Here is a 57,671-nt window from a genome sequence, read left to right as displayed (position 1 = left end):
CGAGTATTAAGGTGGTGATAAAAAGAATAGCAATGGAGACCCCATTGCGTAGCACCTCATCGTTCATCTGCGTGAGATGAACGGCGAGGTCTTGATAAAATTGGCTGGCAACAAAGAAAGCCGCGAACCATACCACTAACGACATGGCTTCTTTGGCAAATCCGCGGATCAGACTGATCAGAGTCGATAACCCGATAACGAAGATGATAGCGTAATCAATCCAAACCATTGAGATGGCTTTCCAGCATAGGTTTTAAGACGGCGCGATTCTACCAGAGACTGAAACGATTCTCACCCCTAGCGAGGTAAATAAATTATTTCAGCCTCTGCTGAATAGCATTAAGATTCCAAGGGATTAAAAGGCACAATTCGGCCTTTCAAACGGGTTAGGCTTTCAATTTCTTCCTGCATTTTCTTCAGCTTAGCTTCGGAAACATCCGGCCCGACAAACACTTTCGTCAATACGCCATCCTTAGGCGTGTCTGGAATTGTGTACGCCTTGTAACCACTTTTACGTAACTGCGCCACCAGCGCTTTTACGTTGGCGGCATTGCTAAATGCGCCTAGTTGCAGGGTAAGTCCAGGTTTTAATGAATCACGGCTCACCACTTTGATGCCATCGTCTTTGGCAGGTTTTGTAGATTCTGTTTTCGCGGTTTCGGCTTTAGGTTTGTCCGTTTTCGCCACGACGGTTGGCTTGGTTTCAGGCTTTTTGGTCTCAGTTTTAGTTGGAGTCGGCTTTGGCATCTCTTTCTTCGGCTCGGCCTTAGCAGTCTCGGTTTTCACCGGCTCTTTCACTTCAGGCTTATTTTCCGCTTTTGCCGTCTGTGGCTTGGCTTGCTCCTTCACCGCTTCCGCTTTAGGCTCGACTTTTGCCGCAGGCGTGTCTTTGACGTCAGTATTGACCGCCTGCGCTAACGCCGCCTCATCATTCGGAGAGGCCTCTTCGGGAATAGCACCTTCGCCATCCACATCCTGAGTGGACAACACCTCAAACATATCATCGGCGTTTTGCTGCGCTATCGCGGCAGGACGCAGGGGAATTTCGGCAAATTGTTCCTCTTGGCGGTCCTTCTTGCCATCTAAAATATCCGGCAGAAAAATCACCCCGAGGGCGACCAGCACCACAGTGCCGACTAATCGATTATGAAACTGGCTAGACAAAACGGTTATCCTGCTTAAAGAGAGACTTAAAACCTGCCACAGTGTAAAAGGAGCCAAACACAATTACCACATCATCGGGCTGAATTTCCGCTTTTAATGCCGTCCATGCCGAGGCGATATCGTCAAACTCATGGGCCTTAGTGTCTTGTGCTAAGGTTTGGCGCAGCAGGCTTGCATTCGCGCCGCGCTCACCCTGTAAACTCACTAAGTACCAAGTATCGATTAAAGGCGAAACCACAGGCAATACGCCTGCAATGTCCTTATCCTTTAGCATGCCGCACAGGGCAAACACTCGCTTCCCAGTCACCATTGGCGAGAGCTGCTTGACTAAAAAGCGCGCCGCATGGGGATTGTGCGCCACATCGAGTAAAATCAGCGGCTGCTCGTTAACTTGCTCTAAACGCCCGGTTAAGCGCGCGCTGCTGATGCCTTTGGCAATGATATCGGCAGCAATATGCGGCCAGCCATGCTCAACAATCGCAATCACAGTCGCAGCGTTCGGTAATGGCAGTGTCGGCAAACTCAGCTGCTTAAGGGTCAATACTTGGCCTTGGTAATCCCACGTCTGGCCATCTTGCTGGTAACTAAACTCCTCGCCCACACGATAGAGCTTGGCACCAACATCTTGGGCGACATCATTGACCGTATGGGGTAAGTTCGGCTCACCAACAATCGCGGGGCGACCTTGGCGAAAAATACCCGCCTTTTCACGGCCGACCAGCTCGCGGGTATTGCCCAAATACGCCTCGTGGTCTAAATCGACGGACGTCACCACGCTGATATCGGCATCAATCATATTGGTGGCATCCAAACGGCCGCCAAGACCGACTTCTAAGATCACCACATCCAACTTGGCCGCTTTAAACAGGATCAAGCCAGCCAAGGTGGCATATTCGAAGAAAGTCAGCGAAATCTCACCGCGCGCCGCCTCAATCTGTTCAAAGGCCGCCACAAAGGCTTCATCACTGGCATCTTGACCGTTAATGCGCACCCTTTCATTATATTTGAGCATATGGGGCGAGCTGTAAACTCCCACCGTCAGCCCTGATAAACGCAGGATATTCTCGAGCATGGCGCAGGTGGTGCCTTTGCCATTGGTGCCCCCTACAGTGACCACTTTACTGGGGCCGAGATCCAATAAATGCAGGCGCGCGGCAACCTCTGAAACCCTCGTTAATCCCATATCGATTTCGGTTGGGTGAATCGATAATAAATAATCTAGCCATTGTGCCAATGGCGCATTCGCACTCGGCACAGTTAAGGCTGTCTGTTCACTCGGGGCTGTGGTCATCTGTTCTTTCCTTCCTTCGATACGCGCTTCACTTAATCGGCAAAGCGGCGATTAATCCAGCATAAACAATGGCCCTAAAGCCAACTTAGGCAGTTGATACTGCTCGGGATATGTCACATCAACTAAATAGAGTCCATTGGGTTTGGCGGTGGCCGCCGCTTGATTTCGGTCCTTAAGCGCCAGTAAATCCGCCATCCAGGTCAATGGTTGGTTGCCTAGGCCGATTTCCAGCAGGGAGCCGACAATGTTTCGCACCATATGGTGCAAGAAGGCGTTGGCAGAAATATCGACAATCACATACATGCCCTGACGGGTCACTCTAACGCTGTGCACATTGCGAAATGGGGTTTTCGATTGGCATTGAATCGCGCGAAAACTGGTAAAGTCCTGCTCACCGAGCAGCGCCTGCGCCGCAACATGCATTTTATCGGCGTCGATATCACCGTGGTAATGGCTCACGCCGTGACGCAGGATCCCGGGGCGGAAATTATGATTGTAAATCACATAGCGGTAACGTCTGGCCGTGGCCGAAAAGCGGGCGTGGAAACTGTCATCCACCTCTTTTGCCCAACGAACGGCGATATTATCGGGCAAATTGGCATTCACCCCTAAGGTCCACGCGCCTTCGTTACGTATGGCATTAGTCTCGAAATGCACCACCTGCCCCGTTGCATGAACGCCGGCATCGGTTCGTCCCGCACAGAACAAGCTGATGGGTTCGTTGGCCACCTTAGATAAGGCTTGTTCTAATTGCCCTTGTACTGAATCGACTTCGGCCTGACGTTGCCAACCGAAATAACCACTGCCGTCATATTCAATACCTAATGCAATCCGCATCCACACATCCTCACAGTTAATTTAGCGGCGCATTTTATCACAGCAGCCCACAAAAAAAACGGCGCTCTGCGCGCCGTTAGTGTGAAATCAAGCCCCTTAAGGATTAGCCCATCTCTTTAAGTAAACGAGCGGCTTCTTCTTGCTGACGCTCGTTACCGTCGATTTGGACTTCCCGCAGCAATGCTTTGGCACTGTCGCTGTCATCGATTTCGATATAGGCACGGGCTAAATCGAGCTTGGCATTGACTGAGTTTTCCTCATCGTCGACGTCGATCATAGCGGCATCGCCAATCAGGGCGCCCACATCGCTCATCTCCACATCCATTTCGGGATAGAGATCTGTCTCTGTGTTGTCCTGCTCGGCATCGTTAAGCAGTTTTTCGATATCGATATAGCCATGCTCGTTTTGGAAGTTAGTTAAATCATGCTCTGGAACAAACTTCTTCGACTTGCGAGATTCCTGCGCATCGAGGGCCGCTAGGGCCTCGTCGACGGTAAGCGTATGCTCGTCATCGAGGGCAAAGCTGTCCTCAGGGGTTAATATCTCTTCCTCTTCGAGTTCGGTATTGGTGCTAAAGGCGGCAAGTACGCTGTCATCGCTTAAATCGACATCATCTGTATCGTCTTTTAAATCAAACTCGCGGCCTAAATCCAGCTCATCGTCGAGATTAAACTCAGTGCTCGAAGCTGTATTTTTGGCATCAACCTCTGGCTGAGTATCTGGCGCAAACTCTAGCGGTTTACGCGACGTGCCCTGCACTGGTACCGGATCTAAAGGCAAATCGGTTTCAGGTTTGACCGGCGTTTTCGCTTCAGGCGTAGGCGCAAAATTCAGTTCGGTATCCCAATCGAGAACATGGGGATCTTTAGTCTTGTTGGCCTTTAAGTCATTGAAGAAAGATGACTCTTTTTCCTTCGCACTCGCGGCGGCCGCCACGGCAGATGCGGCGACAGCAGCACCAAGAGCAGGTGCGATATCGTCAGTATCTTCATCAAAACCCGTAAACTTAGGCTCTGCGGCAGCGTCATCGGCACTGTTATCCGTACTGTCTTGGTTATCCGCAATCTCTTCACTCAGTTCGAAGGTATCGTCCGTGCCATCAATGGCATGGGCGGCACCAATGCCCTTGAGTAAATCTTCTTCCTCGTCTTTTTCTTCTGGTTCGACATGGGTGGTTTCTAAGTCGAAGTTAAAGTCGTCGGCATCCGCATCGGCTTGTTCAGGCACATCGAACTCGGCTAAGAGTGAATCGAGGTCGTCCTCTGCCGTCGACAAGTCTTCAGGTAATGCGGCTTCGAGTTCGGCGGCAATGTCATCGCGCTCAATGGCGGCTTCTGCTTGAGCCATATCCTCGGCAACGGTGTCGTCGATAACAGCCTCTTCGACGAGCGCTTCTTGCGTGTTAAAGCCTGCCAATAACTGGTCGAGATCTTCATCGCTCGTTGGTAAGTTTGGAGCGAGTTCATCATCCAACTCGGCGGCAATGGCCGCTGCGACTTCAGGATCGGGCTGCGCTGGAGCATCGAGGCCCGCGAGTAGCGCATCGATATCGTCGGATTCGCTTACGCCAATGTCAGTTAAGTCGGCATCAAGCTCAGCGGCAATTTCATCGCTTAAATCGGGTTCGGGCGCGGCGGGTTTATCAAAATCTGCCAGTAAAGCATCAATATCATCGGTTTGCGCGACACCCAACTCGGCTAAGTCATCGTCTAATTCGGCGGCAATTTCATCACCGAGATCATCAGCAGTTTCTGCTGGCGCCTTGTCATAATCGGTCAATAAGGCATCGAGATCCTCATCCGCCGCTTCGACAGGTTTGTTAGCCTCTGGCTGGTTAAAGCCTGCGAGTAACGCATCGATATCGTCGTCGGCTGGCACTGCGTCGTTTTCAAGCTCAGTGTCCAGCTCTGTGGCTAAGTCAGCGCCTAGCCCAGATTCTAGCTCGGCGGCAATCGCGGCGGCTAAATCTTCATCCTCTGGATCTGGCGCAGTTTCAGCAGGTAAATCGAAACCGGCTAATTCGTCGAGTTCGTCGAGCCCTTCAGCTGTAGCTTGAGCTTCCTGCGGGGTCTCTTCTTCATCAGAGCCTAATCCAGCCAGCAGTGCATCGAGGTCTTCTTCCTCAATAATATTGCCAGATGAGGCTTTCTCTTCAGCAAAGGCTTCGGCTTCCTCTTGATCACCCATGGCCTCTGCCCAGAGATCGTCCAGAGACTGGCCTTCATCCTCTTCAAATTGAGGTTCAGGCTCAGTGCTGACACCTGGGTCAATAAACATTTCTGATGCCATGTCCATCTGTTCATGGCTATCGGTCATTTCCTGCTCGGGTTGCAGGTCAACACTGCCAACATCGAGTAAGCTGTCGATCGAATCAGCATGGTCAGTATCTAGATGTACTGCCATGTCGCTGAGATCGTCATCATCCATCGCCAGCACAGACGCACTCGCCACGCCAGCCGCACCCGCGGCCATCATCGCCGCCTGCTGTGCTTCTAGCTCGCGGCGCTCTTTATTGCGTTTACGGCGTAATAGCCAGAAAACGAGCACCAGTAGCAATAATGCGGGGATCACCGCCGCCGCAACGAGGAGCAGCGGATTACTCATCAGGTTACGCCACAGATCATCGGGCTCTGCGGGCATGGCAGGCTCGTCTGTCGTCGCGGTCTCTGGCGTTTGTGCGGCCTCAACCTCGGCTTTAAGTGCAAGGTTTTGCTTCTTACTGGCCTGTAGGGTTTCTTCTAATACCGCAATCTGTTGATTTAATTCTTCAACCTTGGCTTTGAGTGTCTCAACATCGGTATTTCTCACCGCGAGTTGATCTTGCGCTCTGGCTAACTCATCGGTCAGGGATAAATTCTTGCTCTCCGCCGCTTCGAGGCGTGCATTGACATCCGAACTCACCATCTTAGGCGCGGTTGGCGTCGCAGCCACTTCGGTATTGGTCACTTTCGCCGCTTCGGGCTTCACCTCGGCCTTAGGTGGCGTCTCCACCTTAGGTTTAGGCTGTGCGACTGTCTGAGTCGGTGCAGCTGGCTTAGTCGCAGGTTTGGTTTCTGCCTTAGGCGTGGCTTTAACACCAGAACGAGCCTGCTTGTCGCTGCGCTCGGCGCGGGCAATGGCCAGACTATTGGGGATGGCGAGCATCACTTCTTTCGAAGGGATCAGCAAAATCATGCCACGTTCGAGGCTGTTATAACTGTCGGAGTTAAACGCATGGGGGTTAGCATCAAATACTGCGGCCATCACTTGATAAACGCTGACACTGGCATCGGGACGGACTTTTTGCGCAATACTCCAGAAAGTGTCCTTAGAGGTCGTTGGTCCATATTGATGATTGACCTGACGGATCTGTCCGTCTGGTCCCATGATTTTTAAAGGTTTTATTTTGGGAGTATCAGCAGCTATCGCAGGATCAATAAAAGAGGTCGTGGAAGAAACAGCTAAAACGGTGGCCATCAGGCCCACAAGATACGAAGTGCGAAATTTCATCAATCCTTCCCTTTGAAGCGCTATTTAAGTTATCTCGCTGATAACAGGCTTTAGGCAATTGTATTTATTGAGATTACTATAAACTAGAAATCCCAGCCCTGCTACTGTTCACAATTGTAAAACAAAAAAAGCCTGCTGGCAGCAGGCTTTTTCACTGGGCATCAATTGCCACTTAAGAGTTAGTAATAATCTCTCACTAAAATCTCGGCAATTTGCACACTGTTTAAGGCTGCGCCTTTACGGATATTGTCCGACACCACCCAAAGGTTAATACCGTGAGAATGGGAAATATCCTTACGCACACGACCCACATAAACAGGATCGGTACCCGCTGCATGGGTTACAGCCGTTGGATATTCGTCATCGGATTCGAACAATACCACTCCTTCGGCATCGCGCAGTAAAGCTTTAATATCTTCTGCATCGGCGACTTGACGCGTCTCGATATGTACGGCTTCTGAGTGACCATAGAAGACTGGCACACGCACGGCCGTTGCGTTGACGAGGATTTCGTCATCACCGAAAATCTTCTGGGTTTCCCAGACCATTTTCATTTCTTCTTTGGTGTAGCCGTTATCCATAAATTTATCGATTTGCGGCAATACGTTAAACGCGATTTGCTTTGGATAAACTTCAGCATCAGCAGGCAGACCTTGCAGCAACTTAGTACATTGTTTTGCCAGCTCTTCAATCGCCTTTTTACCGGTACCAGAGACTGACTGATAGGTCGCAACGTTAATACGGCTGATACCGTAAGTGTCGTAAATCGGTTTTAGTGCCACCAGCATTTGGATGGTCGAGCAGTTCGGGTTAGCGATGATGTTACGGTTGCGGAAATCGGCAATCGCATGGGGGTTAACCTCAGGTACAACCAATGGAATATCAATGTCGTAGCGGAAGTGAGAGGTGTTATCGATCACCACACAACCCGCTTCAGCGGCGATAGGCGCCCACTTGGCCGAGACATCGCCACCGGCAGAGAAGAAGCCTAACTGTGCTTGACTCCAATCGAAGGTTTCGACGTCCAAAATGGTAACTTGTTTGCCATGGAAGCTGACCGTTTCACCGGCGCTACGGCTACTGGCTAAAGGATATAAGTTCGCAACCGGGAAGTTACGCTCTTCGAGGATCTCAATCATAGTTTGACCCACTGCGCCCGATGCACCTAAAACGACAACATTAAATTCCTGCGACATAATTACCGACCGACTCCTGAAAAACCTAAATTGGACAACCAATCTACCTCAGATTGGCCGTGATAAGCCAGCGCCAATGCACTAAATTCGCGTCTATGTTTGTGATTTTTTCTCATAGTGTCGAAGCCATTCGACCTTGCAAAGCCATTTCGGAATACGGCATCGTCATCACGCAGGTCGTAGACGAATCTTGCGAGCTGTAATAAGGCTTTTTCATCGGGAATTTGTTCGAGCTCGACCGCCTTAAAATGAAATGGTGGCAAGAGCTCGGATAAGCGCTTCGTGGCCGGAATGGCTAACAACTCACACAACTTTTGGTACAGCATAAAAGTGCCACGGGCCTTACCTTCTAAGCTGTAACCGGCGATATGCGGGGTCGCAAACTCAGCAAAAGGTACCAGCTCAGGCATGGGATTCGGCTCCCCTTCCCATACATCGAGCACCAATTTAAGATCATCCCTTTGCTGCTTAACCTTAATTAAGGCTTGATTATCAATCACATCACCACGGCAACAGTTCACCAGCCAGGTATTGGGTTTAAGACTCATCAGGCGCGCTTCATCGAATAAATGCAGCGTCTTATGCTCGCCAGTTCGAGTGATGGGCACATGTAGACTGATGATATCCGCTTCAAGTAACAGGGTTTCAAGGCTCACAAAATGACGGGGATCGCCCTCGGCCGCTTTGATGGGGTCATTGAGTAATACCTTAATGCCGTAGGCTTCGAGGCATTTGGCCGTCGCGCTACCAGTATTGCCCGCGCCGACAATCCCCACGACTTTGCCCTTGAGCGGCGAGTTAAACCGCGCCGCCAGTTCCAACATCGCAATAAAGGCAAACTCCCCGACAGCGGTCGCATTACAGCCGGGCGCATTCGAAAAGGGAATACCACGCCCTGCAAGATAAGCCAGATCCACATGGTCCATCCCTATGGTGGCGCTGCCGACAAACTTAAGTTTTGGATTGGCATCTAACAATGCAGCATTGACTCGGGTGACCGAACGCACCAGTAGCACATCGGCATCTTGCACCTGCTCAGGCGTTAGCGTGCGGCCATTGACTGGGATTATCTCGCCTAACGCCCCAAATAAGGGTTCGACATAGGGCATATTTTCATCGACAACAATCTTCATGTGGACCTTTCTGATAAAAATGGGCTAGAGAGTGAATAGCCAAGGATTCTAGCAAGACTCTGATCATAAACCCAATCCCTGAGTCTCATTATACCAATCGTATTAAATATCTGTTCATTCAGCGGGAGTTCAACACGCTTTAGACAAGGCGAAGGGTTGAAGGCATAGTGGTGCTCTGTCGAAAGCCTTAAACGCAGTATAAAGCGCGTTGAACCCCGCCCTTCGGGAGCCACACTGGCATCCCACTCCCGCGTTACATTGACTTAAAAGGGAATAACCATTTCTGCATCAATGCGCCTTGGATTGAAATGCCAGTGAGGCTCTGAACTGATTAGATATTTAATGTGATTGGTATTTCTGAATTTCAGCCAGTAAAGAATCCGCCTTCTTAGAAGGCGGCTTTGATTTGCCCCTGGAAGGGGCTATTTCCTTACACCTACTTCATCTGTAGCGACAATTGAGCATCATGCTCTAGATCTTGCTTATCTTGATGGCGAACATAGCGTCTTATGATTTCCTCATTTACGCCTACCGTATCAACAAAATAACCCCTCGCCCAAAAGCTATTTCCCCATAACTTCTTGCAAACATGAGGGAATTTGTTAAAAAGCCTTATTGCGCTCCTACCCTTCAATATCCCCATTAATGTGGATACTGACAACTTTGGCGGAATTATCACGACTAGATGCACATGATCTATCTGGACGTTTAATTCTAAGACCTCACAACTTTTCATATTGCATAGAATATAAATCGACCTGTAGAGCTCTTTACCAAGGTTACCTTTTAGAATTTTGAATCTGTACTTAGGCGTCCAAACGATATGATATTTACAACGCCAGTAAACATGTGATGAACTTTTGTAATCGCCCATGTTTCTCGTTTCCTCTTACTTGTGGTGAATAAGAAGGTCTCTTTTAACATGGGCGTTATTCAGGCTATAGCCTTAAGGGACAATCACCACCGCCAGAGGCGGTGGTTTTGGGATGACAATAAAAAAGGAAGCCTAAGCTTCCTTTTTTAACGATAATAATGGCTTACTTATATTTACGCATCACTAATGTTGCGTTAGTGCCACCAAAACCAAAGCTGTTGCTCATCACAGTGTTTAGCTCAGCATCGCGGTATTCACGCACGATTGGCATGTCTTTCGCGGCTTCATCTAAGTTATCGATGTTGATGCTTGGAGCAATAAAGCTGTTTTCCATCATGATCAAGCTGTAGATGGCTTCGTGTACACCCGCCGCGCCTAAGGCATGGCCAGTCATAGACTTAGTCGATGCAACTGGTGGGCACTTGTCTTTAAAGACTTCACGCAAAGCTTCTAACTCACGCACGTCACCAACTGGGGTAGAAGTACCATGGGTGTTGATGTAATCAATTGGCGTGTCCACATCGGCCAGAGCCATTTGCATACAACGCACCGCACCTTCACCAGACGGAGCTACCATGTCGTAACCGTCTGATGATGCACCATAACCAATCACTTCAGCGTAGATCTTCGCGCCACGAGCCAGAGCGTGCTCTAACTCTTCAACGATTAAGATACCGCCGCCGCCAGAGATCACGAAACCATCACGGTCCGCATCATAGGTACGAGAAGCTTTTTCTGGAGTCTCGTTGTATTTAGTCGACAGTGCGCCCATCGCATCGAAGCCCATGGTCAGGGTCCAATCCACTTCTTCTGAACCGCCCGCAAACACCATATCTTGCTTACCCATTTGGATAAGTTCAACGGCGTGACCGATACAGTGAGCACTGGTCGCACAGGCTGAACTTATTGAGTAGTTCATGCCTTTGATTTTGAAGGGAGTTGCCAAACACGCGCTGGCCGTGCTCGACATAATGCGTGGCACGATATAAGGACCCACGCGTTTTACGCCTTTTTCGCGCAGAATATCCGCAGCTTGAACTTGGTTAGAAGACGAAGCGCCGCCTGTGCCCACAATCAAACCTACACGAGGATTTGAATACTGCTCTTCAGTTAACTGAGCATCCTTTATGGCTTCTTGCATTGCAATGTAAGCATATGCCGCAGCATCGCCCATAAAACGCAGCGCTTTACGGTCAATCAGCTCAGAAGGATCTAATTTGATATTGCCCCATACATGACTGCGTAGTTGCATTTCTTCAAACTGAGCGGAATGTGTAATACCACTACGGCCCGCTTTAAGTGACTCAGTCACTTCTTGCTTGTTATTACCGATACTTGAAACAACACCCATTCCGGTGATCACGACTCTTTTCATTTTATTGCTATCCATTGTGTACATGTCAGTACCTACTTTTTGCTGAGCCAATAGTATCTGTTTTGCTTCAATTAAGTGGTCAGCTTTCCATAAAGGCGGGTAAAATAATGCCCAATATGAGACTGAGAGTATATTTCTTTGACTGCTAAGCCCCAAAAATCTTGTCAATTTAAGCGTGATTACCCGCAATTGATCAACCTTTATCCCCCATGCGCGTTGACTACTGTACAGTCTCTGGACAATTTAACTCGCCTTCGACTCTCTCGCTTAACGACGCCATCAGTTCAACTCGGTCAGGGACTGTGCGTCATGGGACAATGGGGATTAGGCGATGGACTCGAGCTGCTCTCTCTACTACAACACTGGCAAACGCAGACTCAAAGCAACACACGGCTGTTAGTCAAAGTGTTTGAGCCCAATCCCATTAACGATTACGAACTTAAATTACTTTGGGATCAATCGCAAAGCTTAATTTCAACGCCTCATTTACTACCGATTGCCAATGCCTTACTTAAGGCAAAACCTGCGCGCATTATAGTGTGCCAGAGATTAATCTTTGATGACGGCCGTATCACGGTCGATTTGCATTTTGGCGACCTGCAAACCTCACTCACCAATTTGCCCCACAGCGCTGCTAATCCCATTCGGCAATGGCTGGTTTTACCGCATTTGGCATCGCATTTAAATGGCAAGCAAGTCTGGCAAATGGCCCGTTTGAGTACCGATGATGCCCAGCTGATTGGGATCAATTTGGCTGAAACCGTGCAACAGCTTGCCCACAGCAGTGGCTTTAGCACGCTTAACGTCAGCCAAGATGCCTTGAATAGTGATGCAAGTGATGCGCTGCCAAGCCAGATGATCAGCGATGAGATTTTGCTCCATGAGCGCAAACTGCTGCGCCAGCAAGCCGATACCGCTCAGGCATTTACCCCAAAACCTGCAGCGCTCGCCACTAAAGATCACCCCATTGCTATCGTCGGTGGCGGACTGGCATCAGCGAACCTAATGCTATCCCTTGCCGAACGAGGCCAAAGTAGCACATTGTTTTGTAAGGATAACGAGTTAGGCCAAGGCGCATCCGGCAATCGCCAAGGGGCAATTTACCCCCTGCTCACGCCTGAAAATGATGAGCTGAGTCGTTTTTTCCAACAGGCATTTTTGTTCAGCCGTCGCCGTATCGAGGCGCTGAGCCATGCGTCGATGATGGAGACAGAAGCCGCCCCTAATATTACCGCGATTTCCCATGACTTTTGTGGGGTACTGCAAACGGGTCATGATGAGCGCAGCCAACAACGGTTGGATAAAATTATCCAAAGTCAGGACTGGCCGGCGGAAATCGCCTACGCTGTTGATGCGAATGAAGCCAACGAAATCGCTCAAATAGGTATTGATAAGGCTGGATTTTTTTATCCACTCGGTGGCTGGGTATGCCCATTTGAATACGCCAAGGCCGCGGTGGATAAGGCCTCGCAACTTGCCAATGTGCAGTGCCATTTCAATACCGAGATCACCGAAATTGAGTGTGATGCAAAGGCTTGGTATCTCCACAGTCAAGGCCAACGTTTTGGGCCATTCCGCCAACTAGTGCTCGCCAATGGCGCGCAGCTCACCCAATTTTCGGCCAGTGAGCGATTACAGATAAGTCCGTTTCGCGGCCAAGTGAGCCACGTCCCCGCCCAATTTAAGCTGAGCCAATTGGCGACAGTGTTATGCGCGAACGGTTACCTCACGCCAAGTCATCAAGGCTTGCATTGCCTCGGCGCCAGTTATGTCAAAGCGGCGGAGCACCTCGATTTTTGCCCGCTGGAGCAACGGGAAAACCTCGGAAAAATGCAAGAAAGCTACCCCAACCAAGCCTGGGTTGACGATATCGACATCAGCGGAAATAGCGCCCGTGTCGGCGTGCGGATGGTGACGCGGGATCATTTCCCCATGATGGGCTGTGCGCCCGATGTGGCTGAAATATTGGCGCGCTATGAACAGCATCAACTCAATCAGCAGCAGGCCGAACAAAGCAAGCATTATTGGCAAACGACCCCTGCTCCTATCCTCGATGGCCTTTATATCCTGGGTGGCTTAGGGTCGCGGGGATTAAGCTCTGGCCCCTTGGCGGCCGAATGTTTGGCGGCACAATTAACCGGTGAGCCGCTGCCACTGGATTGGCCCACCTTAAATAAACTCAACCCAAATCGGATGTGGCTACGCAAATTACTAAAGGGTAAAGCGCTTTAGCATAGAGCGGTTTAGTAAAGAGCGGCTTGAGTGAAGACTAGTTGATTAAAACAAAGGCTTATCATTGATAAGCTAATCAGGCTTGCATCTAATCGCCCCAATGATTGGCTGCCCAAAACAAAAAAGGATTAAGCAGTGCTTAATCCTTTTTGTATTTCGACTGAGCATTGAGCGTTAACCCTAGAGCGAAGAACCGCGCTTAGTCGTTTTTACTCGGGTGCGATTATTGTTGTCGCGGCTTTGGCGGATCAAGGCATCACCGTCAAACTCGGTCTGAGCTGATAGCTGCTCGCGATGGGCTTTCGCCAATCTATCGTAAAGCAGTACGTTCACTGAGGCCGCCAGATTCATACAGCCGACCGTAGGCACATACACTACTTCATCGGCTCTATCGATAATCTCTTGGCCAATGGTGCCATCCTCTGGGCCAAACACATAAAAGGCTTTCTCGGGATGCACAAACTCAGGTAAGGGTGTCGCCCCTAGGACTAAATCCACGCACACCAGCTTAGTGTCAGAGGGGAGCGCATCGAGTAAGGAGGCCACCCCAGTTAACGGAATGCGCTCGGCGGCGCTCTGCGTATCGGCATTATATTGCTGCGGCCCACGGGCAGCATACTCATAGCGTTTGCCGGTGTAGAACACGGCATCGACACCATAACAGCCCGAAGCGCGCATAATGCCGCCCACATTGGTCGGGGTTTTCGGATTGACTAGACCGATATAAACCGCTTGCTTCGCCTCAGGTTTTGCCATGGCATCAACCGAAGTCGTCGTGGATGTGCTCATCAATTAGGCCGCTAAATGACTAACAATCTTGCCATGCAATTGTGTCCACGCCGCTTCCACTAATGCAAAATCGGCATCATTTAATTCTTGGCGCGCGAGGGCTAAACAGTCGGTCATTTTTTCGAGCAAGGCTTCAAGCGTGCTCTCGCCTTCGTCTTCGAGTTGCGATAACACCACCGCCACATGCCCTTGTAGATAACCACAGGCAAATAAGGCGTCGTCATCACCATGGCTCACTACAGACTCAATCCACTGTTCTAGTGCTTCTTCATACTGCTCTAACATCGGGTCAAACTCTCCAATAACGTATTTCGCCCAAATGGCCGCTGGCCCCTCGGTGCTATAAATCTGAATAGTCGGGGTTGGCCACCTGATACATCACATAATCATGGTAACCCGTCGTCACTTTGTAATAGCCACAAAGCTCACGATCTAATTGAGGGTCGCCACTATCCACAATTAAGGGGCGTCCTTCAAGTGCTTTTAGCTTAGTTTTTGTGGCGAGGATAATAATATTGTCCTTACCGAGGCGGCGGATCAGCTCTGGCGACAACTGCTGGTTGCCACGACCGAGAATATGCCCCTGCCCGCCAATCAAGGTAATAACCAGTTTTGCCGGCTTATCTTGGGTAAGGTCGAGCAACTGCTTGGCGGTTAAATCACTCGCCACTAAGGCTTTATCTTGGATCAGATCAACCCCCAACAGGGTGTTATCGAGGCCAAGCTCTTCCATCACAAAGGCGACCGTGCTGCCCGAGCCCATAATGTACAGCTCGTCTTCCATCTGCTGGATAACATCGGCGGCAATGTCGGCGAGCACGAGCTCATCGACTTCTTTTCCGCCCATCTTCACCGCTTGCACATAACGGGGTTCGGCAGGCACTAATAGCTCACCAAACCGTTTGGCGCGCACCGTGCCTTGGCGAAAGGCCACTTCATCAATATCCATCACATCGGCACTCATAAGGCTGACTAACTCACCTTCGAGCAGCATTTTCACGACCATTCCCGCAGCATGGGGTGTGATGCCATAAACGCCCGAATGAATTTTTACCCCAGCTGGCACACCAAGCACGGGCAATTTATCGTCGATAACGGCTTGTTCAAACACGCTATATACATCACGCGCCGTGCCATCGCCCCCTGCAAACAGTAATAAATCCAACGGTTCGTTCAGCAAGGTACGCACTACGGCTTGCGTGTCGATGGCCTGAGTTTTATCTGGGGTTTGATACACCACACGGGTGTTAAAACCTAAGGCGTTAGCGGCGTCTTCTCCCATCACACCTGAGGCAGTAATGATTTCGATATCATTGGCATAGGGGGCAATCACTTCTAAGGCTTGCATCATACGCTTTATCGCCTTGGGCTCGGCGCCTAAGGCAAGGGCTTCTTCTGCCACACCATCGCTACCCTTAAGACCCACACTTCCACCTAAACCCGCCAGTGGATTGATGACTAAGCCTAAACGAAACCGGATCACCTTAACCTCTCTTGTTCATTATTTTAGTTTTTACAATGAGTTACTTTTCACAATCAATATAAGCTTATGACGCAACCGCTTGCGCCCTATCCTTAGGGATCAAAAATACCGCTAACATGGCCGCAAAGGCACAGGCCGCCGCAAATACCCAAGACCATACGGCACCACTGCCATCACCCCAGATATAACCGCAAATCCAAGTCCCGAGCGCGCCGCCAACTCCAAAGCTTAAGCTGGCATACAGGGCTTGTCCTTGGCTGCGATGACTGGCATCAAAATTTCGATGCACAAATTGAATCGAGGCCGCATGGGTCAAGCCGAAGGTGAACGCATGCAACACTTGGCTTAAGCCCAGTAACAACATGCTCTCAACGCCAAAGGCGACCAGCAACCAGCGCACGGCGGTCATGGCGATACTGACAACAAGCAAGGTATTGACGCCATAACGTCCAAGCAAGCGAGGCGCAAACATAAACATCACGATTTCGGCCATTGCACCTAAGGCAACAAAGATCCCTGCGGCCGCTTCGGTGTATCCCGCCTGCTTAAGATAAAGCACAAAGAAGCCGTAAAAAGGCCCAGCGCTCATCTGTAATAACATTGCCGACACCATGAACCACAGAATGGGTTTAGTCCATTTGAGCGGCTGCCGCTCCTGCCCTTGAGGACGTACGGCACGATTCGCAGGCAAGGGCAAGGCGCTGACCAGCATCCCAGTAAACAAAGCTAAACCAATATAAGGCAACACCTCGGTGCCCCATTGGCCGATAGCAAAACCGGCGCCGACCACTAAGCAGATATAGCCAATGCTGCCAAAACTGCGGATTTGCCCATAGCGGCTAGCATTTTCACCTAAAGTCTCGAGGGTGATCACCTCAAGTTGCGCCAAAATCGCGTTCCAGAAGAAGGTATAAAGCGCGAGGCTGAGCGCCATATACACAAAGCCACCGTGGTAGAAGAAACTCAAATACGCCAGCATCGCGGCGCCCGCACCCATCTTCACCAATTCGGCGCGCATGCCAGTGCGATCGGCCACCTTGGCCCATACATTGGGTGCCACGATACGGGTCGCCATTAAAATCGCGAGCAAAAAACCAATTTCTTGAGGGTTAAATCCACGGTTTTCGAAGAACACCCCAAGGTAAGGGATCATAGTGCCGAGAATTGAAAAGAAGAAAAAATAACAGGCACATAGCCAGCGTAACTGCTGGCTTGTGCTAGAGATTGTTGGCATTAACGCATTCCATTTATTACACAGCCGCTATGCATCTTTATTCCATGCAGACTGTCTCATTCATCGCACCTATCTCATGCCGAGAATCGGTGTATGACTGCGAACATCCTGATTTTGAGCTCTGTGTCTTAACAGATGATCCATCAACACAATCGCCAGCATAGCTTCGGCGATCGGTACCGCGCGGATCCCGACACAGGGGTCGTGACGACCTTTAGTCACCACTTCCGCCATTTCCCCTTGGGCCGTCATGCTTTGGCCCGGCACACTGATACTCGAGGTTGGTTTTAATGCAATATGGGCGACGATGGGTTGACCCGATGAAATGCCGCCGAGTATGCCACCGGCATGATTTGATTCAAAACCCAGTGGCGACATTAAATCGCGTCCTTCCGAGCCCTTTTGCGTGACAACGCCAAAGCCATCGCCAATTTCAACGCCTTTTACTGCGTTTATGCCCATTAAGGCATGGGCGATGTCGGCATCGAGCCTATCGAACACGGGTTCGCCCAGTCCAACGGGAACACCCGTCGCCACCACAGAGATTTTGGCGCCAATGGAATCACCGGATTTTTTAAGCTCGCGCATATACTCATCAAGCGCTTCGAGCTTACTCGCATCGGGGAAGAAAAAGGCATTCTGCTCGATTTGACTAAAATCGAGGGTCTCGGCACTAATCGGCCCAAGTTGAGACATATAGCCTTGGATATTAATGCCATGCACTTGTTTTAAATACTTTTTCGCCACAGCGCCTGCAGCAACCCGCATAGCGGTTTCGCGGGCAGATGAGCGGCCACCACCACGGTAATCACGCAGACCATACTTTTGCTGATAGGTGTAATCGGCGTGTCCTGGGCGGAATAAATCTTTGATATTAGAGTAATCTTGGCTGCGCTGATCGGTGTTTTCGATCAGAAGCCCAATGGAGGTGCCTGTGGTTTTGCCTTCAAACACACCAGATAAGATCCGAACTTCATCAGGCTCACGGCGCGCGGTGGTATAACGGGATGTGCCAGGACGACGGCGGTCTAAATCATGTTGCATATCGGCTTCGGTGAGTTCGAGCCCTGGTGGGCAACCATCAATAATACAACCGAGCGCCACACCGTGACTTTCACCAAAGGTAGTCACCACAAAATTTTGACCAATACTGTTTCCAGACATCCGCTTTTTACACCTTAAATGATTTGCTTATCGCTCCGCGCCCAGCAATGGCTGGACAATTCTTTTTCCCGCTGCAAGCCTAACTGGCAGCGGGAAAAGACTCAACCTAATTTATGTGCTTATTGTGATTATTGCGCGTCGCGATAAATAGCAAAAAGCGATTGATGTTCGACCAGTTGATCGCGAGTCAGCACAAACACACCGTCACCGCCGTGTTCAAAACTCACCCAAGTGAAAGGCACTTCAGGGAATTGTTCCATCAGATGCACCATAGAGTTACCCACCTCAACCACTAAAATCCCTGTTGGTGTCAGGTATTGGGCTGCATTCGCTAAAATACGTTTGGTTAAATCGAGGCCGTCACGACCCGAGGCTAAACCAATCGCAGGCTCATGGTGGTATTCATCTGGCATATCGCCGATATCTTCTTCATCCACATAGGGCGGATTAGAGACAATCAAATCATATTGTGGACCTTCAGGAATGGCTGAAAACAGATCCGATTGCATCGGGAAAACTCTGTCCATCACCCCTAAGGTTTCAACGTTGATTTGCGCCACATCGAGGGCGTCTTCACTGATATCCAGCGCATCGACCTCGGCGTCATCAAATTCGTAGGCACAGGCAATCGCGATACAACCACTGCCAGTACATAAATCTAAAATACGATTAACGGGTTTGCCGTATAACCAAGGACTAAAGCGATTGGCAATCATCTCTGCGATCGGTGAACGAGGCACTAACACACGCTCATCCACATAAAACTCAAGCCCTGCGAAGCGCGCTTTATTGGTTAAATAAGGCACAGGCAAACGTTCACGTACGCGGCGAATGATCAGCTCGACGATTTTGTGTTTTTCGCTGCTGGTTAAGTTACTTAAAATCACCTGTTGGCCGATTTCTTCGGGCAAGTGCAGCGCATGAAACACTAAGGCGATAGCCTCATCCCACGCGTTATCGGTCCCGTGGCCATAGTACACATTGGCATCATTAAAGCGGCTCACCGCCCAACGCAACATGTCACCTATGGTGCGTAACTCTGTCACAGCTTCATCTACAAAGATCTTATCCAAAACGCTCTCCCGCTTGTATGTTCACAAACATTGTAACTGAACTCTATTCAGAAACCATAGGATTCAATAGAATACCCGCCATGAATAAAGACGATGACAAAGAAGGCATGGCGATGTTTTCGGCGCTGATCGAGGGGATAAAACCTATCACCCAAGATAAGCGGCATTTTCGCGCGCCCCTAAAAACCAAACAAGAAATTGAACTAAAAGAGCAACAGTTGCATGCTAACAGTTATTTCTCAGATACTTATCAACCGCTACTCCCCGTTCAGGGGCCAATGCGTTGGCTCGACGAGGGTGTCGACAGTCTCGAGCTTAAACGCTTAAGACGAGGTGATTACCAACCGGATTTATTGCTGGACTTACACGGTTACCGCCAATCCGAGGCTAAACTCGAGCTCGCGGCCCTCATTCAAGCTTGCGTAAAACAGCAAAGCCAATGTTGTTGTGTGATGCACGGTTACGGCACTGGCATACTAAAACAGCAGGTGCCAATGTGGTTGGTGCAACATCCGATGGTAAAAGCGTTTCATCAGGCCCCTAAAGAATGGGGTGGCGATGCGGCGCTGCTGGTGCTTATCGATATTGGCGATCAACCACATCGACGTTAATGGACGTATTTATCCTCTAAAAACAAAGGGCCCACTAATGTGAGCCCTTTGTTTTATCGAATGAATTAACTAATGCTGTGGGGCGCATGTTGCCAAACAATGCTGGCCTGCTCGGCATGTTTATCTATCAGAGTAATTCCTGAGGTGGCAAACAAGGGCGGCTCAACACCCGCGACTAGCTCGCTGACCAAATAGCCCAAGAGTGGCATATGGGAAATCACCAACACTTTATCGGCCTTGTACAATTCGGCATAGGCAACAATTAAGGCGGCCACATTGGCGGGATCGCCTGACGGCACTAAATCATCCACCACCAGCCATTTGCGAGGCTCGGGGAAATGTTGACTCAATTCCTGCCAGGTTTGCTGCGCACGTAAATAAGGGCTGACCAAAACAAGATCAAAATCGCTGACACTTCGGGCTAACCAGTTACTCATTAAGACAGTATGGTGTCTTCCTAAATCGGTAAGCGTTCTGTCCCTATCCGACTGAGCATTAAATCCAGCGTCACCATGTCGCATCAAAAATAGCTGCATACTTCTCTCGCTACCCACACTTGTTTTTGTTTTATCCCAATTGTAGCCCTAAAATGGATTTCAACAAACCTTGTAAGGGTTAATCTTTAGTCGATAAACACAAGAGATATTTGCCAAAAACCATTAAGACTATCAATATATAACAAGCCATCGTTACCGGAGTGTCTCTTTGCAAGCCTCTCAGTCTATTTACAAAAGTCCAAACGATCATCGTCAGTACCGTTATCTCGTGTTAGATAATGCCCTCAGGGTATTATTGGTCGAAGATTTGGACGCCAGCCAAGCCGCCGCTTCCATGGCGGTGGCCGTAGGACATTTTGATGATCCTGTGGATAGACCCGGTATGGCACATTTTTTAGAGCATATGCTCTTTTTAGGCACTGAAAAATTCCCCGACTCCGGCGAATATCATGCCTTTATCAATCAGCATGGCGGCAGTAATAATGCGTGGACCGGCACAGAGCACACCAATTTCTTTTTTACCATCAACGCCGACGTTTTTGCCGACTCCCTAGACAGATTTAGCCAATTCTTTATCGCCCCCAAGTTTGACCTCGACCTGGTCGATAGGGAGCGCCAAGCGATTGAATCTGAATTTAGTTTAAAGCTGAAGGACGACATCCGCCGTACCTATCAAGTGCTTAAAGAAACCGTCAATCAACAGCATCCGTTTTCGAAATTTTCTGTCGGCAATTTAGTCACCCTTGGCGGAGAGCAGGTGCAGGTAAGAAGCGAGCTATTGGCGTTTTATCAAAGCCATTACAGTGCCAATTTAATGACGCTCTGTTTAGTCGCCCCGATGCCGTTAGATGATCTTCAGGCGCTTGCGGCCCAATATTTCAGTGCAGTCCGCAACTTAAACTTAGTCAAACAGTATCCTGATGTGCCGCTGTTTTCTGAAAATGAGCTGCTTAAGCAAATCAATATTGTCCCTTTAAAGGAACAAAAGCGTTTAAGTATCAGTTTTAACTTCCCTGGCATCGACCACTACTACAAACGCAAGCCGCTGACCTACATTAGCCATATTCTCGGCAATGAGAGTAAGGGTAGCCTACTGTCGTATCTTAAAGAACAGGGGTTAGTGAATAATCTCTCCGCAGGCGGCGGAGTCAATGGCTATAACTTCAAGGACTACAGCATAGGTCTGCAACTGACCGACAAAGGCGTGGCCAATATTGACGATATCGTGTGCAGCTGCTTTGAGTATATCGAGCTGATAAAAACCCAAGGCCTTGAGGATTGGCGCTATCTAGAAAGAGCTAATCTGCTCAAGATGGCATTTCGCTATCAGGAGCAGGTGAAATCCCTCGATTTAGCCAGCCACTTAAGCATCAACATGCACCACTACGAAGTGGAAGACTTAGTCTTTGGTGACTATCGCATGGATGGCTTAGATATTAGCGAAACCCTTGAGCTATTGAGCTTAATGACGCCGCAAAATATGCGCTTGCAACTCATAGCACAGTCCGTTAAGACCGACCGCAAAGCCAATTGGTACCATACACCATATCAAGTCTTACCGATAAAACCCGAATCCCTTGCCCGTTGGCAAGTGACACAAATTCGCCCTGAGTTGCAATTGCCCGCAGCCAATCCCTTTATCGTGGCTGACTCCATCGCTCGCCCCGATAAAAGTGAAGTCGCGGTGCCTGTGATTGTTGCAGAATCAACAGGATACAGGATTTGGCATAAAAAAGACGATGAGTTTAATGTCCCGAAAGGCCATATGTATCTATCGCTTGATTCGGAACAGGCGAGTAAAACCCCAAAACATGCTGCCCTCACCCGCTTATACGTTGAGATGCTGCTCGATTACTTGACTGAGCCCACTTACCAAGCGGAAGTCGCAGGACTTAGTTATAATATTTACCCCCATCAGGGTGGGATCACACTGCATCTATCTGGTTTTACGGGGAATCAAGAAACGCTGTTAGCCCTGCTGATCCAAAAAGCGAGAGAACGTAATTTCACCGAAGAACGGTTTGCGTTAATAAAATCTCAACTGCTACGTAGCTGGCAAAACCTCGCGCAAGCCAAACCGATTTCGCAGCTATTCACTAGCCTGACCGCCACGCTGCAAAAACGCAGCTATGAGCCGGCTCGTATGGCGCAGATGCTTGAAAATATCACCTTAAATGATCTGCATAACCATGTACGCGCCTTTTACGAGAAAATTTACCTCGAAGGGCTGATTTATGGCGACTGGCTTGTATCAGAGGCGCAAGCCCTAGGAAAACGACTGGAGCATATCTTGTCCTTAGTCTCTAGCCCAAGCGCGGAGTCGACCCGTGAATTAATCAACTTAACTGGGCAAGGCACCCTGCTTCGGGAATTGGCAATAGACCATCAAGACAGTGCGATTATTGTTTATTATCAATCTGCTTCAGCGACACCAGAAAAAATGGCGCTGTTTAGCTTACTCAACCACACTATGTCTTCGACCTTCTTCCATGAGTTACGGACCGAAAAACAATTGGGCTACATGGTCGGCACAGGTTATCTGCCACTCAATCGCCATCCGGGACTCATTTTCTATATTCAATCCCCGACAACGGGACCACTGCATTTATTAGAGGCAATTGATGAGTTTATCGCGGACTTTAATTATGCCGTGATGCAAATTACCAATGAAGAATGGGAAAGCACTAAACAGGGACTCATCAATCAAGTGATGGAACATGATGCTAACCTCAAAACCCGAGGCCAGCGTTATTGGGTGAGCGTGGGCAACCGTGATTACCAGTTTAATCAGCGTGAATTAGTGGTCGCGGAAATCAACAAACTCACTCGCCCAGATCTTATTAAGTTTATGATGCGAAAAATGCGCACTAAGCATAGCGATAGACTGGTGCTTTTTAGCACAGGCTCTGCCCATGCGGCGCAGTCAGAGCTTGAATCAGGCAATATGATTACCGATCTTAAACTCTTTAAACAAAACACTGAAAAGTTCAATTTTTGACAAGTTAGCACTTACGTAATGGTATTCATGTCATATGGGTAACCAACAAACAAAATCGCTAAATGCACGTAAATCTATAGTTGTATCTATTGTCAGTAAGCAAAAAACTGATGGAAAAGTTGGTAGATCAATGTCAATGCGTCAAGACAAAGTACAAAATTAGTCCATCTATATGCTATTAAAAGGATTTTTTACATTCTGGCTTTTGACAAAAGCTTCTATTTCTGGAAAAGTGATGTAACACAATTGTTTCATGGCATCCTCGGACAATACTAAGAACAGCACTATGCCAAAAGCACTCTTAAAATATCTATTCATTCTCAACATTTTTTTGTACTGTGCACCCTCTATCAGCCAAGAATTGGTGCCTACGTCTTCGTCTATTCCGATAAAGCTAAACACAAAATCTTTTAGTGTTCCGGAAGGTTTATCCCAAAGTACAGTAACTGCAATCTCTGAAGACCAAGATGGCTATGTTTGGATTGGTACGTTAAATGGCCTGAATCGATTTGATGGCAAAGAATTTAAGAAGTACTATTCCAATGACAATTCTGGGCTGAGTAGCTCATTCATTCAAAGTATCATTTTTGATGGACAACGATTGCTGATTGGAACGGACAACGGGCTTAACATTTATAATGAGAACACTGATAGATTTGAAAAAGTAAAAAACTTTAACATTCCTGTGTGGTCTCTTAGTCAATCCGAAAGCACTATTATTATTGGTACAGAAAAAGAAATTATTGAAATAGATAAAAACGCTTTCAACATCATTAACAGGACATCAAGCAAGGACTTTGACAGTATAAAGAAAATTATAAAAATAAGTAATGGCTATATTTTAAAAAATCATAACGGCACGATATTTTTATCATATAAAAATACAACAAAAAAATTATCAAACAATGCCATCGACATTGCAAAAATTAATGAGACCTCATATATATTTACTCAAAATGAAATATATGCATACAATGAAAACAGTAAATCACTTGAAAAAGTTATAAATATTTCCCTTGATAATATAGCTGTAGACAAAAATAATATCACTTACACAAACAATAATAAATTATATCATTTGGATCTAACATCTCTTACATCAAATTTAATCGGCGCACTTCCAAAAATATCATTACAACCACCGCATTTATTATATCATAGGAAAAATCACATTTTTCTCGCAAGCGTAAATCAAGGTATATTGTTAGTAGGAACAAAAGAAAATACTATTGCACACATTGATAACATAAATGAAAACGTATGGAACGTTTCATCTGACGAACGTTATTTAGCCATAGCCACCAATTCAGATACCATAAGCATAATTGATACTTTAAACAAGAGTACAGGTATAATAAAAACGAATATAGATAACATTACCAACGTTTCAATAAATAATAGAAAAATTTATTTTGGTGGAAGAAACGGTTTATTCTCCACTGAGTTAGAAAATGCAACATCAGTTAAAATATCCAACGATGAAGTCGTTTCTATATCCAACATTAAAAACGAAAAACTTTTATATGGGACTAATAATTTTGAGTTAAATGAATTAGATACTAGAAGTAACAAAATCATTAACACACTTCACCTTTCTCAAAAACTGCCTATTTTTGAGATAAAATATATCTCTAGCGAACATTACATCCTAGCTACACAAGCAGGTTTGATTGATATTAAAAATGGACAAGAACGCTTAATTTTCTCAGATGAAATTGTTTATAGTATTGCCCATGCAAACAATATAACCTACTTCGGAACAAAATCCGCAATTTATACTTATAACCATCAAACTGAGGAAATAGCATTAAGTATAAAAACTAAAAACCCTGTTTACTCGATCTCTGTTAGTTCTTCAAATGATATAGCTGCATCATCAATCAAAGAAATAATAATTAAAACCGACAATACTGTTAACTTTCTTGACACAGACTTTGGTGCTCAAGATGAATACAATACGCAGAGCTCTGTTGCTGTAGGTAATGTCTTTTTCTTTGGAGGCATAGGTGGGTTAAGCCAAGTCAATATCGACACATTAAAAGACAATCTACATAATATTGATATTGAAACAGTAATAAGTGAACTTTATGTTTTTAATGAAGTTCAGAAAGTTGGCAATGGACGTCTAACTAAAGCAATTGAAAAGTCGCAAAAAATAGAATTAAAGTATTCTGATTACCCATTTACATTAAAGTTTAACTCGCCTCGTTCTGTCAGTAAAAATATTGACTATTATTATCAATTAGACGGCCTGTCAAATGATTGGATCGCTGATAAAGGAAATAACTCAGCAACTTATACTAACCTATCCCCTGGGAAGTACACTTTCAACGTCTACGGCATAAGCCCAGTAACAAAAGAACCTGGGAAGATAAACAGTCTAAATATAGTTATTACCCCACCATGGTGGTTATCAATAGAAGCAAAATCTATTTATGCCATTATTTTTATTTTAATCATATGGGGTATAACAAAATCTATATTGCGTAAACGAGAAATTCAACGCCAAATTGCATTAAGCGAAGAACGCTTAAAACTTTCTTTATGGGGAAGCGGCGATGAAATGTGGGACTGGGATATTGAAACTGGCAATATTTTCCGTTCGAATATTTGGGGAGCATTGGAATTTCCGAGGGATGGTCACCGTTCTGGCAACAGTGATGAAGAAAGTAATATTCATCCCATGGATCAAGAACGAGTAAGGGAAGCGCTTAACAAACACTTCTACGGTGAAACTGACCATTTTGAAGCGGCATACAGAGTTAAAGGCAAAGATGATAGCTGGATCTGGATATTAGACCGAGCAAAAATTGTAGAAAGAGATGATAAAGACAATGCGCTGCGGATGACGGGCACAATTAAAAACATCAGCCAGTTCAAGCAAAAAGAAGAACAATTAAAACTGTTCGAAAAAGCCATTGAAAATATTTCCGAAGGTATGTTTATTCTCGACAGCGAATATCGATTTGTTGAGGTGAACGAAGCGTGCTGTAGAATATCTCAGCGTAATCGCACTGATTTTATAGGTAATCTGCTCACCTTCGATTTGTATCCGGAGTCCTTTTCTAATCAAATTCGTACCATGTTAAAACAACAAGGTCGCTGGGCCAGCGAAGTCGAAGCCAGCCGTGGTGACAAGAGCCATTTCCATATGGAACTGACTATTGACGCCATTTACGATGAGTTAGGTGAATTATCGCATTACGTAGGGGTATTTTCTGATATATCGAGACGTAAACAGCAAGAAGAAGAGCTTCGTAAACTCACCAACAATGACCTATTAACGGGGCTACCCAATCGCTCAAACTTGCAAGTTACATTAGGAAACTTGGTTAATAAAGAAATTCCCCATGCCTTAATGGTACTCGACCTCGACAATTTTAAACGTATCAATGACTCCTTAGGTCATCAAATTGGTGATCAGTTACTCAAGCTAGTGTCCGTCAGAATTAAGTCTATTCTCCCTAAAAACACCAGTATCTATCGCCTCGGTGGCGATGAGTTTGCCATTGTACTCGATAAAACATCTGACATTAGTGCCTGTGCCGCTATTGCAGGACGAGTAATTGAAGCCTTTAAAACCATGTTTGAAATCGGTAATGAGCAGCTGGTTTTGGGCGTAAGTATTGGTATTGTTTTCTACCCTGAAGATGAACAGAGTGAGCAAGCACTTCTGAGAAAAGCCGATATTGCCATGTATCATGCTAAATCTGCCGGTGGTAATTGTTACCAATTCTACTCAGAATCCCTTAACCAACATGCAATTAAACAACTTGAAATTGAAAACCTTATTCGTGAAGGATTAAAAGAAGATCTATTTGAAGTGTATTATCAACCCAAAGTCGATCTTAAAAGTGGTCACGTCGCAGGGATGGAAGCCTTAGTCCGTTTAAATCATCCCACCCGTGGACTGATCCCGCCAAATGATTTTATTCCCCTCGCGGAAGAAAATGGCCTGATTATTGAAATCGGTGAGATTGTACTCAGAAAAGCCTGTTTTGCGGCGCAGAAATGGCGTGAACAAGGGCTCTTTAAAGGAAGAGTCGCCGTCAATTTATCGTCACGTCAATTTGCCCTACCCGATTTACAGCAACGCATAGAATCTATTTTGCGCTTAACGCAATTACCGGCCTCTCATCTGGAACTTGAAATCACCGAAGGGACGGTTATTAAGCAGCCAGAAATGGCTATAACCGTTATGCAGCAATTAGCTAAGATGGGAGTGAGCCTCGCGTTGGATGACTTCGGTACGGGTTATTCCTCGCTTTCTTACTTAAAACGGTTCCCAATTCATACGCTCAAAATCGATAAAGCCTTTGTCGATGATATTGATAAATCAGACCGGGATTTGAAGATGGTCGATTCAATCATTACCATCGCTCACAATATGGGTCTGTCGGTTGTCGGCGAAGGTGTAGAGCAAGCCGCGCAGCTAAATATCCTTCGAGCCCTTAACTGCGAAGAAATACAGGGTTATATCTTTAGCAAAGCGATTAATGAAATTGAATTTACTCAATTGCTACAAGATGATCGGAGTAAATTCATGCCCCACCACAAGATTATTTGATCATAAAATTATCTCTCAATCGGTAGTTTGAAACATTGGCACAACATCTGCATCAAGGTGTTCAGAGTCAAAAAATAAAACATTATCAACTACCCTGAGAGATAAAATGATGAAAGGAATTCTAACTGCTGCTGCATTGCTGTCTACTATCGGCTTTGTTGTAAATGCTCATCCACTTGAAGGTGCCCCGAATGTAAAGTTCAAACCTGTTGAGCTTGCTGGTGCCCCCAATGTGAAGTTCAAGCCTGTTGAGCTTGCTGGTGCCCCCAATGTGAAGTTCAAGCCTGTTGAGCTGACTGGCGCCCCCAATGTGAAGTTCAAACCTGTTGAGCTGGCTGGTGCCCCCAATGTGAAGTTCAAACCTGTTGAGCTGGCTGGCGCCCCCAATGTGAAGTTCAAACCTGTTGAGCTGGCTGGTGCCCCCAATGTGAAGTTCAAACCTGTTGAGCTGGCTGGAGCCCCCAATGTGAAGTTCAAGCCTGTTGAGCTGGCTGGAGTCCCCAATGTGAAGTTCAAGCCTGTTGAGCTGGCTGGAGCCCCCAATGTGAAGTTCAAGCCTGTTGAGCTGGCTGGCGCCCCCAATGTCAAATTCAAGCCTGTTGAGCTAGCTGGTGCTCCAAATGTCAAATTCAGAACTATTGATCTTGCCTAATCTACCTAACTAAGGAGAGAGATATGTTGAACTCACTCAAAAAAGCACTTGGTTTCGCAAAGCCTGTTCGTAAAAAAGTGAAATTACCAGAAGGCTTAAACCACCTTGAAGTGATCCCTGCAAAGGGTTGGTGGAATTAATTTCCCCTTCAAGCGGAAATATACCGTTCACAGAGCCTAGAGCCATTTGCTAGCGCGCTGCCTAGGTTAATAAAAAAGGAGCTAAATGCTCCTTTTTTATTGACCATATTTACGACAAATCATATCAACATTAAGCGGTTAGACTAGCGTCAGAAGTCCGGCGCATTCTGCTTAACGCAATACGTTTATGGGAGGAAAACAGTGGAAACGCTAAGGGTCCCAGTATAAATCCCATTACAGCCCAATAGCTTACCGAAAGTCCTACTCTAAAAGCCGCAACACCAAAACACCAGGAACAACTCACCGATAAGGCGACAACCACATAAAAAATGAATCCCACAGCAACCTCTTTATCGACTAAGTCATTATGTGCAAAATTAAAAAAATAGCCGTTCTCAATACAAATAGACTCTGAGCGAGACTATTTATCAGCACTAAGCAACATCTACACAGACGGTGTCACGGCACAACTGCCGTAAATAGGGACGACATAATACAAGATCACTCAAACAAATGTGAACATTTTTTAGGCAAAAATTAGCCTTGAGGCAATAAAAAAGCGGCATCACATTGCCGCTTTTTTAATCAACTTCTATTTGTGCGCTTAGAAGAAACGAGCCTTTTCTGCCGCCATCGCCTTAAGACGTGGGCATGGCTCAAATCGGTCGCCGTATTGAGCCTGATAACGTTCCAGTGTGTTGACCAAGTTATCGGCACCTAGGGTATCAATATAGTGGAATGGGCCACCTAAGAATGGAGGGAAACCAATACCGAAGATGGCGCCAATATCACCATCACGCGGTGAAGCAATAATGCCGTCATCTAAGCAGCGCACTGCTTCATTGAGCATTTGCACCACACAACGCTCGGCCACTGCGCTTAAGTCTTTGTCCATACTAGGCTTGATGCCAAGCACTGCGTAAACACTTTCATCCACGGCTTTCTTCTTGCTCGACGCTTTATTGCCAGCAGCATATTGATAGAAACCTTTACCATTTTTACGGCCTTTTCTATCATCGCTCAGTAACTTATCGAAGGCTGCAGGGGCTTTAAAGCGCTCACCCAGTTCTTTTTCAAGGATTGGAGCGATTTTAGCACCGACATCGATACCCACTTCATCGAGTAAAGTGATAGGGCCGACGGGGAAACCGAACTTCACTAAGGCTTTGTCTAAGTGCTCAATACTCTGGCCTTCCAGCAGTAATTGTGCAGCTTCGTTCATATACAGCGCGAGGATACGGTTAACATAAAAACCGGCACCGTCTTGTACCACGATTGGCGTTTTACCCTGTTTGCGGGCAAAGGCCACTGTGGTGGCAATCGTCTCAGGAGACGTTTTCGCATGGGCAATCACTTCCACCAGCGGCATTTTTTCTACTGGTGAGAAATAATGTAAGCCAATCACATTTTCAGGACGGCTGGCCGCCTGTGCAATTTGGCCAATGGGTAAAGATGAGGTGTTAGATGCAAAAATCGTGTGCTCGCCGCATTCACGCTCAATATCTTTAACCATCTGATGTTTAAGCGCTAAATCCTCAAATACGGCTTCAACAACAATATCAGCGTCCTTAACGCCTTTATATTCAGTCGTCGTTGTCATCAGTGCCATTAAATTGTCGCGAACAGCCGGCGTCATATGACGACGTTTAACACCTTTATCCAATAACTTATAGGCGTAAGAAAGCGCATTGCTTAAGCCCTTTTCGTTAATGTCTTTTACCCTTGCAGGAATTTTAGCCTTAGTCGTCGTGACCGAAGCAATACCACCGCCCATCAAACCGCCACCTAAGATCACGGCTTTTTTGACTTTACGTGGTGTCGCCCCTTCGGCGCCAGTTTCTTTCTTCATCTCTGTGGTGGCAAAGAAAATACTGCGCAGCGCCTCAGATTCTTTCGACACCACTAGCTCAGCAAAATGGCTGGCTTCCACCTCAAGCCCTTTTTGCATCCCCTTCGCCATACCTTGGCGCACACAATCAATAATTTTTGCCGGTGCAGGATAGTTACCTTGGGTTTTCTTAGCGACTTGCTTAGCGGCTTGATCAAAAATAATGTTACGACCAAATCCTGTGCCTTCGAGTAATTGATTGACCAGCGATTTTTTAACTGGTTTCGCAGTGCGCTTACCCGCAAGCGCCATTTCCACCGCGGTTTGCAGTAAAATCGTCTGTGGTACAACGTCGTTGACTAAGCCCATCTTTAACGCTTGTTTCGGACGAATTTGTTTACCCGTCAACATCATATCCAGTGCAGTAGTGATCCCCACTAAACGAGGCAAACGCTGAGTACCGCCGCCACCGGGTAATAAACCGAGTTGCACTTCGGGTACGCCCAGCATGGTCTTGCCATCATCACTACAAACACGTTGATGACAGGCGAGCGCAAGCTCTAAACCGCCCCCTAAACAGGCGCCATGTATCGCGGCAACCACAGGGATATTCAAGGCTTCTAACTCGTTAAACACCACATGCCCTTGCTGGGATAAGGCTTTCGCATCGCCCGCCGTTTGGCAAGCATCGAGCATAGAAATATCCGCCCCTGCTACGAAGGAGTCTTTTTTACCCGAAATCAGCACTAGGCCACGGATACTGCTATCGCGTTTTATCTCAGACAGGATCTCACTGATCTCAGGGCCAAATTCAGCCTTGAGGGTATTCATGGTTTCGCCGGGTACGTCCATCGTTAGAATGGCGATACCGTCTTCACGGCGGGTTAAATTAAATGTCTTTTCCATCGCCATTACTCCACTTCCACAATCATTGCAGCACCAAGACCACCCGCAGCACAGGCCGTTGCCAGACCCGTTCCGCCGCCACGACGCTTAAGCTCACGGCAAACCTGAGTGATTAAACGCGTACCTGTAGCTGCAAAAGGATGGCCGTAAGCTAAAGAACCACCGAGCACGTTAAATTTGCTCATATCGATTTCACCAATGGCACGATTACGCCCTAACTTTTCTTCGGCAAATTTTTTGGAGGCAAACATCTGCATATTGGCTAAGGTTTGTGCCGCGAAAGCTTCATGCATTTCGATAAGAGTTAAATCTTCTAATTCCATGCCGGCGCGCTTTAATGCCAAAGGCGTTGCATAGGATGGCCCCATCAGCATGTCTTGCCAAACATCAATCGCGGTAAATGCGTAGCTCTTAATATAACCAATTGGTTGATAACCCAATGCTTTAGCACGACCCTCGCTCATCAAAATGATCGCCGAGGCACCATCGGTTAGCGGCGTACTGTTAGCGGCTGTCACGCTGCCATGCTTTTTATCGAAAGCGGGACGCAGTTTAGCGTAAGAGCTTAAATCGGAGTTTTCACGAATGTTATTATCGCGCTCGATAAACTGTTTGTAAGGGGGAACATGGGCCACCATCACTTCGTCACGTAGGTGACCAGAAGCCCAGGTTTCACTCGCCAACGTGTGGGAGCGGTGCGCCAATGCATCTTGGTCGGCGCGGCTGATGTTGTATGTCTTGGCCATTTGCTCCGCGGTTTGTCCCATAGACAATCCCGTAGAATACTCGGCAACGGCAGGCGGCACAGGCAGTAAATCTTTAATGCCTAAACGGCGGAAAATTTGTAACTTTTGGCCAAAGCTGCGGGCTTTATTCAAATCGACTAAGGCATGGGCAAGCTTTTTAGACACACCAATAGGTAATACAGAAGAAGAGTCTGCGCCGCCGGCAATTCCGATCTCGATATTGCCCGTCATGATAGACTCAGCCACATTCACCGCAGATTGGAAACTGGTCGCACAAGCACGGGTCACGCTGTAGGCATCGGTTGACACATCCATGCCCGTTCCTAACACAATTTCACGGGCAATGTTCGGTGCCGCAGGCATTTGTACCACCTGACCATACACTAATTGCTCAATCAATTTAGGATCCAGTTCGCTACGGGCCAGCAGCTCGTTAACCACCATTTTGCCCATATCGAGCGCCGACACACCGTGGAATGCGGTCGCCTGTTTCGCAAATGGCGTTCTTAAGCCCGCCACAATAGCGATACGCTCACCCTTTGCGTTAGTTACCTGTTGTCTATCACTCATTTGTCACCCTCTTTATGTGCGCTATCGCTGAGAGATTTCAGGCGGCGCTATCGATTTCCATGTTTGCCCTGCTGTTTGGCACTAAAAAAGCCTAATAACAGGTCTGACCATTAAAGTGTGATCTGATTCTAACTTCTTGTCAGCAAGTTTTAAACACCTGTTTGTTTTTTTAACACTAGCCAAACCCTTAGGGAATTCTTTACCATATTCGTGGTCTTAAGCCCACACACGTATTTTCAATCGATATTTTCAACCTAAAAAACGAGTAGCATCATGCCTTTGAGTCGCTTCCACGCATTACGCACTTACCTAAATAAGGTTGTTTTAGGGCAGCCAGTTTTGACCGAAAACCTGCTCATTGCCCTCATTGCCAATGGCCATTTATTAGTAGAAGGCCCACCAGGTCTTGCAAAAACCCGTGCAGTTAAAGCCCTCTGCGATGGTGTGGAAGGGGATTTTCACCGGATCCAATTTACCCCTGACCTGTTGCCCGCCGACCTTACGGGTACAGATATCTATCGCTCACAAACTGGCACCTTTGAATTTGAGGCGGGCCCGATTTTCCATAACCTGATCCTCGCCGATGAAATAAACCGCGCGCCGGCTAAGGTGCAGTCGGCGTTATTAGAGGCCATGGCCGAAGGTCAAGTGACCGTTGGCAAAAACAGTTATAAGTTGCCACCGCTCTTCCTCGTGATGGCGACACAAAACCCCTTAGAAAACGAAGGCACTTATCCGCTGCCCGAAGCCCAGCTCGACCGCTTTTTAATGCACCTGAATTTAGATTACCCAAGCGGCGACACTGAAATCGAAATTCTGCGCCAATCCCGTCAAGAAGCGCTCACCCATGAGCTGCCGACAGCGGAGCCAATAGCCCAGGCCGATATTTTTGCCGCCCGTGATGAAGCGATGGAAATTTATCTGGCCGAACCGCTAGAGAAATACATAGTCGAAATCATTATGGCGACCCGACAACCCGCGCGTTACAGCGACGAGCTGGCAAAATGGTTAGAGTACGGTGTGAGCCCTCGCGCGACCATTTCGCTTGAGCGCTGCGCCCGTGCCAGAGCCTGGTTACACGAGCGCGATTTTGTCTCTCCCGAGGATATTCAAGCCGTTGCGCCCAATGTGTTAAGACACAGACTGCTGCTGAGTTATCAAGCGCAGGCCGAAGGTGTCAGCCGCGACCAAGTGATCAACCATATTTTGACTCAGGTCGCCGTTCCTTAATCGCATGGTAGGTCTGAATACACGGGCTGATAAATCCTAGGTAACTGAATCGCTTTGTATGAGTAGCTTTGAATGAATAACAGTGCGCTAAACGCATCCCAACACAGTGATGGCAATCCACATGACTTGCCATTGTTTGCCGACGGGCTGCATTTAACCGAGAAAGAACTGCTCGCCTGCCAGACGATTGCGCGTGCCATCCCTGAACGTCACAGCCGGGCACGTGCCAATATGGCGGGGCATCGCAGCAGTTTAATCAAAGGCCGCGGTATGGAATTTGCCGAAGTGCGCCATTATCAACAGGGCGACGATGTTCGCACCATAGATTGGCGCGTGACCGCCCGCACTGGGCAAACCCACACTAAGCTATTTATTGAGGAGCGCGAGCGCCCTATCCTGCTGCTGCTCGATTTAAGCCAGAGCCTGTATTTTGGCTCGAGTTTATTATTGCAGTCGGTACAAGCGGGACATTTAGCGACCACGCTGGGTTGGAATGCCATCAACCACGGTGACAGACTCGGCGCCTTAATCGCCTGCGAGTCTGAGCATTTAGAGTTAAAACCCCGCAGTCGCCGCCAAGGGATATTGCAGCTCATCTCAGGATTGTGCCGAGTGCACGAACAACAACTCAATCAGCTCGGCAGTCATCCTCGGGATCCTGACCATATCCTGCGCGCCTGCCAGCGCTTGCAACGTATCGCGAAACCGGGCTCATTGATTTGGATTATTACAGATGGCAGCCATTTTACGCCGCAATGTATCGCGCCGCTGACAGAACTTAAGCGCCATTGTGATATTGGCGCCTATCTGGTGACCGACCCACTCAGGCAGGGCAACCTCAACTTACCCAAGCAGTTTAGTTTGCCGGTTCGCGAAGGAGACCAAGATCGAGTGCTGACTCGCGACAGTTATCAAGCATGGCTTGGGCTGCAACAACAGCAGCAGAATTACTTTATCGCCATGATGCAGAAGCTAAAGGTGCGTACCCAATTTATCGACGCGGGTTTACCCCTCGCGCAGCAGTTAGCCTTACTGCAATAACAGCACGGCAAATAAGTGAGTAATAGTAGACAGTGCAACATAAAGCATAAGTGAGTCCAAAGCGTGAACCCACAAACTCTAAATCCAGCCTTGGATAAGGCTGCCACGCCAAATCCCGCTTTGGCGGATTTACAAGATATTATTCTCCCCGACCCGATTGGGGCTTGGCCATGGGCCATAGGTTATTGGTTAGCACTCGCTATCCTGTTAGCTTTGTTGATTGCCACAATTCTTTGGTTCAAAAAACGTGCCGCCTACTTAGCGCCTAAAAAAGCCGCCCAAGGTTTATTTACAGCACTTGATCCTCATTCGAACCAGTATCCCTCTGACGTGAATCAGCTGTTAAAGCGCACCGCCTTAAGTTATCTGCCAAGGGAAATGATAGCGAAACTCGACGGCCCCGCGTGGGCAACTTGGTTAGATAGTCATTTGCCCACAAAGCAGCGCGGCCGCATTGGGCCTTTATTGGATAAACGCCACCAGGCTAAACCACTCAGCGCCGAGGAGGCCCTTGAGTTACAGGCCCTCGCCCGCAGCTGGTTTGCTTCAAAAGCCAAATTAAGCACGCCGATAATGCACACTGCTGCAAACCAAAACCCGAGTACGTCAGCAGCAGTAACATCGGTTCCAGCTAAGCCTGCGGAGGAGCAATGTTAACAGTCGCATGGCCTTTGGCATTGATTTTACTGCCTTTACCTTTTATTTTTTGGCGTCGCCAAACGGTGCAAGCCGAAGGTGGCCGCCTGCAATTGCCCGGTATTAGTCAAACTGACAAAGCCAATATCACGAACCACAGCCGCCAAAGTCGCAAACGTTATTGGTTGATGTGGAGCTTGTTAGTGCTTGCTATCGCCCGCCCACAATGGCTTGGCGATCCGATTGAACTGCCAAGCCAAGGGCGGGATCTGATGCTGGCGGTGGACTTATCCGGCAGTATGCAGATAGAAGATATGGTGATTAACGGCAAAGTCGTCGACCGTTTTACCCTGATCCAACACGTGGTCAGTGAGTTTATAGAGCGTCGCAAAGGCGATCGTATCGGTTTGATTCTATTTGCCGATCACGCCTATCTACAAGCGCCACTCACCCAAGATAGACGCTCTGTCGCCCAGTTTTTAAAGGAGGCGCAGATTGGCCTTGTCGGTAAACAAACGGCGATTGGCGAGTCGATCGCACTCGCGGTCAAGCGCTTCGATAAAATGGATGAGAGTAACAGAGTCTTGATTTTATTGACTGACGGCTCAAATAACGCCGGTAATATCGATCCTGAGCAAGCGGCCCAAATCGCCGCTAATCGCAAAGTGACGATTTATACCGTTGGCGTGGGTGCCGATGTCATGGAAAGACGCACCCTGGTTGGTCGTGAGCGCGTCAATCCGTCGATGGATCTCGATGAAAACCAGCTCAAGCATATTGCCGATGTTACCCATGGCCGCTATTTCCGCGCCCGTAACAGTCAAGAGCTGGAACAGATTTATCAAGAAATTGACAAACTGGAGCCCGTGAGTCGCGATCAACTCAGCTACCGTCCTCAAGCGGAGCTATTCTATTGGCCGCTCGCCCTCGCGCTGCTCACCAGCATTTGGATAGCCTTAGGTCAGTTATCTCTGTTTTCGCGGACTAAAAACCCTGTTCCATCAGCAACACCACGGGGGGATGTTCGTTAATGAGCCTGCATTTTATTCGTCCAGAATGGTTACTCGCCCTGTTGCCACTCACCATCATCCTGTGGGCGCTATGGCGTCAACACCAGAGTAATAGCGCCTGGAACCGCTATATTGCGCCGCATTTGGCCAAAATATTGGTCACAGAAGGCACACAAAAATCCCGTCGACCACTGCATATCTTGGCTTTAACTTGGATGATCGCCACCTTGGCCTTAGCGGGTCCAGCGCTCAATAAGCAAACCTTGCCCGTTTTTGCCGCCGAGCAAGGCCGAGTGTTGGTGATGGATATGTCTGTCTCCATGTTTGCCACCGATCTGGCCCCCAACCGCTTAACCCAAACCAAGTTTCGGGCGACAGATTTGCTCCGCGGCTTAAAAGAAGGCGAAACTGGCCTTATTGCCTTCGCTGGCGATGCCTTTACTATAAGCCCGCTCACCCGAGACACGGGCACGCTGCTTAATTTATTGCCCACCTTAAGCCCTGAGATTATGCCCGTGTTGGGCTCAAACCTGGCGGCGGCTCTAACCCAAGCCAAGAATCTACTGGCACAGGGCGGGCATCTGCGTGGTGATATTATTGTGATGACTGATGGCATTACCCCGAGGCAATTCGATGAGGCCAACTCGGCCTTAGCTGGTAGCCAATATCGGCTCGCGATTATGGGTTTTGGTAGCCCACAAGGCGCGCCAATCCGCTTACCCGATGGCCAATTACAGCGCGACAGCGGCAATGAAGTCGTTGTCGCGAAAACCGACTTTGGCTTACTGCAAAAATTAGCCGATAACCATAATGGCATCATGATCCCCAATCGGGCCGATGGTCAGGATTTAGTGCAGTTGCAACATTGGTTGAGTGACAGTGGCGATGCCAAAGCCACGGATCTCGATGGGGAAACCTGGCAAGATCTCGGCCCTTACCTCGCCTTACTCTTACTCATCCCTGCCCTGCTGAGCTTTAGGCAAGGCATGCTCGCCAACTGGCTGCTGATGGGATTGGGCGGTCTATTGCTCAGCGCTGCACCGCAAAACGCCCATGCCAGCGCATGGGACTCGCTCTGGCACACCCAAGAGCAACAGGCGATGCAGGCCTATCAAGCCGAGGATTACGCTGATGCCGCTCAAAAATTCGAGACGCCCCAATGGCAAGGCGCGGCGCAGTACAAGGCGGGCGAGTACGAACAGGCGTTAAAAAGCTTTGAGCAAGATAACTCAGCCAATGGCCTTTACAACCAAGGCAACGCGCTGATGCAACTCGGTAAACCCGACAAAGCCAAGGAGCGTTATCAGGCCGCACTCGACAAGCAGCCCGAGTTCCCACAGGCCAAAGCCAACCTTGAGTTAGCAGAGAAATTGCTGAACCAGCAACAATCGCAGCAAAATGCTGACAATCAAGATAAGCAGTCTCAAGGCGATCAAAACCAACAGGGACAGAACCAGAACGATCAGCAGGGGCAAAACCAGCAGCAGGGAGACCAACAATCCTCGCAAAACGACCAAGCTCAACAGCAGTCTCAAGAGCAGCAGTCCCAACAGCAAAATAATCCCGATCAAGCGGGCGAAAAACCGTCGCAGGAGCAAGAGTCTTCATCCGAGCAGAATGATCCTGAGCAAGGCGCACAGGATAAACAGCAAGCGAGTGATGATAAAGCTAAGCAAGACCAGCAAGATTCGCAGCAAGAACAACAGCAGGCCGAGCAACAAGCTAATCAGCAGAACGGCGCCGATAACAATGCTGAAGATAAAGAAGATCCTGCCAGCAACGAGGCAAAAATGCAGGCAAAGGTCGAGGATGATAAGTCCAACGCCGAGCAAGAACAGCAACAGGCCGTAGCGCAAAAAGCGGATAAAGAAAAACAGGCGCAGGCGGATAAAAAACCAGATACCGCAATTGAGTCTGTTGAAGCGCCGCCGAGTAACAGCGAGCCTTTACCCGCGGAGATGCAGCGAGCACTGCGGGGCGTGAGTGAAGATCCACAGGTGTTGCTGCGTAACAAGATGCAACTCGAATATCAAAAACGCCGTCAGAATGGCCAAATATCAAGGGATAACGAACAGTGGTGATCAGACAATTTTTTATCCTCCTCACGCTTTGCATCGCGGTCATTCAGCCCGCCTTTGCCCTGAGCAAACTCGAGGCGTCGGTCGATCGCAATCCGGTAATGGAGGGAGAGTACTTTGTGCTCAATGTGAGTGCCGATGATGAGGTCGACACAGGTAAACTCGATACCTCTATCCTGCTTAAGGATTTTATCGTGGGTCGCACCAGCGTGAGTCGTAGCACCCAGATAATGAACTTCGATGCGGTTAAAGAGACCCGCTGGCAAGTACTGCTAGCCCCAAAACAAAAGGGCCAACTGACCATCCCATCCTTTAGCATTGATGGCGTCAGCTCCGCCGAAATTCCCCTCAGGGTAGTCGAAGCGGGCGCACAACCAGAGCAAGCCAAGAACCTGTTTATCGATGCCAAAGTCTCGACGGATGAGGCCTACGTCGGCCAGCTTATTACCTATAAAGTAAAGCTTTATCTTGCGGTCGAACTGCAACGCGGTGTACTCAATGCCCCCATTATCGAAGGCGCACAAATTAAGCAAATCGGCGAAGATAAAGACGGCTCAGAGATCATCGAAGGCCGCCGTTACCGCGTGATTGAACGCACCTATGGCATCATTCCCGATTTACCCGGCCAAGTGAATATCAAAGGCGCGACCTTTTCTGGCGATGTATTAGTGGAATCCCAACGCCGTGGCGGCATGTTTGGCTTTAACGAGAGCCGCCCAATGCAAGCCGGCGCGCCCTCCTTAAGCATCCAAGTCGAACCTGCGCCAACGAGCTTCCAAGGCCAATGGCTTGTGGCCGACTTAGTGGTATTAAAAGAGAGTTTTCCTGAGGATGTAAAAGAGTTTACCGTCGGAAGCCCTATTACCCGCACGCTCACCTTATTGGCCTCCAATGCCGATGAGAATAGCCTGCCGGATATCGCCCAAAATCTGCCGCCGGAGCTTAAATCCTATCCCGAAAAACCCCAGCGCCAGAGCTTTGTGCGCGATGCGCAGATAGTGTCCCAATACAGTATTACCTCGGCTATCGTCCCCAGTAAGGCGGGCACTTTTACCTTGCCCGAAGTGAAAGTGCCTTGGTGGAATCCGCATCTTAAACGCCAAGAAATGGCAACCCTGCCCGCCCGTACCATTCAAGTAAAAGGTGGCGCCGTGGTCGATGCGCCGATCGAACCCAACTGGCAAGCAAATATCAGTGCCAATAATGAAGGCAGTTGGAGTGCTAATCTGTTTGCCCTACTGTGGCTAGTGACATTAGTTGCTTGGGCGATTACCTTTGTCGCTTGGCGCCGCGCGCTTAAGCGCCAAGTAACGGTCAATACACAAGTCGCATCACAACCGCTCGCTCTTGGCTCTGGCCTTAAGGGCTTAGAGCAAGCCTGCGCTAAAGGCAATGTCAGTGATATTTTGCAGCAATTGCAGCAATACTGTAGTGAACAGGCCGCTCGGCCCATGACGCTCGATAAAATTGCGGCGCAGTCGAGCGAGTTAGCAGAGGCGATTCGTCAGCTACAAGCCTTGGCCTACGGCGGCAAAGCCAATAGCGACGCCCAACTCGAAAGCGCTGTAAAAGCATTGTTAAGCGCGGTTAAAAGCGGCAAGCTACACCCTATGGCGCAGCAATCCACGCCATTACAACCGCTGAATCCCAATGGCTAAACACAGACGGATAAATCAAAACGACGCACGGCTTAATCGAATGAATAAGGTGTAATCTTTTGAATCGTAAAATAAAAAGAAAATATAAAAAAAATGTTTGCTAACTGGCGAAAGAAATCCGTCGAGCCTGCGGTCTCTTCTGACATGCTGAGCAAACAACGACGATACAACAGCCTAGTCAAGGCGCTGCACGCCGATATCTTCCGCTATGCCTTTTGGTTATGCGGCGATAAGCAGGTGGCAGAGGACATTACCCAAGAAACCTTCTTGCGGGCATGGCGCTCTTTAGATTCCCTACAGGATGATAAAGCGGCGAAGGCTTGGCTGATCACGATTTTGAGGCGCGAAAATGCCCGTCGATTCGAGCGCAAACAATTCGATTACGCCGATGTCGAGCAAGAAAGTTTAGAAGATCACATTGCCTCCAGCACTGAAGAGCAAACTGAGCAATATTGGTTGAGGCGACAAATCGCTAAGCTGGATATTGAATATCGGGAGCCCCTATTGCTGCAGTTAATCGGTGGCTTTAGCGGTGATGAAATCGCCCAACTGTTGGACTTAAACCGCAACACTGTCATGACGCGCTTATTTCGGGCGAGGAACCAATTGAAAGAACTACTTGAGAAAACCGATGTGAGAGGTCAATCCAATGGATGAGCTTAAATTTAGGCGTCAAGCTTATGAAGATCCTCATAATCAAGATCCCGAGTTTGTTGCGCAAATGCAGGAGAATGCCGAATATCAGGCGTTCGTCGCAGAGCTTAAGGGCCTCGATGCCAAAATCACTCATGCGTTAAAAGTGGATGTACCAGAGGACTTGGCTGACAAACTTATTCTGCGCCAACAATTGCAACAGCACCATAAACAGCGCCGACAAACGGGCTTTTTAGTCGCCATGGCCGCGTCGATTGCCTTTATTGTGGGGATCAGTTTCAGTTTACTGCGCTTAGGTCCAGTCGATTTAGCCGAGCATGCCTTAGCCCATGTTTACCATGAAGGCGTAGCCTTGCAGGTGGACCAAAATGTCAACTTTAGCCAAGTGAACGCGCAGCTCGCCTCCTTAAAACACTTAGAGCATGCCAAATTTACCGGGCAACCTGGCAAGGTCTATTACACCTCTTACTGTGATTTTCAAGGGGTTAAGAGTCTGCACTTAGTGCTGCAAGCTGAAAAGGGGAAAGTGACTCTGTTTATTGTGCCCATCGAAAAACGCATGGTGCTGGATAACACCTTTGCCGATGGTAAATATCAGGGCATGGGCTTTGAGGCCGGTGATGCATACATTTTGCTTGTGGGTGAAGATCATACTGACCTTAGCTTCGTAAAAGACGAAATCAAGAACACCTTTATCTAACCTATTAATAGTAAATCCTTTCTTTTAACGACCTCCGATCTTTTCTAATGCTAGGAGGTCGGATTTCGATCACATCTTTATCTACTAATGGGTTCTTGCTCAAACATCTGGTAGCATGCTTGCCACTTTTAATAATAACAAGATGGGATAAAGACAATATGACGATTGAAACCCCGATTTTAATCACATTTGTTGGCTATTTAGTATTGATGATGGGCATAGGATTTTGGGCTTACCGTGCCACCGATACTGTTGATGATTATATTTTAGGTGGCCGTAAAATGGGTCCCGCCGTGACCGCGCTCAGCGTGGGTGCCTCCGATATGTCAGGCTGGTTACTCTTAGGTTTACCTGGCGCCGTTTACTTAGGCGGCTTAGGCGAAGCTTGGATTGGTATCGGTTTAGTCGTCGGTGCTTGGCTTAACTGGTTGTTTGTGGCCAAACGTCTGCGCATTTACACCCAATTAGCGGACAACGCCCTCACCCTGCCCGACTTCTTCGAGAAACGTTTTCACGATAAACAGGGTTACCTCAAACTCGTCTCTGCGGTCACGATTCTGGTGTTTTTCACCTTCTATGCATCCTCTGGCATGGTGGGCGGCGCCATTCTGTTCGAAAAAGTCTTCGGACTCGATTACACCGTTGCCTTAGTCATTGGTTCGGCCATCATCGTTGGTTACACCTTTATTGGCGGCTTTTTTGCCGTGAGTTGGACTGACTTCTTCCAAGGCTGTTTAATGCTGATAGCCCTGCTGATCATCCCCTTTGCGGTGTTCTCTCACCCAGAGAGCCATGCGGGAATTGAGTCTATCGACCCGGCGATGCTGGCACTTATCAGTGACAAAACCACGGTAATTGGCTTGTTATCACTGCTCGCATGGGGACTGGGTTATTTCGGTCAGCCACATATTTTGTCGCGCTTTATGGCCATTGGCACTGCCGATGCACTACCGCTGTCTCGCCGTATCGCCATGAGCTGGATGATGTTATCCCTCATCGGTGCTTTAGCCACAGGGTTAGCGGGTTCACTGTATTTCGCCAATCAACCACTCGCCAATGCTGAAACCGTGTTTATTCATTTAGCCCAAGCCGCCTTTAACCCTTGGATTGGGGGCTTGCTGATCGCCGCAATTCTGTCGGCCATTATGAGTACCATTGATTCGCAGTTATTGGTGTGCTCAAGCGTCATCACCGAAGACTTTTATCGCAAGTGGTTACGCCCTCAAGCCGACGATCGCGAGCTGATGATGGTAGGTCGTATGGGCGTGCTGGCCATTGCCGTGATCGCAGGCATCATTGCATTGAATCCTGAAAGCAGTGTATTGAGCCTTGTGAGCTATGCGTGGGCAGGTTTTGGCGCCGCCTTCGGCCCTGTGGTCATCCTGTCACTCTTCTGGAAGCAATACAGCCGTAACGGTGCAATTGCTACCATTATTGTCGGCGCATTAACCGTGGTGATATGGAAGCAGCTCACAGGTGGCATTTTCGACCTATACGAAATCTTACCTGGATTTGTGTTTGCAATTATTGCAGGGGTTGTCGTGAGCAAGATGTCTCGCCCAGCAGAAGCCATCACCGCAGAGTTTGAGCAATTTAAGTCCGCGTTGTAACAGCTGAAATAATTTCTGAGAACGTAAAAAGCGTACAAGTGTACGCTTTTTACAATTTGTATAAATTTATTAACCTTTCATCAGTTACAAAACGTTAACCTCAATTAAAACCTCGCCTTAAGATAAAAGCCAAAGATACCAAGCATCTGGCCCGACCATTCGTTCATGCTAAAGTACGACCCTGTTTTAATTAACTGTTATTTAACAAAAATCAAATCTGGTCGGACTTGTTGAGGTTACACACAATCCCTAACATGCCGAAGATTATAAAAGGATTTGCGCGTTGTTCCGGCGACTAGGAGCGAACAAAATCCAATACCAAAATAATGAGAGAATAATAATGAAATCATTCAACAAGACACTGCTTGCTGTTGCCGTTGCACTGGCGAGCTCACAAACTTTCGCTTCGGGTTTCCAATTAAACAGCCAATCAGCCACAGGTATGGGCCGTGCTTTTGCTGGTGACGCAGTTATCGCCGATAACGCCTCTGTGTTATCGCGTAACCCAGCAGCGATGGCATTATTCGATAAAGATGCAATCTCTTTAGGCCTAACCTATGCCGATATTACTGTTGACGTTAAAGACGTTAACTTTGCCGGTGGCGCAGTTGACTTAGGCAGCATCGACGATGCGGGTAGCTCTAAAGTTATCCCGAACATTTTCTACATCCACCCAATCGACGATAAGTTAGCCGTAGGTTTTGCTGCATTCTCTAACTTCGGTACAGGTACTGACGCCAGCTCTTTGTCTAAGAACAAGCCTGCAGCACCTTTCGACCTACTCGGTGAAACAGAAGTCACTACAGTGAACTTTAACGCCAGCGTGTCATACCGTATCAACGATATGTTCAGCATCGGTGCGGGTCTGGATGCTATCTACGGCGAAGGCCGCTTAACCCGTAACGCCGGTACGACTCCGATCGTTGACGTAGACGCTGACGGTTGGGCCTTCGGTGGTATCGTGGGTGCCACCGTTGAATTAGATAAAGATAACCGTTTCGGTATCAGCTACCGTTTCAGCCCAACTGTTAACGTTAAAGGCGATATCAATACCATTACAACAACTACTATCCCTGGTGTAGGGACAGTACCTGTTGCGACCAGTTTCGATAGTTTAGATGTACCGCTAGCGGATATTTTCCAAGTTGCTGGTTTCCATCAGATCACACCTAAGTTTGCTCTGCACTACACTGCGCAGTACACCCAATGGGGCAACTTCGATCAAATCACCGCGAAAGACGGTACTGCAACGATTGCCGCTGTGGGCGCGACTCAAGCTGTAGGTGATGTTGCATTGAAAGAATACCAATGGAAAGATTCATGGTTATTCAGCGTAGGTGGTACATACACCATCAACGAACAATTCACTGTTCGTGCAGGTTATATGCATGACCAAGGCGTTGTGGACGAAATCAGCTCGATTTCATTCCCAGACTCTGACCGTAACTGGTACACAGCGGGTATGAGCTACCACATCAACCCACAAAACACCGTTGATTTTGGTATCGCGTACATTAAAGGTGAAGAAGTTCACCTGATCGAAAACAGCGCTATCACAGGCCCTGTTAACGCCGTAACCGAATCAAAAGGTATGTACTACTCAGTACAGTACAGCTACCAGTTCTAAGCTGTTTACGCCTCAAAAAAAGCCGCATTTATGCGGCTTTTTTGTATCTTGCGTATTTATTGCCTAAAGTTAATCCATCCTCCCCTTTCACTGTCACCCTTATGGCAAAAGTCATTGGACTTGGTGGTATTTTCTTTAAAAGTACTGATCCCGTCGCATTAGCCACTTGGTATCAAAACCATTTACAAATACCCATTGAAAACTGGGGCGGCGCCGCTTTTTATCATAACGATAAACCCACGCCCGGTTACCATGTGTGGACTCCCTTCGACCATAACACCAGTTATTTTGCCCCGACAGATAAAAGCTTTATGTTCAATTTTATCGTTGACGATCTGGAGCAGGCCCTACAGCAAGTCACTCAGGGCGGCGGTAAACAGATTGGGGAGATTGAAGACTCGGAATTTGGCCGTTTCGGTTGGTTTATCGACCCCGATGGCAATAAAGTCGAATTATGGCAGCCAAGTCCAACGCCGCCCGCGAATTAAGCTGTTCAGTTATAAGCCACTTTGCAACAACAGCTTTTCAATCCTGAATAGCAGCTGAGCATTTAGTATTAAGCGCTCAGCTTTGCGCCTTCGCCTATGCCCAAAATCATCTAATTGCAGTATGGTAGCGAAAGGCATCCCATCGAGAGAATCAGTTATGCAAAAGAGTTACTTACTCCCCGCCCTCGTGCTTGGCGGTTTTTTATGTGCAGGCATGGTCTATGTAGGACAAAGCGCCAGCTCGGCGCTGTTAGAGATGAAAGCCCTAGAGCGCACAGTCACAGTTAAAGGGCTGGCCGAAAAGGAGGTGAAAGCCAATATCGCCATCTGGCCGATTAACTTCACCGAAGTCGACAATAACCTGCCTAAACTCTACGACACAGTGCAACAAAAAACCGACAGAGTGGTTGCCTTCCTCAAGGAACAGGGGTTTAGCGACAACGAAATTACCGTATCACTGCCGACGATAGAAGACAGACAGGCCCAAGGTTATGTCGATCCGAATGTACGGTATCGTTACTCGGCTAAGGTGAACCTCTCTGTCTATACCCCACAGATTGATTTAATGCTCAGCACGCGTAAGCAAATGATAAACTTGGTTAAAGAAGGCATTGCCATCGGTAGCCAAGATTATGAAAACCGTACCGAGTTTTTATTTACGGCGCTCAATGATGTGAAACCGACCATGGTGCAGGAAGCGACACAAAATGCGCGGGAAGTGGCCGAAAAGTTTGCCAAGGACTCACAATCGCGTTTGGGTAAGATTAAGAGTGCCAGCCAAGGCCAGTTTACGATTTCCGATCGTGACAGCAGCACGCCTTACATAAAACAAATTCGCATTGTGTCTACGCTGACCTATTATTTAAACGACTGATATTAAAGCAGGACAAAGACCTAAGAGTGATGACATGGCGATTGATGTAAGGGAAGATTCATTCGCCGTTTCCCTATATTAGCGAAATCGATTACATTAAATTTTTCTAATAAATATTGATTGCCTAATCAAAACAACTCCATTAGAATTTACTCATAAATTATTTTTGGGATGATTTGGTATGGCTGCAATCTCACGTACTCTATTCACATTATTCGTTTTTTCCCCCTTCGCCACCCAGGCTGCGCCCTTAGCGACCCTCGAGGTAATGAGCAAACCGTACGCGAATTGGGTGACCTTAGACGCCAGTATCGAGGCCGTCAAAGCGGCTACCGTCTCGGCGCAAACCTCGGGGCGTATCGTTAAACTCAACTACGATGTTAATGATGTCGTGCCAGAAGGCGCGGCGTTACTCGAGATCACCAGCAAAGAGCAAGGCGCAGAACTGGCAAGCTTCGAGGCCGATCTCGCCAAAGCCACAGCCCTGAATGTGGAGGCGCAGGCCCAATACAAACGCTATAAAGAACTCTTCCCACAAGGCGCGATTTCAAAAGGTGCCATGGATGAAGCGACCGCCAATGCCAAGGCCGCCGAACAAGCCGTGAGTGCCGCCAAAGCCCGGGTTATCAAAGCCACTGAATCCCTCAAATATACTGTGGTATCGGCGCCATTTAGCGGGATTGTCACTGAGCGTTTAGTCGAGTTAGGCGAAACCGTCAGTGTCGGTCAGCCACTGCTATCGGGGTTTTCACCGAGCCAAATGCGCGCTATCACCCAAGTGCCACAGCGCTATATTCAGCAACTGAAAAACGCGCCTGAGTTTATGGTGCGCTTAAGTGATGGCCGTGAACTCACCTCCAAGGATCTCACCATCTTTAGCTTTGCCGATCCTGTGAGCCACAGCTATCAAGTGCGGATTAACCTGCCTAAGGATGAACCCAACCTTCAACCCGGTACCTGGGCCAAGGCGCTGTTTAAAAATGGCGAACGGGAAAAAATCCAACTGCCGACCTCGACGCTTATCACCATGAATGAACTTAGCAGTGTCTACCTGAAAAAAGGCGAGCAATTTGTACTCACCCAGGTGCGCGTCTCTGAGCCCGTCGGTGGTGAAGTAGAAGTCCTCGCGGGACTGCGAACCGGTGATATTGTCGCCATGGATGCTTACCAAGTGTTGCTTGAACAAAAGCAATAAATTCCCTAGCGATATCAACTTGATGAGGTTGTTGAATGAAACACGCTACTGAATCTTCGACGTCACTTGGCATTTCGGGTCGGATTGCGGCCGCATTTCAAAACAGTGCCATTACGCCGCTGCTGGCATTGCTGGGCTTGTTACTCGGCTTATTTGCCATCTTAGTGACCCCAAAGGAAGAAGAACCGCAGATTGACGTCACCTTTGCCGACGTCTTTATCCCTTTCCCCGGCGCAACCCCGACCGAAGTCGAAAACTTAGTTACCCTGCCCGCAGAGCAAGTGATTTCTGAGCTCAAAGGGATAGACACACTCTATTCTTTCTCCCAGCCCGATGGCGCGATGATCATTGTGATCTTTAAGGTCGGCGTAACCCGCAACGATGCCATTGTCAGCCTCTACAACCAGATTTATTCCAATATGGATAAACTGCCACAGGGGGCGGGTGTCGGCGAACCATTGATTAAACCCCGCGGTATCGATGATGTGCCGATTGTCAGCCTGACACTCTGGTCAAAGGACAAACAGGTCTCGGCCGAACAGTTGACCCATGTGGCATTAGGACTTGAAACCGAAATCAAGCGGATCCCGGGTACGCGGGAGATTTACACCGTTGGCCAGCATGAGATGGTAGCCAATGTACGTATCGATCCCGCCAAGATGAACAGCTTCAATCTCACCTATGACAAGTTGAGACAGAGCCTAAATGACAATAATCACATCTCGATGCCTGCGTCTTTAGTGCAAGGTAATCAAGAGATTAAAGTTCAAGCTGGCCAGTTTTTACAATCCATCGACGATGTAAAACAGCTGGTAGTGAGTATTTCTCAGGATAAACAGGGTAAACCTATCCCCGTTTATTTGGCCGATATTGCCGACATCAGTTTAAAGAGTGATATTCCCACCCAAAGCGTTTGGCATAGCGACAAGACGGATATTTACCCCGCAGTAACCATAGCCATTGGTAAGCAGCCGGGACAAAACGCCGTCGATATTGCCGATGCGACCCTAGCACGCATTGCTAAGGTCAAGAATGTGTTGATCCCCAGCAATGTCGAAGTAACCGTTTCTCGCAACTATGGTGAAACGGCGGCAGATAAATCTAACACCCTTATTCTTAAGCTGATTTTTGCCACCAGTGCCGTTGTCGTATTGGTCTTTTTAACCATGGGCGCCCGCGAGTCACTGGTGGTCGGTGTCGCCATTATTATCACCTTGGCGATCACCCTGTTCGCCTCCTGGGCGTGGGGATTTACCCTTAACCGAGTGTCACTATTCGCGCTGATTTTCTCCATCGGGATCTTGGTCGACGATGCCATTGTGGTGGTGGAGAATATCCACCGGCACATGGCGCTCGGTAAAAAATCCTTTAGCGAACTCATCCCCGTTGCGGTCGATGAAGTCGGCGGCCCGACGATTCTCGCCACCTTTACCGTTATCGCCGCCCTGCTGCCCATGGCATTTGTGTCGGGATTAATGGGTCCTTATATGAGCCCCATTCCCATCAACGCCAGTATGGGCATGCTGATTTCGCTTGTGGTCGCCTTTATGGTAACCCCATGGCTGAGTCGTAAGTTGCTCAAACACCACAGTGGCTCAGCGACTGATACCGCGCACAGCAGCGATGCCGATGCTCAGATAAACGAGAGCAAAATGGTGCGCCTATTTACCCGTTTAATCGGCCCCTTCCTGCTGGGTAAAGGTGCCCGTAAAGCACGGATTGGACTTGCTGCTGGGGTCTTTATGCTTATCGGTATCGCCGTGGCCCTGCCCGTGGGTCAGCTCGTAGTGTTAAAGATGCTGCCCTTCGATAATAAATCCGAGTTCCAAGTCATGGTGGATATGCCTGAAGGCACGCCTGTGGAGCAAACCCAGCGGGTCCTTCAGGATTTAAGTCGCTACCTTGCCACTGTGCCCGAGGTGGAACATTTGCAGCTGTATGCTGGCACCAATGCTCCCATGAACTTTAACGGCTTAGTGCGGCACTATTTTCTGCGCCATAGCCAAGAGCTTGGCGACATTCAGGTCAACTTAGTCGATAAAAAGCATCGCAAACGCGACAGTCACAGCATTGCGCTTTCGGTACGTGAAGAATTGCAGCACATCGGCGCTAAGTATCAGGCCAATGTGAAAGTCGTCGAAGTACCACCTGGCCCACCAGTCTGGTCGCCGATTGTGGCCGAAGTCTATGGTCCAAGTCCTGCGATTCGTGAACAAGCGGCCTACGAGCTACAGTCGCTGTTCCGTGAGACTAAAGATGTGGTCGATATTGATATTTTCTTGCCCGCAGCACAGCAAAAATGGCAGGTAATGATCGACCGCTCGAAAGCCAGTCTGATGGCGGTGCCATACAGCAATATCGTTGATTTAATTGCGACTTCCGTTGGCGGCAAGGATGTAAGCTATTTGCATATCGCGCAGCAAAAGCAACCTGTGCCTATCCGCCTGCAACTGCAAGAAGGGGCAAAAATCGATTTAGAGCAAGTGCTGAATATGAAGCTGCAGAGCCAAACGGGGCAATCTGTGCCCGTGTCTGAGCTGGTGACGATTAAGCGCGGTAAAATCGATGCTCCTATCATCCATAAGAATATGATCCCTATGGTGATGGTGGTTGCCGATATGGCAGGCCCGCTCGACAGTCCGCTCTATGGCATGTTCGACATGGCGGGCAACATCGACGGCGAAGGTGGCTTAGGTTTCGAGCAGCATTATATCCACCAGCCAACCGGGCTAGACTCAGTCGCCGTGCTTTGGGACGGGGAATGGAAGATCACCTATGAAACCTTCAGGGATATGGGGATAGCCTATGCCGTAGGGATGATTGCGATTTACTTATTGGTCGTTGCACAATTTAGATCCTATCTGGTGCCGCTCATCATTATGGCGCCGATCCCACTGACAGTGATTGGGGTCATGCCTGGACATGCCCTGCTCGGCGCGCAATTTACCGCGACATCTATGATTGGCATGATTGCCTTGGCGGGGATTATTGTCCGTAACTCGATATTATTAGTGGATTTTATCAATCAGGAAACCGCCTCAGGGGTACCCTTTGAGCGCGCTGTCATCCACTCGGGCGCCGTACGGGCCAAACCCATTATGCTGACCGCTTTGGCGGCCATGATTGGCGCCCTGTTTATCCTGGACGACCCTATCTTCAATGGGCTTGCGATCAGTCTGATTTTCGGGATTTTTATCTCGACCTTACTGACCCTAATCGTTATTCCAGTGCTTTACTACGCCGCGATGAAAAATCGCATAAACTTAACTCAAACAGCCGATTAACCCACAATAGGCAGCTTTTAGGCTGCCACTAGGAGCAAGGTATGTCACTCGAACGCAGCATTATGGCTTTTGCCGGATTTATGGTGTTACTGTCTTTGGTGTTAACCGCTTTTGTACACCATAACTTTTTGTGGTTAACGGCCTTCATTGGCGCTAACCTATTCCAAAGCGCTTTTACGGGTTTTTGCCCTGCGGCCATGGTATTACGCAAATTGGGCGTCAAATCTGAGGCAGAAATCGCTAGACAAGGTTAATGCATATTTGCAAAGGAGAAAGTCAGTGTTCAACAAGTTACTGTGTCGCAGTAAAACCTTACTGGGGGTGGCCCTCTTGAGTCTGTCATCACTCGCCTTAGTCCCCAACGCGGCAAGTGCCGCCGATCAAGAGCCCCAAGTGGCGTGGCAGAAAATCGCTGCTGGCGCTATGGTGCTCGATGTTCGCACCCCAGAGGAGTTTGCCGAAGGCCATTTAGCCAATGCGGTTAATATTCCCTTTGAGCAAGTCGCCGCCGAGTTTGCTAAGCGCGGTATCGCCAAAGATGCGCCCGTAGTGTTGTATTGCCGTAGTGGTCGACGCAGCAGTATCGCGACCGAAGCCTTAGTCGCAGCGGGTTATACCCAAACCTATAACGGTGGCGGTTATCAGACCTTAGCCGACGCTCAGCCTAAAACAGAATAATTCGCTGTTGAGATTAACGATGAAAAGCGCTCGTTGGCGCTTTTTTTGTATTTTGTTCTTTTCATTTACCCTGACACAGATATTTATCAGTCGTTTATGCTGTTAATGATATGCAAATAAGCCAATAAATTGGCAAACGACAAACTACCGACACTAAAATTCAATAAAACCGCATAATCAATCACTTGAATAAAATTCAACATTTTAACCTAACAGATAAAACTATTTTTGAAATTATTCATTCCAAAAAAATATATAAAGTAATTTCAATTAAATAGCTTCAGACCGTTTTAAAGATATCGCCATTTCCAGCGTAAAAATTCGCATTTGCTTATTCACCTTTTCCACATAAAAAAACATAAATATTTAAAAATATCGGTTACAACTTGTTACACATGAGTATTTATTCATTTCAAACGCTTATCAACACAGTTATTTTTACCAACCGCCATACCATTAACATTTAATTTACAAACACTTACCTCAAAGATAAATTCACTAACCGAGTAGCATCTGAGTCGTAGTTATTCTTTAAAAGCACAAAATAATAATGATTAACACTAAATTGAACATGGAAGAAAAACATGACAATCAATCGAACCACTAAGATAGCCCTGAGTTTATCTAGCTTAGCTATTGCGATCTCGGCAGGTGTTAATGCTGCCCCAGACGCACCGGGTTTTGTCGCAGCCAAACAAGCACAGACCTCTCCACTGCCAAAGCGCTATATCGTTAAATTTAAAAATGCCGATGCGCCAGCCTTGATGTCTGAAAGCAGCCTGCAGAGCAGCGATCAGCTCGCTACCACAATGAATTATCAGCCTCAAGTGGCTGAAATTAGCGCCCAGCACAGTGTGTTAAACAAGGCGCAAGCCAAAGAAATGAAGCGTATCGGACGCAGTAACAGCTACTCGGTTAAGCTGGATAACAATGGCATTAAGGCATTAAGAGCCCGCGCCGATGTGGAATATGTGGAAGAAGACATGCCACGCCACCTGCTAAGCGAAACAACGCCTTGGGGACAAACCTTTGTAGGTGCGACCCAATTAAGCGACAGCCAAGCGGGTAACCGCACCATCTGTATTATCGACTCTGGTTATGACCGTGGTCATAGCGACTTAAGCGGTAACAATGTCACGGGCACCAACAACTCAGGTACAGGTAACTGGTACGAACCGGGCAATAACAACGCCCATGGTACTCACGTTGCCGGTACTATCGCGGCGATCGCCAACAACGATGGTGTGATTGGCGTAATGCCAAATCAAAATGCCAACATCCATGTGATTAAAGTCTTTAACGAGGCTGGCTGGGGTTACTCCTCATCACTGGTGTCAGCAGTCGATACCTGTGTGGCAAACGGCGCAAACGTTGTCACCATGAGCTTAGGTGGCGCTGGTTCGAGCACTACCGAACGTAACGCGTTAGCGGCCCACTACAATAACGGTGTGCTGTTGATTGCCGCTGCCGGTAACGATGGTAACAATACCCACAGTTACCCCGCTTCGTACGATGCGGTGATGTCAGTGGCATCGGTCGATAATCATAAAGACCACTCAGCCTTCTCTCAGTACACCAACCAAGTCGAGATCTCAGGTCCTGGTGAAGCCATTCTCTCGACCGTGACTCGCGGTGAAGGTCGCTTAGCCGATATTACTATCGGTGGTCAGTCTTACTTCAACTCAGGCGTTGTGCCGCACAATCGCTTTACGCCATCGGGCACCAACTACGCGCCCAATCCATACAATGGCACGGCAACCGCAACCTTAGCCGAATGTACGGTTAGCGGCTCAACCTTCAACTGCGGCAACATGACCAACAAGGTGTGTTTAGTTGAGCGTGTGGGTAACCAAGGTACTTCGTACCCAGAAATCAACGCGGTAAAAGCCTGTAAGAATGCGGGCGCCAGCGCCGTTATCGTGTACAGTAACAGCGCCTTACCAGGGCTACAAAACCCCTTCTTGGTCGATGCTAACAGCGAAATCAATATGGTGTCAGTGTCTGTTGACCGTGCAACTGGTTTAGCTCTGCGTAACCAATTAGGCGCAACGGTTACCGTGAGCAACCAAGGCAATAAAGACTACGAGTACTACAACGGTACGTCGATGGCGACCCCACACGTTTCTGGTGTGGCGACCTTAGTGTGGAGCTACCACCCAGAATGTAGCGCCGCTCAGGTACGTAACGCGCTCAAACAAACCGCTGAAGACTTAGGCACAGCTGGCCGTGATGACTACTATGGCTATGGTCTAGTCAATGCCGTTGCAGCGAAAACCTTCTTAGATGCTTCCTGTAATGGTCCTACGGATCCGGTTGACCCAACACCAAATGACAGCGTGTTAGTGAACGGTGTGCCTAAAACCGGTCTAAGCGGCGCCGCCAGTGAAGAACTGCATTTCTCTTTTGAAGTGCCACAGGGTGCAACTAACTTAGGTTTTGTGATGAACGGTGGCACGGGTGATGCAGATCTGTACGTACAGTACGGCGCAGCGCCAACGACCTCAAACTACGATTGCCGTCCATATAAAGGTGGTAACAGTGAATCTTGCCCAATCAGCAACGTTCAATCTGGTACTTACTACGCGATGGTGAAAGGCTATTCAGCCTTTAGCGGTGTATCGTTAACCGCAAGCTACACAGCCCAAAGCGGTGGTGGTACTCCTACCACGCCAGCAAGCTACACCAACACTGATAACTACAATATTCCTGATAACAAAACTACAGGTATCACTAGCCCAATCACAGTCACTCGCACGGGTAACTCAGGCACTGTGACTGCCGTGGTGAATATTGTTCACCCTTACATTGGTGACTTAAAAGTGCAGCTCATCAGCCCAACAGGCCAAACGGCAACACTGCATAACAACACTGGCGCAGGCGCAGACAACATCAACAAGAGCTACACCGTTGATATGACTGGCGTTGAGTCAAGCGGTGTGTGGAAACTCAAAGCGGTTGATAGCGGCCGTGGCGACGTAGGCTATATCGATAGCTGGGAACTGAAATTCCAATAATGTTCGTCTAAAAAAAGAGCCTGCAATTGCAGGCTCTTTTTTATTGGTCATCTTTAAGCATTTCGGGCTCGATAAGCACGCTGTGCTCATTATCCGATAACCAGACTTGCCCTTCACTGATGGACACTTGCAGCGACATAGTGCGGCTCACTAACGCCTCCATCGCCGTCACTGACTCTTCGGCAATATTCCACACCTTAAGGTTTTTATAACGCTCTAGGGCCGCTTGATTCTGTTTCCACCAAATAGGAACACTACGACCACCGTAGGTAAACAGCTGCACCGCTTTCGCGCGGCCACTCGCCTTACGCAGCCATTTCTCATCGGCTTGGCCAAACTCTATCCACAGGTCCACTTCACCGGAGAGACTCCTGTCCCACAGCTCAGGCTCATCATCGACGCACAATCCCTTAGTAAAGCTTAAGGTCTCGGAAGCGTTCAGGATAAAGGCCAGCAGACGCACCATCATGCGGCCATCGGTCTCGGAGGGATGCTGCGCTAACGTCAGCTGATGATCTTGATAATAACCTCGGTCCATATCGGCGATCTGAAGATTGACCTTAAACACGGTCGCTTTGAGAGCCATAGTACATCCTAAACTTAACGATAAAAAATAACGGCGAGTCTACCTAAGACTCGCCGTCAGCTCAAACAAACTGCGAGATAAAGAAGACTAAATCGCGCCTGGGCGTAAATGCTTCGCCACCGGAAAATGCGCCTTAAGTTGCTCAATTTTCTGGGTATCGGCGACCAACAACATGCGCGAGCCTTGCTCATATTCACGGCTGATATCACTCAGCGCAGGGAGCGCTGCGCGATTAGCATCGCGGCGCACCAGCTCAGCCAAGTCCTCGGCTAAACCTACCTCGCTGTAAATCCAGTCGAGGCGCTGTAATAACGGCATGGCCGCCAGCGGCAATAACTCGACGGGCGTGGCCTCGTCCAATAACAGGATTTCCCCGCGGCTGACGATATTATTAAAAGCATTTTGATAATGCTCTGGGGTGCGCGCATCAAATCTATCGCCATTGGTGTCGAAAAAGCGCTCCCAGAATAATCGGCGCGTCGCAGTTTTGGTGAGTCTTTGCTGCACTTCGAGACGCTTGTCAGCCACAAAGTCGAACAAGGGTTTAAGGGATTGCGGCAGGCTGGTCTCTAAGCGGGCGCGAATGGTGCGCGCAAACACGGGCGCGGCGCCCGCAGTGCTTATCGCCACCACAAGACGGCCCCTATCGACAATCGATGGGGTAATAAAGCGGCAATAGGCGGGATTATCCACGGCATTGACCCAAATTCCCCGCTCGGTAGCTAAGGTGGCCAATTCAGCATTGAGCTTATCGTTTGCGGTCGCTAGATAGATGAGATCGTAATTTTGAATATCGGCCTGCACTACGGGCCGCTCAGACAATAAAATCCTGCCCGCATCGGCATAGGCCTTCACCTCGGGATTCACCTCGGGGGCAATCACATGGATATTGGCTTCGGTACGCGTCAGCAAGGCCAGCTTACGACTGGCGACATCCCCTGCCCCCACCAACAGGACATTTAAATTAACAGTATCAATAAACAGCGGGAAATATTGCATGCCACTCGCCTATAAAAAGAAAACCCAGCCTAAATTACTCTTGCACCACCGGCAGTTGACGTTGGATCCAGCCCTTGTAACCACCAATCAAGGAGGCGACCTTTTGGTAGCCCATGAGCTGCAAACTGCTGGCCGCCAGCACTGAGCGAGCGCCACCCGCGCAATAGAGCAACAGTGGTGTATGTTTATCGGGAAAGCGCTGTTCAATGTCGCGCTCAATAATACCGCGGCTCATGTGTTTCGCCTGCGGCAAGTGATCCTGTAGCCATTCATTATCTTCACGGACATCTATCAACACCCAAGCGTCATCGGCTTGATAGGCTTCAATACTCACTTCAACAACATGGGGACGAATCGATTCGACAAGGGCTGAAAAAGCACTGGATGGATGCATCAGATGCTCCTTAGATAAGGGATTGAATGACTTAGCTAATATCTATTGAAGTGTAATTCGCTACGCGGGGAGACGCAATCCTTGCGGTTAACGGCGTGTGACAATCGCGGGCTTTATAAGCCAAAGCTTTCGTTGAGTGAAATGACTCCCGCCTCTTAGCCTTACTCGGGTAGCCTGGAATAGGCGCTTGGCGCTGAGAACAAGGCGGCATTGTTCGCCCCATGCCATCAACGCATCGCAGTGTCAGCGGTTTGAGAAACGATGAATGGAATGACGATTAATTATGGCTTTCGCTGCGCTCGGCGCTGCAATGCCAGCATAATTCAAAACTGCCCTCATTCATCTCATGGCATTGCACGCATTGCCACTGGGGACTAATCACATCCAAGCCACTTAACTGGGCCTGTGCTTTCGCCAGTTGCGACTCACGTACCCAAAGCTCAACGTTATGTAGCCCGGCGGGCAATTCGCCCACGCCGCCTAATAAGGCCTCGCCACGCAACTCCACATGAATACCACAGGCTTCTAATAACCCCTTCCATGTATGGGCCTGCAATAAGTTTCCACCAGCGACTAACGTCTTACGTTCTTCCATGCGACATCCTACAACAATACTCTCTAGATATGGGCAGCCGACATCCTACTGTGAAATAACCGAGCCTGTCGAGCGCTGTTTTTTACAGCAGTTGTTAATGAAATTAACATTTAGGTTTTACAGCATTAGTCACTATAAAGTTGTGAGTTTGCTAGCAGATTATCGGAAAGGCCAAAATTCTCAGTAAAAAAAAGCCACCTCAGCGGTGGCTCTTTTTTCAACAGTCGTGATACACGACCTCAAGTCTCAATACCCGATTAAGGCATCATCGAAGGCTGATCGGCGCCTTCTTTCTCGACTTCAACTGGCATCATATGCTCACGGCAAATGCCCAGTTTGATCGCAAGGTAACTTGCTACGTAGATAGAAGAATAAGTACCGACGAAAATACCCAATAAGAGTGCTGTCGCAAAACCGTGGATCATAGTGCCGCCCTTCAGGAACAGCGCCACAACGGTCACCAGCGTCGT

General features: G+C 48.3%; 46 protein-coding genes (2 of these 46 running past the window's edge). 22 read left to right on the top strand and 24 right to left on the bottom strand.

Going from position 1 to position 57,671, the window contains the following annotated elements; translation table 11 throughout:
* The 10 genes from K0H60_RS07730 to fabB all read right to left on the bottom strand — a co-directional run.
* Positions 1–229 carry the start of a CvpA family protein gene (locus tag K0H60_RS07730; RefSeq protein WP_023267711.1) on the bottom strand. Its footprint begins 260 nt before the window's first position, so the window shows 229 of its 489 coding nt (coding positions 1–229); it begins with the start codon at positions 227–229; its stop codon lies off the left edge, out of view.
* Positions 230–339: 110 nt separating this feature from the next.
* The gene (dedD, locus tag K0H60_RS07725; RefSeq protein ID WP_220057765.1) at positions 340–1,164 is read right to left on the bottom strand and encodes a cell division protein DedD; all 825 of its coding nucleotides are present in this window, start codon (positions 1,162–1,164) and stop codon (positions 340–342) included.
* Entirely contained in the window at positions 1,157–2,455 is a 1,299-nt protein-coding gene (folC, locus tag K0H60_RS07720; RefSeq protein WP_220057764.1) for a bifunctional tetrahydrofolate synthase/dihydrofolate synthase, read from the bottom strand. Before folC ends, dedD begins: the two co-directional genes overlap by 8 nt.
* Positions 2,456–2,506: 51 nt before the next feature.
* Positions 2,507–3,292 (bottom strand): tRNA pseudouridine(38-40) synthase TruA, encoded by a 786-nt coding sequence (truA, locus tag K0H60_RS07715; protein WP_220057763.1) that lies wholly within the window; start codon positions 3,290–3,292, stop codon positions 2,507–2,509.
* 103 nt (positions 3,293–3,395) lie between these two features.
* Complete coding sequence (locus K0H60_RS07710) at positions 3,396–6,782, bottom strand: FimV/HubP family polar landmark protein (protein WP_220057762.1); 3,387 nt, start codon at positions 6,780–6,782, stop codon at positions 3,396–3,398.
* Between the two features lie 179 nt (positions 6,783–6,961).
* The gene (locus K0H60_RS07705) at positions 6,962–7,978 is read right to left on the bottom strand and encodes an aspartate-semialdehyde dehydrogenase (RefSeq protein WP_023267706.1); all 1,017 of its coding nucleotides are present in this window, start codon (positions 7,976–7,978) and stop codon (positions 6,962–6,964) included.
* A 2-nt stretch (positions 7,979–7,980) separates the two neighbouring features.
* Positions 7,981–9,111: a 4-phosphoerythronate dehydrogenase gene (locus tag K0H60_RS07700; protein ID WP_220057761.1), complete on the bottom strand. Its 1,131-nt coding sequence runs from the start codon at positions 9,109–9,111 to the stop codon at positions 7,981–7,983.
* Entirely contained in the window at positions 9,108–9,344 is a 237-nt protein-coding gene (locus K0H60_RS20525) for a hypothetical protein (RefSeq protein WP_258405801.1), read from the bottom strand. Before K0H60_RS20525 ends, K0H60_RS07700 begins: the two co-directional genes overlap by 4 nt.
* A gap of 203 nt (positions 9,345–9,547) precedes the next feature.
* On the bottom strand, positions 9,548–9,985 hold the full coding sequence (tnpA, locus tag K0H60_RS07695) for an IS200/IS605-like element ISShes4 family transposase (RefSeq protein WP_220057760.1): 438 nt from the start codon (positions 9,983–9,985) through the stop codon (positions 9,548–9,550).
* Positions 9,986–10,148: 163 nt separating this feature from the next.
* Positions 10,149–11,360, bottom strand: a complete 1,212-nt coding sequence (fabB, locus tag K0H60_RS07690; RefSeq protein ID WP_167373641.1) for a beta-ketoacyl-ACP synthase I — start codon at positions 11,358–11,360, stop codon at positions 10,149–10,151.
* 138 nt (positions 11,361–11,498) lie between these two features.
* Here fabB and mnmC1 point away from each other — a divergent pair, with 138 nt between their 5' ends.
* Positions 11,499–13,592 (top strand): FAD-dependent 5-carboxymethylaminomethyl-2-thiouridine(34) oxidoreductase MnmC1, encoded by a 2,094-nt coding sequence (mnmC1, locus tag K0H60_RS07685; protein WP_220057759.1) that lies wholly within the window; start codon positions 11,499–11,501, stop codon positions 13,590–13,592.
* Positions 13,593–13,772: 180 nt separating this feature from the next.
* Here the strand turns inward: mnmC1 and K0H60_RS07680 are convergent, their stop codons facing one another.
* The 6 genes from K0H60_RS07680 to prmB all read right to left on the bottom strand — a co-directional run bounded on the left by K0H60_RS07680 (position 13,773) and on the right by prmB (position 19,335).
* The gene (locus K0H60_RS07680) at positions 13,773–14,381 is read right to left on the bottom strand and encodes an RNA methyltransferase (RefSeq protein ID WP_220057758.1); all 609 of its coding nucleotides are present in this window, start codon (positions 14,379–14,381) and stop codon (positions 13,773–13,775) included.
* A 3-nt stretch (positions 14,382–14,384) separates the two neighbouring features.
* Entirely contained in the window at positions 14,385–14,666 is a 282-nt protein-coding gene (locus K0H60_RS07675) for a YfcL family protein (protein WP_011622202.1), read from the bottom strand.
* Between the two features lie 55 nt (positions 14,667–14,721).
* Positions 14,722–15,864 carry an ATP-NAD kinase family protein gene (locus tag K0H60_RS07670; protein WP_220057757.1) on the bottom strand — a complete coding sequence of 381 codons (1,143 nt, stop codon included), beginning with the start codon at positions 15,862–15,864 and terminating at the stop codon, positions 14,722–14,724.
* A 64-nt stretch (positions 15,865–15,928) separates the two neighbouring features.
* Positions 15,929–17,098 carry an MFS transporter gene (locus K0H60_RS07665; protein ID WP_133178922.1) on the bottom strand — a complete coding sequence of 390 codons (1,170 nt, stop codon included), beginning with the start codon at positions 17,096–17,098 and terminating at the stop codon, positions 15,929–15,931.
* Between the two features lie 69 nt (positions 17,099–17,167).
* Positions 17,168–18,262 carry a chorismate synthase gene (aroC, locus tag K0H60_RS07660; protein WP_109287736.1) on the bottom strand — a complete coding sequence of 365 codons (1,095 nt, stop codon included), beginning with the start codon at positions 18,260–18,262 and terminating at the stop codon, positions 17,168–17,170.
* Positions 18,263–18,390: 128 nt separating this feature from the next.
* Positions 18,391–19,335: a 50S ribosomal protein L3 N(5)-glutamine methyltransferase gene (prmB, locus tag K0H60_RS07655; RefSeq protein ID WP_220057756.1), complete on the bottom strand. Its 945-nt coding sequence runs from the start codon at positions 19,333–19,335 to the stop codon at positions 18,391–18,393.
* Positions 19,336–19,415: 80 nt separating this feature from the next.
* On the opposite strand from prmB, the gene smrB reads away from it, so the two are divergent.
* Positions 19,416–19,946 (top strand): endonuclease SmrB, encoded by a 531-nt coding sequence (smrB, locus tag K0H60_RS07650; RefSeq protein WP_041416788.1) that lies wholly within the window; start codon positions 19,416–19,418, stop codon positions 19,944–19,946.
* Positions 19,947–20,011: 65 nt separating this feature from the next.
* On the opposite strand, the gene sixA is transcribed toward smrB, so the two are convergent.
* The gene (gene sixA / locus K0H60_RS07645; protein ID WP_011622196.1) at positions 20,012–20,482 is read right to left on the bottom strand and encodes a phosphohistidine phosphatase SixA; all 471 of its coding nucleotides are present in this window, start codon (positions 20,480–20,482) and stop codon (positions 20,012–20,014) included.
* A 169-nt stretch (positions 20,483–20,651) separates the two neighbouring features.
* On the opposite strand from sixA, the gene K0H60_RS07640 reads away from it, so the two are divergent.
* From K0H60_RS07640 to K0H60_RS07630, 3 genes are all read left to right on the top strand, one after another.
* Positions 20,652–23,441: an insulinase family protein gene (locus K0H60_RS07640; RefSeq protein ID WP_220057755.1), complete on the top strand. Its 2,790-nt coding sequence runs from the start codon at positions 20,652–20,654 to the stop codon at positions 23,439–23,441.
* Between the two features lie 286 nt (positions 23,442–23,727).
* Positions 23,728–28,008, top strand: a complete 4,281-nt coding sequence (locus tag K0H60_RS07635; RefSeq protein ID WP_220057754.1) for an EAL domain-containing protein — start codon at positions 23,728–23,730, stop codon at positions 28,006–28,008.
* 106 nt (positions 28,009–28,114) lie between these two features.
* Positions 28,115–28,660 carry a hypothetical protein gene (locus K0H60_RS07630; RefSeq protein WP_220057753.1) on the top strand — a complete coding sequence of 182 codons (546 nt, stop codon included), beginning with the start codon at positions 28,115–28,117 and terminating at the stop codon, positions 28,658–28,660.
* Between the two features lie 744 nt (positions 28,661–29,404).
* Here the strand turns inward: K0H60_RS07630 and fadJ are convergent.
* Together fadJ and fadI are read right to left on the bottom strand one after the other, a co-directional pair.
* Complete coding sequence (gene fadJ / locus K0H60_RS07625) at positions 29,405–31,534, bottom strand: fatty acid oxidation complex subunit alpha FadJ (protein ID WP_220057752.1); 2,130 nt, start codon at positions 31,532–31,534, stop codon at positions 29,405–29,407.
* Positions 31,535–31,539: 5 nt separating this feature from the next.
* Positions 31,540–32,850 carry an acetyl-CoA C-acyltransferase FadI gene (gene fadI, locus K0H60_RS07620; protein ID WP_011622190.1) on the bottom strand — a complete coding sequence of 437 codons (1,311 nt, stop codon included), beginning with the start codon at positions 32,848–32,850 and terminating at the stop codon, positions 31,540–31,542.
* Between the two features lie 273 nt (positions 32,851–33,123).
* Between fadI and K0H60_RS07615 the strand changes: the two genes are divergently transcribed.
* The 17 genes from K0H60_RS07615 to K0H60_RS07535 all read left to right on the top strand — a co-directional run bounded on the left by K0H60_RS07615 (position 33,124) and on the right by K0H60_RS07535 (position 54,627).
* Positions 33,124–34,080, top strand: a complete 957-nt coding sequence (locus tag K0H60_RS07615) for an AAA family ATPase (RefSeq protein WP_011622189.1) — start codon at positions 33,124–33,126, stop codon at positions 34,078–34,080.
* 72 nt (positions 34,081–34,152) lie between these two features.
* Positions 34,153–35,121, top strand: a complete 969-nt coding sequence (locus tag K0H60_RS07610) for a DUF58 domain-containing protein (protein ID WP_220057751.1) — start codon at positions 34,153–34,155, stop codon at positions 35,119–35,121.
* 63 nt (positions 35,122–35,184) lie between these two features.
* Positions 35,185–35,778 (top strand): DUF4381 domain-containing protein, encoded by a 594-nt coding sequence (locus K0H60_RS07605; RefSeq protein ID WP_220057750.1) that lies wholly within the window; start codon positions 35,185–35,187, stop codon positions 35,776–35,778.
* On the top strand, positions 35,772–36,788 hold the full coding sequence (locus K0H60_RS07600; protein ID WP_220057749.1) for a vWA domain-containing protein: 1,017 nt from the start codon (positions 35,772–35,774) through the stop codon (positions 36,786–36,788). Before K0H60_RS07605 ends, K0H60_RS07600 begins: the two co-directional genes overlap by 7 nt.
* Positions 36,788–38,848, top strand: coding sequence for a vWA domain-containing protein (locus tag K0H60_RS07595; protein WP_220057748.1), 2,061 nt, complete (start codon positions 36,788–36,790; stop codon positions 38,846–38,848). Before K0H60_RS07600 ends, K0H60_RS07595 begins: the two co-directional genes overlap by 1 nt.
* Positions 38,842–40,503: a BatD family protein gene (locus tag K0H60_RS07590; RefSeq protein ID WP_220057747.1), complete on the top strand. Its 1,662-nt coding sequence runs from the start codon at positions 38,842–38,844 to the stop codon at positions 40,501–40,503. The genes K0H60_RS07595 and K0H60_RS07590 overlap by 7 nt, the downstream gene beginning before the upstream one ends.
* 93 nt (positions 40,504–40,596) lie before the next feature.
* Entirely contained in the window at positions 40,597–41,160 is a 564-nt protein-coding gene (locus tag K0H60_RS07585) for a sigma-70 family RNA polymerase sigma factor (protein WP_220057746.1), read from the top strand.
* Positions 41,153–41,857: a DUF3379 domain-containing protein gene (locus K0H60_RS07580; protein ID WP_220057745.1), complete on the top strand. Its 705-nt coding sequence runs from the start codon at positions 41,153–41,155 to the stop codon at positions 41,855–41,857. Before K0H60_RS07585 ends, K0H60_RS07580 begins: the two co-directional genes overlap by 8 nt.
* Positions 41,858–42,015: 158 nt before the next feature.
* On the top strand, positions 42,016–43,467 hold the full coding sequence (putP, locus tag K0H60_RS07575; protein WP_220055134.1) for a sodium/proline symporter PutP: 1,452 nt from the start codon (positions 42,016–42,018) through the stop codon (positions 43,465–43,467).
* 340 nt (positions 43,468–43,807) lie between these two features.
* Positions 43,808–45,094, top strand: coding sequence for an OmpP1/FadL family transporter (locus K0H60_RS07570; protein ID WP_220055133.1), 1,287 nt, complete (start codon positions 43,808–43,810; stop codon positions 45,092–45,094).
* Positions 45,095–45,195: 101 nt separating this feature from the next.
* Entirely contained in the window at positions 45,196–45,582 is a 387-nt protein-coding gene (locus tag K0H60_RS07565) for a VOC family protein (protein ID WP_220057744.1), read from the top strand.
* Positions 45,583–45,739: 157 nt separating this feature from the next.
* Complete coding sequence (locus K0H60_RS07560; protein WP_088212201.1) at positions 45,740–46,456, top strand: SIMPL domain-containing protein; 717 nt, start codon at positions 45,740–45,742, stop codon at positions 46,454–46,456.
* 181 nt (positions 46,457–46,637) lie between these two features.
* Positions 46,638–47,651, top strand: a complete 1,014-nt coding sequence (locus K0H60_RS07555) for an efflux RND transporter periplasmic adaptor subunit (RefSeq protein WP_088212202.1) — start codon at positions 46,638–46,640, stop codon at positions 47,649–47,651.
* 35 nt (positions 47,652–47,686) lie between these two features.
* Entirely contained in the window at positions 47,687–50,935 is a 3,249-nt protein-coding gene (locus K0H60_RS07550; RefSeq protein WP_220057743.1) for an efflux RND transporter permease subunit, read from the top strand.
* A gap of 41 nt (positions 50,936–50,976) precedes the next feature.
* Positions 50,977–51,189 carry a YgaP family membrane protein gene (locus tag K0H60_RS07545; RefSeq protein ID WP_220057742.1) on the top strand — a complete coding sequence of 71 codons (213 nt, stop codon included), beginning with the start codon at positions 50,977–50,979 and terminating at the stop codon, positions 51,187–51,189.
* 25 nt (positions 51,190–51,214) lie between these two features.
* Positions 51,215–51,613, top strand: a complete 399-nt coding sequence (locus K0H60_RS07540) for a rhodanese-like domain-containing protein (protein WP_220057741.1) — start codon at positions 51,215–51,217, stop codon at positions 51,611–51,613.
* 584 nt (positions 51,614–52,197) lie between these two features.
* Complete coding sequence (locus tag K0H60_RS07535; RefSeq protein ID WP_220057740.1) at positions 52,198–54,627, top strand: S8 family serine peptidase; 2,430 nt, start codon at positions 52,198–52,200, stop codon at positions 54,625–54,627.
* Positions 54,628–54,667: 40 nt separating this feature from the next.
* Here K0H60_RS07535 and K0H60_RS07530 read toward each other — a convergent pair whose 3' ends face one another.
* The 5 genes from K0H60_RS07530 to secF all read right to left on the bottom strand — a co-directional run.
* Positions 54,668–55,213, bottom strand: coding sequence for a YaeQ family protein (locus K0H60_RS07530; RefSeq protein ID WP_220057739.1), 546 nt, complete (start codon positions 55,211–55,213; stop codon positions 54,668–54,670).
* A gap of 87 nt (positions 55,214–55,300) precedes the next feature.
* Positions 55,301–56,212, bottom strand: a complete 912-nt coding sequence (locus K0H60_RS07525; RefSeq protein ID WP_220057738.1) for a precorrin-2 dehydrogenase/sirohydrochlorin ferrochelatase family protein — start codon at positions 56,210–56,212, stop codon at positions 55,301–55,303.
* A 34-nt stretch (positions 56,213–56,246) separates the two neighbouring features.
* Positions 56,247–56,606 carry a rhodanese-like domain-containing protein gene (locus K0H60_RS07520; RefSeq protein WP_011716501.1) on the bottom strand — a complete coding sequence of 120 codons (360 nt, stop codon included), beginning with the start codon at positions 56,604–56,606 and terminating at the stop codon, positions 56,247–56,249.
* 277 nt (positions 56,607–56,883) lie between these two features.
* The gene (locus K0H60_RS07515; RefSeq protein WP_088212207.1) at positions 56,884–57,201 is read right to left on the bottom strand and encodes a putative signal transducing protein; all 318 of its coding nucleotides are present in this window, start codon (positions 57,199–57,201) and stop codon (positions 56,884–56,886) included.
* 257 nt (positions 57,202–57,458) lie between these two features.
* On the bottom strand, positions 57,459–57,671 hold the final stretch of the coding sequence (secF, locus tag K0H60_RS07510) for a protein translocase subunit SecF (RefSeq protein ID WP_023267666.1). 735 nt of this gene lie beyond the right edge of the window; the window shows 213 of its 948 coding nt (coding positions 736–948); its start codon lies off the right edge, out of view — the gene reads right to left on this strand; its stop codon occupies positions 57,459–57,461.

It is taken from the genome of Shewanella mangrovisoli, assembly GCF_019457635.1.
GTDB classification, from domain to species: domain Bacteria; phylum Pseudomonadota; class Gammaproteobacteria; order Enterobacterales; family Shewanellaceae; genus Shewanella; species Shewanella mangrovisoli.
Note: the sequence above shows the minus strand (reverse complement) of the source record. Positions and strands in the feature narration are given on the sequence as shown.

Bases quoted from the DNA above. Each gene is read 5' to 3' on its own strand.
- folC (WP_220057764.1), bottom strand. From the start codon at position 2,455: ATGACCACAGCCCCGAGTGAACAGACAGCCTTAACTGTGCCGAGTGCG.
- truA (WP_220057763.1), bottom strand. From the start codon at position 3,292: ATGCGGATTGCATTAGGTATTGAATATGACGGCAGTGGTTATTTCGGT.
- K0H60_RS07710 (WP_220057762.1), bottom strand. From the start codon at position 6,782: ATGAAATTTCGCACTTCGTATCTTGTGGGCCTGATGGCCACCGTTTTA.
- K0H60_RS07705 (WP_023267706.1), bottom strand. From the start codon at position 7,978: ATGTCGCAGGAATTTAATGTTGTCGTTTTAGGTGCATCGGGCGCAGTG.
- K0H60_RS07700 (WP_220057761.1), bottom strand. From the start codon at position 9,111: ATGAAGATTGTTGTCGATGAAAATATGCCCTATGTCGAACCCTTATTT.
- tnpA (WP_220057760.1), bottom strand. From the start codon at position 9,985: ATGGGCGATTACAAAAGTTCATCACATGTTTACTGGCGTTGTAAATAT.
- fabB (WP_167373641.1), bottom strand. From the start codon at position 11,360: ATGAAAAGAGTCGTGATCACCGGAATGGGTGTTGTTTCAAGTATCGGT.
- K0H60_RS07680 (WP_220057758.1), bottom strand. From the start codon at position 14,381: ATGAGCACATCCACGACGACTTCGGTTGATGCCATGGCAAAACCTGAG.
- K0H60_RS07675 (WP_011622202.1), bottom strand. From the start codon at position 14,666: ATGTTAGAGCAGTATGAAGAAGCACTAGAACAGTGGATTGAGTCTGTA.
- K0H60_RS07665 (WP_133178922.1), bottom strand. From the start codon at position 17,098: ATGCCAACAATCTCTAGCACAAGCCAGCAGTTACGCTGGCTATGTGCC.
- aroC (WP_109287736.1), bottom strand. From the start codon at position 18,262: ATGTCTGGAAACAGTATTGGTCAAAATTTTGTGGTGACTACCTTTGGT.
- smrB (WP_041416788.1), top strand. From the start codon at position 19,416: ATGAATAAAGACGATGACAAAGAAGGCATGGCGATGTTTTCGGCGCTG.
- sixA (WP_011622196.1), bottom strand. From the start codon at position 20,482: ATGCAGCTATTTTTGATGCGACATGGTGACGCTGGATTTAATGCTCAG.
- K0H60_RS07635 (WP_220057754.1), top strand. From the start codon at position 23,728: ATGCCAAAAGCACTCTTAAAATATCTATTCATTCTCAACATTTTTTTG.
- K0H60_RS07630 (WP_220057753.1), top strand. From the start codon at position 28,115: ATGATGAAAGGAATTCTAACTGCTGCTGCATTGCTGTCTACTATCGGC.
- fadJ (WP_220057752.1), bottom strand. From the start codon at position 31,534: ATGGAAAAGACATTTAATTTAACCCGCCGTGAAGACGGTATCGCCATT.
- fadI (WP_011622190.1), bottom strand. From the start codon at position 32,850: ATGAGTGATAGACAACAGGTAACTAACGCAAAGGGTGAGCGTATCGCT.
- K0H60_RS07615 (WP_011622189.1), top strand. From the start codon at position 33,124: ATGCCTTTGAGTCGCTTCCACGCATTACGCACTTACCTAAATAAGGTT.
- K0H60_RS07610 (WP_220057751.1), top strand. From the start codon at position 34,153: ATGAATAACAGTGCGCTAAACGCATCCCAACACAGTGATGGCAATCCA.
- K0H60_RS07600 (WP_220057749.1), top strand. From the start codon at position 35,772: ATGTTAACAGTCGCATGGCCTTTGGCATTGATTTTACTGCCTTTACCT.
- K0H60_RS07595 (WP_220057748.1), top strand. From the start codon at position 36,788: ATGAGCCTGCATTTTATTCGTCCAGAATGGTTACTCGCCCTGTTGCCA.
- K0H60_RS07585 (WP_220057746.1), top strand. From the start codon at position 40,597: ATGTTTGCTAACTGGCGAAAGAAATCCGTCGAGCCTGCGGTCTCTTCT.
- K0H60_RS07580 (WP_220057745.1), top strand. From the start codon at position 41,153: ATGGATGAGCTTAAATTTAGGCGTCAAGCTTATGAAGATCCTCATAAT.
- putP (WP_220055134.1), top strand. From the start codon at position 42,016: ATGACGATTGAAACCCCGATTTTAATCACATTTGTTGGCTATTTAGTA.
- K0H60_RS07570 (WP_220055133.1), top strand. From the start codon at position 43,808: ATGAAATCATTCAACAAGACACTGCTTGCTGTTGCCGTTGCACTGGCG.
- K0H60_RS07565 (WP_220057744.1), top strand. From the start codon at position 45,196: ATGGCAAAAGTCATTGGACTTGGTGGTATTTTCTTTAAAAGTACTGAT.
- K0H60_RS07560 (WP_088212201.1), top strand. From the start codon at position 45,740: ATGCAAAAGAGTTACTTACTCCCCGCCCTCGTGCTTGGCGGTTTTTTA.
- K0H60_RS07555 (WP_088212202.1), top strand. From the start codon at position 46,638: ATGGCTGCAATCTCACGTACTCTATTCACATTATTCGTTTTTTCCCCC.
- K0H60_RS07550 (WP_220057743.1), top strand. From the start codon at position 47,687: ATGAAACACGCTACTGAATCTTCGACGTCACTTGGCATTTCGGGTCGG.
- K0H60_RS07545 (WP_220057742.1), top strand. From the start codon at position 50,977: ATGTCACTCGAACGCAGCATTATGGCTTTTGCCGGATTTATGGTGTTA.
- K0H60_RS07535 (WP_220057740.1), top strand. From the start codon at position 52,198: ATGACAATCAATCGAACCACTAAGATAGCCCTGAGTTTATCTAGCTTA.
- K0H60_RS07530 (WP_220057739.1), bottom strand. From the start codon at position 55,213: ATGGCTCTCAAAGCGACCGTGTTTAAGGTCAATCTTCAGATCGCCGAT.
- K0H60_RS07525 (WP_220057738.1), bottom strand. From the start codon at position 56,212: ATGCAATATTTCCCGCTGTTTATTGATACTGTTAATTTAAATGTCCTG.
- K0H60_RS07520 (WP_011716501.1), bottom strand. From the start codon at position 56,606: ATGCATCCATCCAGTGCTTTTTCAGCCCTTGTCGAATCGATTCGTCCC.
- K0H60_RS07515 (WP_088212207.1), bottom strand. From the start codon at position 57,201: ATGGAAGAACGTAAGACGTTAGTCGCTGGTGGAAACTTATTGCAGGCC.